Raw genomic sequence first — 57,671 nt, 5'->3', positions numbered from 1 at the left:
ACGAGGTCCATCGAGAGTAAGCCCCAGCCTTGTCCCCATGATGATTTCAAATGCAGCTGCGGCCCAAATCAGCATCAAATTAGGCGCACAAGGGCCATCATTGTCACCGGTCACAGCTTGTTCTATCGGGAACACCTCAATTGGTGAAGCTTTCAATGCGATCCGAAATGATGAAGCAGATATTATATTTGCCGGTGGAGCAGAAGCTGCCGTCAATCAGATATCTTTGGCTAGCTTTGGAAACGCACATGCACTATCTACTAGAAACCAAGACCCAAGTCGTGCCAGCCGTCCATTCGATACAGATAGAGATGGCTTTGTGATGAGTGAAGGCGCCGGTATCTTAGTATTAGAATCATTAGAAAACGCAATTCTTAGAGATGCGCCGATATTATGTGAAGTAGTGGGATACGGAGCTAGTTCAGATGCTCATCATATGGTCGCTTCACACCCAGAAGGTAGGGGTGCCTACTTAGCCATGAAGAAAGCATTGAGAAGTGCAGATATATCAACAAGTGAAATCGATGTTATTAGTGCTCATGCAACAAGTACACAAGTAGGTGATCGTTCAGAAGTTCTAGCGATTAAGAAATTATTTGGTGATCGTTCAGGTGAAATTCCAACAACGGCGAACAAGTCAATGACTGGGCACATGTTTGGTGCTGCTGGCGGAGTAGAAGCGATTGCTTTAGTGGAAAGTTTGAGACGAGGATTGATTCCACCAACTATTAATGTAGAGAAACAAGATCCAGATTGCAATTTAGATGTTGTATTAGAAGCGAGACAGCTTCCATTGAAATATGGGCTATCCAATTCTTTTGGTTTTGGAGGACATAATTCAGCCATCTTGTTAAAACATTACGATTGAAGTGATGAAAAGGTGAAATAATGACAAAACAAGGGTTTATAGCCCTTGTTTTTTTCATGATGGGAATACCTCACAGACAAAATATGACGAGCCTCAGCAATCTGATATATTAAATGGAGAAAAGAAAATACTAAAAAACATTTAGAAAGAAGGTGACCCATGCCAAACAACCAAACACCCAACCCACTCATCACGGAAAAATCACCCTACCTCCTTCAACACGCCCACAACCCAGTTCACTGGTACCCGTGGGGGCAAGAAGCATTCGACAAAGCGAAACGTGAAAATAAACCGGTGCTTGTCAGCATCGGCTACGCCACTTGCCACTGGTGCCACGTCATGGCACACGAAAGCTTTGAAGATCAACAAGTCGCTGACATCCTAAACGAGCATTTCATTTCAATCAAGGTCGATCGTGAGGAGCGTCCGGACATTGACTCGATGTATATGTCCGTTTGTCAGATGATGACGGGGCAAGGAGGCTGGCCGCTCAACGTGTTTGTCACGCCTGATCAAAAGCCTTTTTATGCGGGGACATACTTTCCAAAAAGAAGTGCTTACGGCCGTCCCGGCTTCATTGAAGCACTGACGCAATTGCTGGATGCGTATCACAACGATCGTGATCATATTGAATCATTGGCAGAAAAGGCAACAAATAATTTACGGATCAAGGCAGCAGGGCAGACAGAAAATACGCTCACTCAGGAGTCGATTCACAAAGCCTATTATCAGCTCATGAGCAGCTTTGATACACTGTATGGCGGCTTCGGTTCTGCGCCTAAATTTCCTGCGCCTCATATGCTCACGTTTCTCATGCGCTATTTTGAATGGACAGGGCAAGAAAATGCGTTATATGCTGTCACAAAAACGTTAAACGGCATGGCAAACGGCGGTATTTATGATCATATTGGTTCTGGATTTACTCGATATTCAACCGATGAAAAATGGCTTGTGCCGCATTTCGAAAAGATGCTGTATGATAACGCCTTGCTAATAGATGCCTACACCGAAGCCTATCAAATCACTCAACACCCTGAGTACGAAAAGCTTGTCCAAGACCTCATTCAATTTATCAAACGAGACATGATGAATCGTGATGGCTCTTTTTATTCAGCAATCGATGCCGATTCGGAAGGAAAGGAAGGGCAATATTACGTTTGGACAAAAGATGAGATCATGACTCATTTAGGTGATGACCTCGGCACTTTATTTTGTGCGGTCTATCACATCACAGAGGAAGGAAATTTTGAAGGACAGAACATCCCTCATACCATTTCCACCTCATTTGATGACATCAAGGCAGCATATTCAATCGACGACAAAACCCTTCATTCCAAACTGCAATCCGCTCGACACATCTTACTCACTGTAAGACAGCAGCGACCTGCACCGCTAATCGATGACAAGGTACTCACCTCGTGGAATGCGCTGATGATTTCCGCACTTGCCAAAGCAGGGAGTGTCTTTCATGAAAAAGAGGCCATACGCATGGCAAAACAGGCGATGTCTTTTCTCGAAACACACCTCATCCAACAGGGACGCCTCATGGTCCGCTTCAGAGAAGGGGACGTAAAGCATCTAGGCTTTATCGAGGATTATGCGCACATGCTCACAGCGTATATGTCTTTATACGAAGCGACCTTTGACCTAGATTGGCTGACAAAAGCCAGAGCCGTTGCTGAAAATATGTTTGAACTGTTTTGGGATGAGCAAATCGGGGGCTTTTTCTTCTCAGGCTCAGATGCAGAAGCGCTTATCGTTCGTGAAAAAGAAGTATATGACGGGGCCATGCCGTCTGGTAACAGCACCGCACTCCAACAGCTTCTGAAACTAAGCAGAATGATCGGACGTCAAGACTGGATCAAGACACTAGAGAAGATGTTCAGCGCCTTTTACGTCGATGTCTCTTCCTATCCAAGCGGACATACCGCCTTTTTACAAGGACTATTAAGCCAATATGCCGTAAAACGAGATATCATTATTCTCGGAAAAAAGGGCGACCCGCAAAAAGAACAGCTTCTACAAGCATTGCAAAAACGATTCATGCCATTTGATCTCATTTTAACTGCCGAAACAGGGCAAGAATTAGCAAGGCTCGCACCTTTTGCAAAAGATTACAAAACGATCAACGACAGCACGACAGTCTATATTTGTGAAAACTACAGCTGCCGCCAGCCGATCACCAATCTCGACGAAGCGATGGAACAATTATTTCAAATTTGAGCTGTCATATGATGACTATGAGAAGACAAAATGAGGACAAACAGATAAAAAAAATGTCAATCCGCTAACAATTCGTCTATACGGTTTTATTTTTCCTCTAAAACGGTTAGAATGCGCACTAGATGTTCTCATACCGAAGGGAGAGAAAATAATTGAAAAAAGTATCATATACACTCATTGCTTGCCTGTTATCAGTGGGGCTTGCAGCCTGCTCATCAAACGATGCGAAACAGGATAAGCAAAACGATTCAGCCAATAGCAGGGAAACAACACAGGCTGACCAAAAAGAGCAGCAAAAGCAAATGGAAGAGATGCAAAAGAAATTAGACGCACAAAAAATTGATGATCAAAAGGTCGTTGCGACCGTCAACAAAGATAAAATCACAGGAAGTGAATACAATAGCGCCCTATCAACCATTCAAGGTCAACTTCAGCAGTCAGGACAAGACCCAACATCTAAAGAAGGCGCAAAAGCTGTCAAAAAGCAAACCATTGATGCGCTAGTAGGTCAAGAGCTCATCCTGCAAGATGCTGAGAAGAAGGGCTATAAAGCCTCTGACAAGCAAGTCCATAAGCAGCTAAAAGAAGAAAAGAAACAATTTAAAGACAATGCTCAATTTGAAGAAGCACTCAAAAAGAGCGGACTGACAATGGATCAGCTGAAAAGTGATATTGCCGACAGCATCAAATACAGCCAATATGTCGACAAAGAAATTAAATCAGCCTCTGTGTCTGAAAAAGACGTCAAAGCGTACTATGACCAATACGCCGAACAAATGAAAAAACAAAAACAAAAAGCACCTGATTTCAAAGACGTCAAATCACAAATCAAGAAGCAGTTAGAATCTCAAGAAAAGCAAAAAGAAGTACAAAAAGAAATTGATCAACTAAAGAAATCTGCAAAAATTGATGTATCAATTTAACCACTATTAAAAATCCGCCATTGTGCGGATTTTTTTCATCACTTCATGAACTGTTTTTCCAAAATAATGACAAAAGCCTCATCATAAACATCTTCTCCAGCCGATATGATGGGAGTACAAAAGAAAGCGTTATCAATTCTTTTGTCTCTGAAAAAGTATAAGATCAAAGACAGACCTCGTACTTTTGTTTCAGTCATATCTACAAGAGGAGGATGTTTATGTTCAAATGGTTCAAACCAGCTCCGCATATCGACAGGCTCGATGATGCCAAAACAGACGAAACCTATAAACGGCTGCGTCTGCAAGTCTTTTTGGGAATCTTTATCGGATATGCGGGCTACTATTTGCTGCGCAAAAATTTCGCATTTGCCATCCCTTATTTACAGGAAGAGGGGTTCACAAAAAGTGAATTAGGCTTTGTACTAGCGGCCGTTTCAATCGCTTATGGCTTTAGTAAATTCATTATGGGGATGATCTCAGACCGGTGTAACCCAAGATACTTTTTAGCCGCTGGACTCTTTCTATCAGCTCTTATCAATATTCTATTTGTCTCATTTCCATGGGTGACATCCAGTGTATGGATCATGTTTTTATTCATGTTCTTAAACGGCTGGTTTCAAGGAATGGGGTGGCCGCCATGCGGACGAACGATGGCACATTGGTTTTCGGTGAGTGAACGTGGAACAAAAATGTCGATTTGGAACGTCGCTCACAATATCGGTGGAGGAATTCTTGCACCGCTTATCACATTAGGAATTGTTCTGTTTGCGACGTGGAAAAGTATCTTTTTCTTCCCTGCCATCATCGCCATTATCGTCTCCTTCGTCATCATTCTTCTCGTACGGGACACCCCGCAATCCGCTGGTCTTCCGCCAATTGAAGAATACCGAAATGACTATCCGGCACAACAATATGAAGATCAAGAAAAAGAATTAACAGTAAAAGAGATTTTGTTTAAATATGTACTCAACAACAAATTCCTTTGGTATATCGCCATTGCCAACGTCTTTGTGTACTTTGTCCGTTATGGGGTCGTAGACTGGGCACCTACCTATTTAACAGAAGCAAAAGGATTCTCACCAGAGCATTCACGCTGGTCTTATTTCCTTTATGAATATGCAGGCATCCCTGGTACATTATTGTGCGGGTGGATTAGTGACCGCTTCTTTAGAAGCCGCCGCGCACCTGCTGGCGTCCTCTTTATGATTGGCGTATTAATTGCGGTTCTTGTGTACTGGTTAAACCCTGCTGGCAATCCAATGGTTGATAACATTGCCCTCATCAGCATCGGGTTTTTAATTTACGGACCCGTCATGCTCATTGGACTGCAAGCCATTGATCTCGCTCCGAAAAAAGCCGCTGGCACTGCTGCCGGGCTGACAGGATTCTTTGGATATATTGGTGGCTCTGCTTTTGCTAATGCCATGATGGGTGTCGTCGTCGATCACTATGACTGGACAGGAGGTTTCATTTTACTAGTTGGTTCTTGTATCCTTGCAATTGTGTTCCTCGCCATGACATGGAATACAGGAAAGCGCGTAGAGCAAGCTTAATGAAAATCACATAAAAGATTCATCTCCGCCCAACATGCCCTTTACATCTATTTCTTATGATGGAGGCAGTTACCGTAAAAGGAGGATAAAATATGAATAAAAGTAGATTACTTGCTTTCGTGTTACTCTCTTTTGCTTTACTGTCTTTTGGTTGGGTGCCGACCACCATATCGGCACATGAACATCTTTTATCTCCAGATCGCATTTTAACCGTTGCACACCGCGGAGCATCAGGGTATGCCCCAGAGCATACCCTAGCTTCCTACAAGCTCGCCACAAAGATGAATGCAGATTACCTCGAACTCGACCTTCAAATGACAAAGGATGGACACCTCATCGTCATGCACGATGAAACGGTTGACCGGACGACAAACGGAACAGGCTGGGTCAAAGACCTCACACTTGCCGAAATCAAACAGCTCGATGCCGGTGCATGGTTTAACGAAGCCAACCCCGACAAACAAAATGCCCACTTTATTGGACAGCAAGTCCTCACATTAGATGAGGTATTACGCTACTTCGGTAAACGAGAAAATTATTATATTGAAACCAAAAAACCAGACATCTATCCGCAAATGGAAGAAAAACTATTGGCCGTCTTAAAGAAACATCATCTTCTTGGAAAACATACGAGAAAAGGGCAGGTCATCATCCAATCTTTCAGCCAAGAAAGTCTATTAAAATTGCAGAAACTCGCCCCTCGGCTTCCAAAAGTACAGCTATTAGATAGAGCGCAAATGACGTCTATTACAGATGATCAGCTCGACTTCATCAAATCATATGCAGTGGGGGTCGGACCGAATTTTAGAGCTTTGACACTTGAAAATGTACAGCAGGTCAGAAGCCATGGACTCCTCCTTCACCCATATACGGTAAACAGCGAAGTAGACATGACACGTCTTCTGCAATACGGCGTCACCGGTCTTTTCACCAACTTTCCAGATGTCTTTCAGCGTGTCAAAGCTTCTCTGTAAACGACAAAAGCCTTGCGGTTGTTCCGCAAGGCTTTTGATTATTCCACCGTTTGATTAGATGGAGCAGTTTGGATCGGTTTTCTCTTTCCAATCCCAAATATGAAGAAGCTAAGCGCTACAACAATCAAGAAAACAATCCCCACAATAAGAGAAATACGCGTATCCTGATTAATGAGCATAAACACAAGAACCATCAATAAGAAGCCAATCGTAAGATAATTAGAAACTGGTGCTAGCGGCATCTTAAATGGATGCTGATCAAGCGCTGCCCCCTTCGCTTTTCTGAAGCCAATATGACTAATCAAAATGACAAACCAAGGCACCATACCAGGAAGGACACTCGCACTATACACATAAACGAAAATGTTTGGCGGAGAAACGTAATTTAAGACCACCCCAACCGCTAAACCAATTAGCACAGCAAATGTCCCAAAATACGGTACACCATTCTTCGAAATTTTTGTGAAGAAAGCAGGTGCCTGTCCATTCACACCTAATGTATAAAGCATACGTCCCGCACTGAAGATTCCACTATTACAGCCGGACATCGCTGCTGTAATGACAACAAAGTTAATAATACCTGCTGCTGCCGTAATTCCAATTTTCGCAAACGTCGCCACAAATGGACTGCCGAGCGTATTCAGCTGATCCCACGGATACACCGTCACGATGACAAAGATCGCACCGATATAGAAAATCAAAATACGCCAGATGATGCTTTTGATGGCATTTGTCAGCGTCTTTTGTGGATTTTGCGCCTCACCTGCAGTAATCCCAATGAGCTCTACCCCTTGATAGGCAGCAATCACTAGGGACAATGCAAACAAGAAACCGCTAAATCCACCTGTAAAGAATCCGCCGTGCGCCCAAAGGTTAGACAAACCAATCGCTGTTCCACCATTGCCAAACCCAAAGAAAATAATGCCTAAACCTGCAATGATCATTAAAATAATCGTCACAATCTTGATCATCGCAAACCAGAATTCAAACTCACCGAATGACTTAACCGAAATCAAGTTGGCCGCACCTAAAATGATCATGGCGATTAATCCGGGAATCCACGCCGGTAACTCCGGGAACCAATATTTCATATAAGCGCCTACGGCGATAATCTCAGACATTCCAACAATGACCCACTGGAACCAGTTACTCCAAGCTGTCATATACCCCGCAAGCGGATGAATATATTGATGCCCAAATGTAGCAAACGATCCCGTACTCGGTTCAAGATACAACATTTCTCCCATCGCACGCATAATAAAAAAGATAAAAATACCACACACTGCGTACGCGAGAAGAACCGATGGACCTGTCCATTGAATGGCTTTAGCTGACCCCATAAATAAGCCAACACCAATTGTGCCGCCAAGCGCAATCATTTGAATATGACGAGCACTTAACCCTCTCTTTAATTCCTTTTGAGCCACTTCTATTCCCCCTCATCAACAAACAACATAAAAAATAAAAAATCAGAATTTTCATTCTGATTCAAAATCTTCAATCTTTCGATGTATATTATCATAATAAATCTACCCTTAAAAAACAATTGTTTTTTTGAGGAAAACACCGTTATTATAATATTCAGATATTTAAATTCCTTAAATTTTGTTATTTGCATATAAAAAGTTAGGAACCTTTTATAACTAAACATATTTTTAAAACACGACCTTCTTCTACTAAATAAAGACCGAACAACGATAATCAAAAAGACATAATCAAATGACTATGCCCTTCAATCATATTCTCATAATATTTCTAAAACACCGTACGCTTAATAAAGACTCTACTGCTTTTTATCTTTTTTTTCTCTAGTAAGAATCTTTATTGTAAATAAGGAGACTAAGCCGATTAATATCAACACGACCTCCATCGTACCGGAAATATGACTAAACTTCAAAAAGGCTATAAGTAGAATAACCATTCCAACACCTATATAAAAGATTAAATTATTATTTTTTTTTGATGAATTCGACATATACTAAATCTCCTTTTTTGTATATTTAAATAAATACAGTTAAAGATTTATATATACAAATAACAGCCGCAATCACAATTATTTGTACATTTGGTTTCTTCTCAACATATCTTAACCACAGACTAACAACAACTAAACCTAGATAAAAGAACGGATTGAAGAAGATATTCGTTGAGAAATTTTCTGCTGTCAGATTATTTGCGTTTGATAACACAATAGTGTCTAACACTTGGTTTACATTTAAAATGAGATTAAATAAACTAGCAATGAAAAAGCTTTTCATCATATTTACTCTAATGTTCATCATGACAGAGCTAATATGAATGAGTAAAGAAACAATCACAACATCTATTAATGACGCTAAAATTAATAGTATAATTGTCATTAAAATCACCGTATTTTCCCCTACATTGATAGATGATTTTTTTAATAAGGGGGCAGAAATAGCATCTGTAATGTAAAGCGATACAATGAAATGAATGAATATAATGACGCTCCAAATGAATAGTAAATTAAGCTTTTCTTTTTTTAACATGTCCATCTCCCTATAAACAAAAGAAGTTCACTATAATAAGAATTCAACCACTGCAGCTAATAACAATAAAGCTGTCCCATAAATAAAGTATCGGATGACTGTATAAATATCTCTCCAAAAATCAAATCTGTGATCAAAAACGAAATATTTCAAAAACAAACTGACTGGATAAATACCGATTTTAAAGAAAAAATAAATTGCAGGAAGTTCAATCACTCCATGCAAAATATGATAAAGAACGTATCCTATATCATGCCCTAACAATAGAGCTCCCTTCATTGTCACTCCAAGCAGATATGCATTTGAAGCGATGAGAAAGGTGGTGAGCAGGCCTGCTGTAACGACACCAACGACAAGAACCATACAGTATAAAAAATTGTTAGTAAAATAAAGGAACACACTATCCTCTACATACATGACATCCGAGGGTGCTTTTTTAGTTATTATAAAACCAATAACACCGAATACTACATGAAGGAGTATAAATGATAGAGTAGAGACTGCTGAAAGTCTAACTTTAATTTTATTTATGAACAATTTCTTCATACTGCTCCTCTAAATAAAAAACCTTATCACATATCCCTCTTAATGTTTCAATTTGATGTGTTGAGAATATAATCGAACATTGTTTGCTCGCAAGTTCTTTAAATTTTTCAATGATCACTTTTTGACTTTTCTCATCAATACCTGTAAGTGGCTCATCTAATAATAAATAATGAATATCTTCATTGATGAGTGCGGCACAAAGCCCCAATTTTTGTTTCATTCCGTGAGAATAATGTTTGATCAATTTATCCTTATTCGGATATAGAGTATAGTCCTTTAAAATACTATGAATCTTTGCAACATCTTTTTTCTTAGAAACAGATTGTATAAATACAAGGTATTCATATCCTGTTAAATATTCATATGATCTAGGTACGTCAGGCACAAACACTACATTTTCCTCGGCCTCTTTCACGATATCACCACTATGTAACTCATAAATACCAGCTAAACATTTTAATAATGTCGATTTACCCGAGCCATTAGAACCAACTACAGCAACAATTTCGCCTGGTATTAACTCTAAATTGATCTTTTCAAAGATCAAACTGTTTCCATAACTAAAAGATGCTTTCTTAATTTGCATTTTTCATTACATCCTTCACCTTGGTATTTCTCAAATACAAGATCGCGACGACGAGAATTGAAATTTGGATCACGATTAACGTCACTATGTACTTTCCTAATTGAAATGGCATCTCCAGACTAAAAATTTCCATGATGAATATAAAGGAAAGCAAAATAGAGATTATGTACAAATAAACATTTTCAAATACGACTGCCTTACTTGAGTTTCCTATTTCATAATCACTCTCTGGATTTATTTTCGGAAAGAGTATGGCACCAATCGTAGCAGCTAGCCCCATATTGATAAATACAAAAACAATTAAAAGAGCAACGCCAGTAATGAATGAATAAGGAATATGTAAGATGACCATAGTTATGACACTAAAGATTACTGGAATCCCAGATAAAATCAAATAGATATATACTTTCTGAACCAAGATTTCATTTAAAGAAATATTCCATGCAGTATTTGGTGGCAATGCAAAAAATTCAATATCAGGGCTAATCACCTTTTTTAGATAATCTGTTATAAAATTTGAGAAAGCCACAGCGATAAATATGATGGATAACAGAATATAGGAATCATTCCCTTTTAATAATAAACTAACCAATACCGGAACTATCGCTAAGGCACATACATGTAGGACATATAAATATTTCAAAAACCTGAGTTTATTGTAGTAAGTTCTTTTTATAAGTAAGATATCTTTGTTAAAGAATACCCTCTTTTTAAACCTCACCTTATGCTGAACAACAGTTTCCTTTGCATTTAATTCTTCTTTACCAATTTTTCGAAACACCTTATGATGGTGAAACACCATAGACAAAATAAATAGAACTAAACAGGTAATTAATAATTCAGTCAAGATGTTGAATAGATCAAATTGAAAATGATTATAGACTTGTATAATCTCCGATTCGAAATAATGGAAAATGGCTAACAGTACGATATACGCAGTAAAACATACTAAAATGAGCTTGACTAACCGTATATTTTGGCCAATACCTTTTTGAAAGTAGCTTCTATAAAAATGATAAGAAGAAAAGTTCATCACTGTTATAATGATGATTATCACTAATAACACAAAATAAATGATGTTTAATTGATTCTCAACCATAAACATAGGCACAAAAAAAATCAAGGAGAATTTAAAGACAGTTTTACCGAAAAAATAAAAATAAATATGCCGATAAATTTTTCTAAATGATTCTGTTCTATCCACAATTACATTTTGATGTAACGTGTAAATCAAATAATTCTTTATAGGGAAATCTCTCGCATCTATAATTGCTAAGATGCAACATAACGTACTTATAAGGGTCATGTCTAATATACGAGCTTTTAAAACAAAAAATAAACCTATACCTATTGCAGGATAAATGATGAAAAATCTTAAAGATAGAAATAAATATGTAGCATGACCTAACCATTGTGGTAATGATGCTTCATCTATTTTCTTCCTAAGATACATTTTTTCAAATAGTAAAGCTAATCTCATATATATCACCTAATATAGTGTATTGGGGGAGAAGACAAAGCTTAGTAGTTAATAACTGCTTTTCTTCCCTGTGCCTTTGCTATTGCTTTTAAAGCACCGATTGCTCCAGCTAGAGCAAGTCCTACACCTGTGGCTGCGCCAACAATGCCAATAATAGATGCAATTGTTCCGCCTGCCATAATAAGGTCTGCAATTTTTTCAGCTGTACTTAGTTCAATGCCAAGCTTGGCTACTAAAAAGTTCTGATTAATACTCATAAAAGCAACAGAAGTTACAGCGACCGTTGCGATTAATGACATAAAACCTAATCCAAATAATTTTTTACGTGTTGTTAAGCTCATAAGTATTCCCCTTTTCTTTGATTATTTTCTCCCCCTTATTTATATCTTGTCATTTAAATTGTATAATTTCAACATTAAATACAAATTATATTATAATTAGTAAATTAATACTATTACACTAGATCTATCAATTAAAATGGAAATAAGAATAAAGACTGTTCTTGAAATAGGAGACATTGTAAAAAATAAACCTAAAGACCCCGAAATCATTTCATCAAAAAGATTGTCTACACACTATAATTCTAGTATTTACTACTAGGTCCAGCTCACAGTAGCCTTTTATAATACCTAAAAAAGTTGTAACACGGATTAGTTAATTTCAATCAGTTCCATAAGGTAGATCATATCAAAAAAAACTCGTAGAGAATCTTTGTTTCTCTACGAGCTGAGACCGCTCACACGGTCTTCTCAAGCTCAAAATGCAAATTCATCGGCACATCTGGCAAAGCCGAGGCCTCCTCCATATTCGTCGTAGGTGTTTTCTCATCCACTTCCTCAAATCGAAAACCGTCAGCCCAGACTGTTCCATGACCGCTGAGTAACACTCCAAAATGAATGGATTCACTGCGCGTAGGAACATCTAATACGATCGCATATTGATTCCATTCCGTAGAATCTGTCACAGGTCGATTCTGCATATTATCAAACTGCACCGTATCACCCTTTCCGTCATCTACCCGCATCCAAATTCCTGCTGAAGATACATTCTCTGTTTTCAAGAAAGCAGAAAGCTTCAATCGCTTGCCTGCATACTCTTTTGCTTGAAACCCCTGCATCATTGTCGCAAACTGTCCATCTTGTACGCCTTCTTTAGATGATAAAACACCTGATTGCTTACCCGTATGAAATTCTGCTGTATCAACACCCATCTCATACATATGCGGATGTGAACCACTCAAACCCCAGCCAGGTACTGCTTCATGTAATGTCATCGAATCTTCCTCCTTTTTCATTTGCATGTCTCTCATCATGGACCTGTACATTCCGGGAGGTAAGGAATACAGATGCTTAAAAGCACGCGTAAAGGCTTCCTGCGATTGGAATTGTAACGAAAAAGCGATGTCTAAAATCCCCTGATCCGTATACAAAAGAAGCTGTGCAGCCGTAGCTAATCTTCGTTTCCGCACATATTCCCCCATCGACAGCCCGGTTTCTCGTTTAAACACACGCAGCAAATGAAAATGTGAATATCCTACTTTCTCAGGCACCTGTCTCAGCGACAGCTCATCCATCAAATGCGACTCCAAATAAGAAATCACCTCTTGCGTCACCCGACTATACATCATCTCCCTCACCTCTTCTTGATCATAAAACAAATCAGTTCACTCGTTTTGATCAAAATTGCGATGTTTCATCTGTCCAGCTGAGGAGGAAAACCGCTAACGTGAGCGCTCGTTGTTCGATAGAAACTCCCTCACATCATCTGCGATTTCTTTTGATTTCGTATGATGCAAATAATGGCCGCCTTTGAAAGTAACGATTTTTCCGTGGTCTACATTTTTCAGCAGCTCTTCATGCATTGGTTTCCAGTTTGGTGTTTCTTTCTCCGTTTGATCCGCTAGATAGAAAGCAACAGGAAGCTTCTTAGGGAAATGTAGACGTTGAGCGTTTTTAAAATTGTTTCTAAAGTTTTCTGCCTCACTAGCTTGGCTTTCATCCAAAAAATTTCGGAAAGTCAGCATTTTAATCTGAGCCTTCGTTTGATCATCTACTTTAGGCATCACCAGTTGTTCTGGATTCATTTTCACTATCAATCTGTAAAAGCCGGATTGATGAAGCAACTGTAAGCTGGAGACTGGCAATTCATCCGTTTCCTGTTTAGGAACACTCGTATCAATGCCAACAAAGGCTTGGACTTCTTTTTCATATTGATTCACATATTCTAATCCATAGATGCCAGAAATCGAATGACCCATGAGCGTATATTTTTTAATGTTGAGTTTCTGCAAACATTCATGAATCTCATCCACAATGTTTTGACTTGTCCTTACTTTATCTGTGTCGTCACTTAAACCATAACCAAACGGTTCAATCACAACGACTCTATAATATGGCGATAACTCCTTGACTAACGGTTTAAAATCAAGCACGGGTGAAGCAGTTCCATACCCTGGTAGAAGGACAATCGTTTCTTTCCCATCGCCTTGAATGAGCACATTCATCTGCTTCCCATCCACCAAGACCTTTTGCCCATAAGCTTCTATTTTCCCCTGTTCTCTTTCATTACTAATTAGATTCACAACATAAACACTGGCTACAAATACAACCAAGACAGTCAGAATGGTACATAGAGCAATCAGCATTATTTTCAGTAATTTTTTCATTATTTTTTCTTCCCTTCATGATGAAGTACCCTAGCTTGCATCCGCAGATAAAAGATTAGTATTTTCTTTCACAATAGATAATGCCAATTGTATTTGCGCAAACACTTGATACATACATAAACGTAATCGCTATATAAAACCATTCCGTTGGAGATGATAATTCATGAACAAAAACTTGAATGACAGCCACCAATATATAGGCTAATGCCACACCTACAATTGAAAAACTTCCAGCTTTCGCTAAAATAAATTGACCCCGTTCATCCTGTTTATATTCACGGCTTTTCTTAAATTGAAAGACCGTACTTAAGATAGAAAGGATAATCAGAGAATAAAGTATGATCGTTGTCATCATCGCTGTTGTTCCTCCTTGTCGACCTCTTGAAAAACGTCATATAAATCTACTTCAAATGTTCTCGCAATTTGAAATGCTAGTTTTAAAGACAAAGAATATTTACCATTTTCAATCGCTGCCACAGTTTGACGAGTCACACCTAACTTCTCTGCCAAATCCTTTTGTGTCCAGTCTCTTTCTGCCCGTAATACTTTCATTCTATTTTTAATTTCCATTTCAGATTCCTTTCTTAAAGGATGTTTTATTTAACATAATGTTAAAAATAATTAACATTATGTTAAATAACAATAACCTGTTTTCTGCAGGATGTCAATTTCACCGGATGCAAAAAAGAATCATCCATTTTGAAAGGCCTACCTCAAAATGAATGATTCTCTATAAATGATGTGATCATCTGATTTAAAACACTTTCCTCTGGTAAATCGCAGTAGAAAATCCCCAAGATAGCAAGTAGATGAGCATAATCAGTACAGTTGACCCCGTATATACAATAGGGATCGATAAATTCATGATAAAATCAGTGATCCCACTGAATTGCTCTGCTAAATAGAGAACAACAGGCGGTCCCATAGCAGATAATACGATAAAGCCAATGATCACTGCCGTTGTGATATAACCAGGCTTTAAGATATAAAACAATGGAAACGTACATGCTGCGAACAATAAAAACAACCCGCTGCCAATCGCAATATCTGACAGCGAAAACAGCTTCCCAAACACAAATAATGCAGCACTTGTCAGCACGATCGCAATACTCATATAGAAAATGGCGCCAAGATAACGTGATGCGATAATTTCTTTACGTGTATAGGGCAAGGAATTTAATAGAATATTCGTTTCTGCCTTCTCATCATAAGCATATGTGTTAAATGGAATGAAGACACTAGCGACTAGAAACGTTAATACTGGATGGACATCCATGAAAATGAAAAATAAGATAAACGGAATAAAAATAAGTAACTGCTTCTTTTGCAAAATCACATCACGCTTAATTAAATGAAACATGCGCAACCCCGCCTTTCAAATAAAACATGATATCCTCAAGCGACGCCGGTTCAATCACAACAGCATCCCCAAAAATAAGTTTCACCTCATCAATCCGATCTGTTAATGCTTCAAATCCGGCTGCCGTACGCTGAATATGGATAAACGCCTTTTCTGTGTCTCGATCCAGCAAATCCAGGCTCCCCTTCACCAGCACATAATTCTCCGCCACCTCATGAATCGACTGTTGAAAGACCAATCTTCCATTTTGTATAAACGCAATATAATCCGCAATGCGATCTAAATCAGTCGTCATATGCGTTGAGAAAAAAATCGTTCGATTTCCATCAATCATCAATTCTTGTAACGTGCCGAGCAGCTCTCTTCTAAAGACCGGATCTAAACCAGCAGTTGGTTCATCCATGATAATCAGCTCTGCATGGTGCGACAGCGCAATCGCAAGCGATGCCTTCATCTGCATCCCTTTTGAAAATGTTTTAATCGCTTTATGAAGCGGCAAGCCAAACTGTTCAATATATTGATAAAATAGCCTATCATCCCAGCGTTTATAGGCAGGTGCCACAATACGTTTGATGTCTTTTAAACTCAATCCTGGGAAAAAAACGTTAGCATCGTAAACAAAGCCAATTCGTTCCTTAATCTCTTTTTCATGCGTACGATAATCTAATCCAAAAATTTTAATCTCACCAGAATCTGGTTTTAACAAATTCATGATCATTTTAATCGTGGTCGACTTACCGGCTCCATTTTCTCCAATAAACCCAGTAACAAAGCCCTTTTTGACCTGTAAATCAAGATTCTGCACAGAAAAGTCTTTGAACCGTTTTGATACTCCTTTGAATTCAATCACGTGCTCCACTCATCTCACTCCTCATACAAGAACTTTAATAACTGCTGCAATTCATCAAAAGATAAGCCTAATTCCTTGCCGTTTGTAACAACCGCTCCAAGCTGTTCCTCAATCACCTTCAATTTTTTCTCTCTCATGACCTCTAGGTTTTGCTCGGCAACAAATGATCCCTTACCGACAATCGAATAAATAAATCCTGCCTTCTCTAACTCTTCATATGCACGTTTTGTTGTGATGACGCTGATTTGTAAATCCTTCGCCAGCTTTCGGATAGACGGCAGTCCCGCACCTTCTGCAAGCTCACCCGTTAAGATCAACGATTTGATTTGCGTCGTAATTTGCTCATAGATAGGCTCCTTAGAATGGTTAGAAATCGTAATTTGCATATAAAAACCTCTTTTTTCTGTACTGGTATTCGCAATGAAATATTGTATATACACTATATATACATTATATACACACTGAAAAAATATTCAACTCCTTTTATGAACTTTTTTGAATGCGATCCAACTAAAAAACCGCACAGCTCTTCAGCCATGCGGTTCCTCAACAAATCAATTTATCTCCAATATACCCATTTTCCCACAAGCCATTCCACAGGCCCTCTTCTCCACTTTTTCAAATAGAGATAGCTGATGAACAGCTGTGCTGTGTAAAGTCCAACAGCAAGTAGCAGTCCAAACATTGAGCCCATTTGTCCGAATAACCCAAGTCCGTAAGAATAGAAAATCGTTGTACAAATAATAGATTGTGCTAAATAGTTTGATAAAGACAATCGGCCAAGTCCTGCAAGCAGACGTTTCAATCCTTGTGCAACCTTTGAATAGTAAAAGACAATAAAAGCTTGAATATAACCGATCGTCAGGACATAGGCTCCTAACGTCATCACCATTTCACTCCAAGGGGCATCAATAAACGTCGCACATTTTAAAGCGAGCCCGATCAAAATCATCCAGATCCAGCCTTTACGATACGCCATTCCTCGATCTTCTTCTGTCAGATGACCTTTTTTCCCAATGGCCATGCCAAGCAGTGCAAATGGCCCCACCATGATCGTACCGAATAGAAAACCTAAGATCGGCATCAACGTAATGGTCACGATCGCCATAATAATGGTCACAATCATCATATCGTCTTCAATCGTCACCCGGCTCAATAAAATATCACCGTATGCACCCTTCGCATACACATCCGTTAACAAATCATCATTTCCATAAACAAAGGTCATCAGATATGGTAAAACCACTAATGACAAAGCACCTAACACACCTGACCAAATCAGCATTGTTTTGATCCGGCTGCTTAAAAACATCATCAAGAAAAACGTACATGCTCCATAATATAAGAGAATATCACCATTCCAAATGAATATGTAATGCAGCATCCCAAGCACAATAAGACCAAAGCCGCGGCGAACGACGATGGCATTCGTATTCAGCCCCTTGGCCTTTGTAGATTCAATCAGTTTGATAAAAGAATACCCAAACAAAAAGGAGAAAATCGGATAAAATGACCCCTGGAACAAGATCTCCGTCACATATACCCCAAACTCCTGTCCCCATATGCTCGGATCAAACATCTTCTCAAAATCATAATCATATTGAAAATTAAGCATATTCACAATCAAAATACCTAATAAACTAAAACCACGTAAACTATCAATAAACTCAACCCTAGATTCCTTCAACACGACAGCTCCTTAAACATATAACAAATTTAAGATATACCTATATATTTTACCAAATTCTTTTGAAATACGTATATATATTTCCCTAAAAAAGTGATCTGTCATCCCATCAGAGAATCCAACCTATCTTATGATTCAATTTCCCCCTATTTTCACCTCATCTTGATCAACAAAACGCTCATTCAAGGAAAAATCCGAGGGTCCCTGACATTTTATCTCTAAATAGCACAATATATCTTCATATTATTTCAATTATTATATAAATTTTACATTTTATTGTGAATATACCCTTCATTGACATTGAATATTTCTTCATATACACTTTGGGTGGATTTAGGAATAACATTCCTAATCTATCAAATTCTAGAGGGGGAATATCATCATGAATGATCAAAATTTATGTGATATCATGAGACACCACGCCACTCACACGCCGCATCATCCAGCTTTAGCGTGCAACCATCAGAACATCACATATGCTGAACTTGAGAAACAAAGTAACCAGTTTGCCAATTACCTTATCAAAATGGGCGTAACGAAAGCTTCTCATATTGGCCTAGCCTTAGAAAGATCACCACAATTGATTGTCTCTATTCTCGCTATCACCAAAATAGGAGCCGTTTATGTGCCTATAGATATAAATTACCCTAGTGAACGTATTCAATTTATGATTGAAGATGCCGAACTATCGTTTTTACTCACAACATCACATGTCACTCAAAGCCTAATCTCCTTGCCTATTCCCACTATCTACTTAGATAAAGAAAAACATCTCATCCTTACACAATCAACGTCAAACCCGTCTTTTGATGTCAAACCTTCTGATGCCGCTTATATCATGTATACCTCTGGCACAACAGGAAAACCAAAAGGTGTTGTCATTACACATAGATGTATCATGCACCTAACGCATAACCCTTCCTTTCTGCCCGTTAATTCTTCTGATACCTTAGCATTATTATCTACCATCTCTTTTGATTCCTCTACATTTGAAATATGGTCCGCTTTATTAAATGGAGCGACACTCGCTATTCCTCCTTCTGGAAAACTGACTCCTGAACTCGTCAGTCAAACCATTAAAGACTATGATGTATCGATTCTTTTTTTAACTACTGGATTGTTCAACTTGATGATGGAGTTACACCTGAACGATATCAAATCAGTTAAATACATCGTCTCTGGCGGAGATGTCATGTCTCCTCAAGTCGTTCATCAAGCATTAAAGGAGCTCCCACATACGACCATCATTAATGGCTATGGCCCGACAGAAAATACAATCTTCACAACAACTTTTCAACTGCCAGACACCTGGGATGATCTCGTCAGTATACCAATTGGCAGACCTGTAGCAGGAACCATCATTGACATCACAAATGAACAAGGTGAATCTGTCTCTCAAGGACAAATAGGGGAACTCATCACTTCAGGAGATGGACTAGCATTAGGCTACTGGCGAAGAGAAAACCTAACAAAGGAACGTTTCATCGAACGGGATGGAAGAACCTATTACAAAACAGGGGATCTTGTTCGACAACAACCTGATGAGCTGATTGAATATATTGGTAGAAAGGATGACCAAGTCAAAATTAGAGGCTTTCGTATTGAGCTTAGCGAGATTGAGCATGTGTTGATCCAGCACCCAAGTGTTAAATCCTGTTTGGTGACAGCCACAGAAGTTATACCTGGGGATAAACGCATCATTGCATACATCATTCCATCCAACAAAAAGACATGGGATCTATATACCATTCAAACTTATGCAAAGAAAACATTCCCTGATTTCATGCGCCCTGCACATTATGTTCTATTGACAAACTTCCCTACGACCACAAATGGAAAAGTCGATCGAAAAGCACTACCAAGATATCATTTCGACAGACCCAAACTGCAAACTGAATATGTCGCACCAACTAATCAAACCGAAGAAGCACTCTGTGAAATATGGACAGACCTATTAAAGGTAGAGCCCATTGGCACAAACGATCACTTCTTCGACTTAGGAGGAAACTCCATCCTTGCCGCCAAAACCTTAATGCGTATGCAGGAAACATTACACGTTGAACTACCTGCCAGCACCCTTTATGAACATCCTACGATTCAACAAGTTCATCTTATGCTACAAAATCAAACACCTGAGCCGAAACAACAGCTCACATCAGAGGGATTTTTAGATGAAAAGATTCAGCCAAAGCACCTATTCGATTCTAAATCCTTTAAGCAGAATGCCGTGTTATTAACAGGAGCAACCGGCTTTCTAGGCGCTTATCTCATTAAAGAGCTTGTTCGAATGAATCCCTCCATCCAAATCTATTGTGTCATCAGAGCAAGAGACAAAGAGCACGCAAGACAGAGAATACAAGTAAATATGGAGAAATATCACCTATGGGACGAACATTATCTGAAACAACTAAAACCGATTGTAGGTTACTTGGACAAGCCTCAACTAGGGCTCTCAACAGAGGAATTTCAACAACTCGCCCAAACCATTGATGCCATCTATCATAATGGAGCAAAAGTCAATTACGTTCAGCCCTATCACATGCACAAGGATACAAATGTCACCGGCACAGAAAATATCATCAAACTCGCCTGCACAGAACAGGTAAAGCCTGTTCATTTCTTATCGACCATTGCCATATTCGGACCTGCCGGGTATCTAGATGGCACGACCGTTCTTTTTGAAGATACATCCATCGATGCTTATCTTCCTATTGTAGAAAAGGACATTGGGTACTCTCAAAGTAAATGGGTGGCAGAAAAAATCATGTGGGAAGCAAAAAAACGTGGCGTGCCGATCACAGTCCTTCGCCCCGGCTTCATCATGGGCGACAGTCAAACAGGCGTTCATAATACAGAGGATTACATGGCGAGACTAATCAAAGGATGCATCCAATTAAAGGCTTACGGTGAGCTACCGAATCAACGAAAAGAATTCGTACCCGTCGACTTTGTTTCAAAAGCCATTACAACCATATGCAAGGATCCAGCCAACTTCGGCAAAGCCTATCACCTCGTTCCACCTCAAGAAGAAAGCATGGAATTAAGTAAATATTTCCAAAAAATAACAGAAGAAATAGGCTATCCATTAGAAAAGAAAACATATGACGATTGGGTAGAAGCTCTCATTCAAGCAAGCGATCAAAACGCAGACAACGCCCTTACGCCATTTCTTCCAATGCTCACTGAAAAGGTAGAACAAGACAAAACAGTCTGGGAACTATACGAAAACATGGCGCACTTTGACTCAACAAATACTCAAATGGTTCTCCAAGCACATGGAATGACCTATCCCCCTATGGATGATCATTTAATCAAACGCTATTTCAAATACATGGAGGACATTGGATTTTTAAAATTTGATTCAAACACTGCTCTGAGAATATAAAAGCATTCCCTTGTTTTTAAACTCAATACAGGAAGTAATAAAAGGTTGGATTCAACATCCAACCTTTTATTACTTACCTTTCATCAACTGTACCTTTCTAAATCACCTCTGTAGAAAACTCATGCCTTATGATCTTTTTCTTCTTTAAAAAGCGCACGCTTCACATAAAACAAAATCCCCAATCCAAACAAAATCAACAGCAACTCCCATTCTGCAGAAATCGGCAGCCATTTCAACATCATGAGAATCAGCAAAACAGCTCCCACACTTGCATTAAAGACCACCGTTTTTTTCAATTCTTGGTTTGATTGAAACAAAACGCTCTCCTCCATAACTCTAATTATGATCGTTTTTCTAGTTTTTTTAATATTTTTTCCCAGCCGGTATCTCCCATTTTCCGATCAATTAATTGTCCCTCTTTATCTATGAGGCAAAAACTTGGCAATCCTTGAATTTTATATTTTGTGACAATCTCATAATCTTGATCCAACACAATGGGAGCAATGAGATTCTTTTCCTCCGCATATTTCGAAACAACCTCTATCGATTTTTCTTCTTCCGTATATGGAACATGGACACAGGTTAAATGGATACTCAACTGATCCACACTATGTAGAATGTGGTCGGTTAATTCTTCACAATGCGGACAGTTAACTGACCAAAAATAAAGAAGCTGAGTATGCCCTTCAGGTAAACACCGCTGTTGTGAAGAATGAATCCAAGGAAGGTGCTCAGGCCATTTAAGTATTTGCGTTTCCACTACTCATCCCCCTTTTCTTTTAATTGAAAAGCGATGATTTTTCCTAGTGCCTCTTCTGCGGCAAAAGGGGCCACATTTCCTGATGGATTCTCTTGTTCCTGTTTTAGGCACTCGTACATATTTTTTTCGATTTTTGATGGGTCAATCCAAGAGATACACCACGACGCCCAAAAACAAGTAGGACCCTCATAACGCTTTGCCAAAGACAGAAGAAATGGCAAACTAGGCTGACCAATTCTCATGAGTGAGATCGCAGCCGCCATTCTTGTCTCCTCTTCTTCACTTTCTAACAGTTTAGCAAGAGCTTCTGCTGCATCCCCTGCATCTGCTCCAAATTCACCAAGAACCGCTGCTGCAATATTCCGCAAAGAACCCTCTTCTTTTAAGGCTTCAACAAGCACTGGCACTGCCTCTTTTCCTGATTTCCTTAACTCCCCCATGGCTTGAACGATCGTTACTTCATTGGTATTGACTAAACGTTGAACCGATTGGGATAGCTTATCTTCTGGTTTCATGACAATCAACTCCTCTTTTTAATGAGTCCCACGGCATCGATAACAAATCACATAACATACACATCCAGCAAATACACATGTCATCGTTGTAAACCAGCCATTAGTGAACAGATGAATCCCAATGATGACCGCAGCACTTATGACAGATCCGATGAGCAATGATCGATAATAGATGCCCAAAGAAAGACTCGCTTCTCGTCTCAAAGGCTGCGTAAAGGCAAAGAGCCGTATAGTCAAAAACCAAATATATACCCCTACGCCATAAATGGCCCAATACAATACATCATGAATCTCTAACAAGATAAGAGAAATCAAGTAGACACCATACAACCAAAAGGTTTGAAACACTTCCAATAGAAGAATTTTTTGATATAAAGCGCCCGGAAAAAGATACAGCAATCCCGTTTGCCCGTGTCTTACAATCCCCGCGTAATATGAACTGAGCAGGACAGATGCACCAATGACCAGAAAGAATAGAGTCAACCAATCTGAAAAATAAGAACTGACGACATAGTAAGTACCGATCAACAGCATGGTAGATAACAGGTGGAAGGTAGCATACTTTTTGATCATCAATATTTCTAGCCAAAGGAAAGCCCAGATGCCCGTTAATGATGAAAGCCCCCACCACGTCTTGCTTTTCTTTGGACTTATTGGATTTACATGAACCTGTTTCCCCTCAAATTCCTCCCAAAATGCCGCCTCTTTGACTAACGACTCCATCATCTCTATACGATGACTCGACCTGTACATCATCATGAAAGATAAAATCATCACTCCAAGTAATATCAATACAGAAATGAATGAAAACTCCACTATCATGTGTCCGACTTGATACATCAAAGAAGCAGATATCTCCATCATTGACGACTGTTTCAATATCAATTGATTCATAATAAGCAATGAAAGACAACCAAACATCAGTATAAAACCAATGAAGAGCACTCGCTTATATACTCGAATGGTTCTTGCACAAGATACCGCAATCATCCATGTTTCGATCATACATAGCAGCGCTGTTAACAGGAGTGATTTACCAAGTAGAAAAAAGTACTGCTTCGTTAAACAAAGAAGGAGAATATCAGCCATCACAGCAGAAACAATGAGAAGAGCACATCGCCAAAAAATGTGATATACCCATACACTCATCACAACTGTCCATAAAGAAGCACCACTTCCATACAACCACATGATATCGTTCATCTGACTAGGCAATCGATTCGAAAACAAGCCAAAGCCAGTATAAAGAACAAATAAAACGACAATGATCCATCCAGCTGTACCCACATTCCAATCGCCCATACTTGAGACTGCGCTCAGCTGAAAACCGATGGCAGCCATCATAAGTAGCAAGATCAGAAAGGGCATTTTCTTTTCTTGATTTTTACTGATCAAGCGCCTTTGGGATTTCATCCATAAAAGGGTAAGCGTGTTATTCACTAGACCACTCCCCTAGAAGTTGAATGACTTCTGCCCGCCACTTCATTTGTTCTTCCTGCCGCTTAGGAACAGCAATACTTTTCATGATGGCACCGTCTCGAATCAATATCACCCTGCTTGCCGTATCTAGCACAAACTCCAGACTATGAGTGGACACAAGAACCGAACCACCTTGAAGACTCTTCTGTATCAGCCAATCTGACAGCCATTGTTTCGAAGGGATGTCTAACCCAACAGTCGGCTCATCTAAAATAAAAAGGGAAGCATCTTGCACAATGGCCCCTGCTAAGACGACACGTTGTTTTTGACCTCTTGAAAGCCTTCCGCACAATTCGTTCATCTTCATTTCGATATGTACTTCTTTCAACGCCTCAAATACCTTTTCTTTGATCTGTTTTAAACCTTTATGATAGCCTCTTGCACGGAATTGAACATGTTCAGCAACCGTTAAATCTGGGTACAAATATGGCTGATCTGGAATAAGAGCTACTTGTTTTTGGACATGGGAATGACCAGGAGGAAATCCCTCTATGAGTATTTCCCCTTGATCAGGTTGATAGAGACCTGTTAAACATCGAATGGTTGTCGTCTTCCCCGCACCATTAGGCCCAAGCAGCGCCACAACCTCCCCTGCTTCAATGGAAAATGAAAGACCCTCTATCCCATCACCATTGCTATATCGTTTGCTTACATTCTGAACCTCCATAAATGGCATCAAATCTCTCCCTTTTATTAGAGTGATGTATGCTGAGGCTTTTTGGTATGTAGATATCTTTGAAGTTTAAATTGCCATAAGGGCATACAAACGAGCACAAAATTGTGAATAAAATGTGCCGCCAGTACACAAATAAATCCATAATGCATATAAAGAAAACCAAGAAAACATCCAAAAACAAAAAGATGCGCCCAGCGAATCCATCTTGGATCATACCCAGTGACCTGATGCATAATTGCCCATAAAAAAGATGATATTAAAATGGACAATATCGCACTCCCACTAAACCAAAATATAAGAGAAATCATTAAGAGTCGGTATATTACTTCTTCCCCAAAAGAACTTTGCAGACTCATATTAAGCCCTTGTCTTAAAGTAAATCCAGATAAAAACATACTTCTATTTGATAGTTCCGGAGAAATACGTAATTTATTCATTCTCTCTAAAAGGTAAAAGACCAGTGATGTGATGCCTAGACTAATTAACCCAGCGCTAAGACCAATAAAAGTTTGTCCAACGATTTCATCTAAAAATTTCATTTCTAATTCATTCGCAAGAGCGCCTCCTGCCAATGAACATATAAATACTACAAATCCTGTCAATAATCCTGCAAACAAAGTAGAGAGTATACCAAGTAATTTAACAGTTTGAACACTCATCCTAGCATCGTAAGCATTTACTATCGTTAACTGTATATCCTCCTTAATTGTGAGAGATTGCACTAGTACAATCATGAAACCCAGCATAAGACTTAATGTGAGGTGAATTTGAACATTCATGAAAACTAAAACTAATATAGCCATGATCATCGCAGCAGCTGATCCTAACATACCTGAAAGACCAAAAGTAGACTCAACTTGTTCATCTCTTATTACTTTATTCATCTGATCCGTTAAAATCTCTGTATCTGTGCCGATATAAGTGATCACACCAGATTGCATTTCAACTGTTACCTTAAGTCGGATATCTTCCTTTTCAGCAAGATACCAATATGTTTTAATTTCACGAAAATCCTCTTCTTTTGAACCAGAACCAGTTGGTTTTGTCTTAGCCCATAACCCCTTTGAAGAACAAGTCAATTGATCTTTTAAACCTTCTAGTGAAATCTGACCGTCTTTTTTAGATAATGAAGTTTGCCTTACATCTGCATAAAAAAATGTCACTTCCCTTTTAGCGTTTACTCCTATCACGAATGATTGGTTTTGGTGAACAAAACGAACACGCCAAGATTCAACCAATCCCATTTCATGAAGTATATGTCGATTTTTTTTAAGCAAACCTAAATGATGTAACTTATTCACTGTTTCATGATCATACCAATAGACTGAATATACTTCCCAAGCTTCCACGTCTATGCCCACAAACTCTCTAATAAAATCGATACCAACTTTTCTTGCCTCAATTTTATCTAAAAGGTTTGATTCTATTGTTGACACTCTATACTTCGCAAACAAGAAGAGCCCTATCACTCCAAGACCTGACCACAAAATAAAAGTCATACTATTCATGAGCGATGCCTGCTCTCATTTCATTTTCAAAGGGGAGATCTGGCTCAGATAGTTCAACTTTCCCTATACATTTACAGTTTTTCGCTTCACATTTCAATTTCAATAGACGTGTTGGTGAACCAATATCAGAAAAAGAATCCGTTAGAATGTGACCTAAAGGAATATCCTCTAATTGACAAGGTGTCACATAACCGTCTGCCCTTATATACCAAGCCAAATAACCCGGTGTACAAAAATCAGTTGTAAAAGAACTCTCTTCATGCTCCCAATCAATTATATTCAAATGGTGTCCCCACTTAGAACGCGCCTGCTGTAACTGGCTTTGAACACGCTGCTCAAACGAAGTTTCTAGCGCTTTAAAATTCTTTGTAGCACGTCCTACGGATAATGTCTTACCAGCACGGAAAATGGAGGCATTTGCTTTTGCACAATGATCAACAACCTCTGCTACTTGATCAGCGTTCATTTCATTGATGGTCATTGCAACAATTACAGGAACTTTCACTTCTGTTAACCGCTGGATGGTTTCCATACTTTCCTGAAAAGCACCTTTCCTTCCCCTTAAGGAATTGTGAGTGTCGCTCGTACCGTCAATACTAATTTGTACAGATACATTTCCTAGATGACTGAGTAATTCCACTTCTTCTTGTCTCCAGTTTAAGCCATTGCTAAAAACGTTTACGTTCGTAAATAATGAACTCGCAACCATCACAATTTCTTTAAAACCTTTTATGAGTTTGGCTTCGCCCCCTGTTAAAGTGACATCAGCCACACCTTGCGCAGCTAGTTTTTGCATCACATTAATCCACTGGGAACATGTTAATTCTTCAGGATAGGGCTTACCGGAACTAGCATAACAAAAGGAACAACCTAAGTTACAAGCGTTTGTTAATTGGAGAGTACAGCTAATTGGTAAATAGGACTGTAAAGATCCTGTAAATTGAATAGGTTGATTCAATAACCCTTGTGTCCAAGCTTCTGTAAAAGGATGGGCACTCAATTCTTCACGCAACTGATCAGCTGTTAGCTCTTCCTTTTTAACGATTTCCCAGATACGAGCAGTTTTGCTCACGTCTTTATTCTTAGATAATAAAAATGCAAGCTGAGCCCCTCTTCCACTCAATCTAAAATAATACATTGATTTTCTATCTATCATAACTGCGCCATGAGGCTGCAAATGAATCGCTAGTTCAGGTAAATCGTATTCTGCTAGTTGATTACTTGACATAAATAGACACCCCTTTTATAGAATAAGGAGCTAGCAATATATGCTTAACTCCCTATGTTATTCATTAAATAGCTCTCATTGCAGGATGTGGCAGCGCACAAACTCGTGTCATTGCAATACTTTTTGAGGCCCAGCACCCCATACATCCAGCCGCCTTAACAATTGAAGTACCACCTGGACGCTTAAGGCTTTTTTTACTCACAGATTCCCATTCTTTTTGGTTTCTTGTCATAAGTAAAACCTCCTCTCAAAATTTGCATAGTGTCAATAGACCCAATCGCTATGCACCCTGATATTACCATATGAAAAATGTCGAAGTAAGGGGAATTGTGTAAAATATTCTAAAAATATACTTAAAAGGTTTTTATATCAATAAATTAGAGAGAACTAAATATAAAAAAGATTGGATATGAAAACCCAATCTTTTAGCCCATACTTCCCTTATGCAAAAATTTTTCATTATCTACCTCATCAAGATAATCATTAAACCAAGTCCATATCCCGACAAGCCCAAGCATCCACCTCGACCTTTAAAGCAGGTGAAGCCAAAGCCACCACATAAATCATCGTCATACAAGGCAGGTGGTCTCCTAAAAACTGACCCATGATTCGTTTTCTACTCTCAGCATCAAACTCACCTACCAAATAAAACACAAGCTTCGTTATATCTTCTACTTTCATATCTGCCGCTTCTACATTGCGTTTCACATTCTCTAACGCTAGTTCGAGCTGCTCCATCGGGCTCGCTGGGATGGTTCCATCGACTTCCATCCCCACTTGCCCTGATAAGGTTAACCACCGCTGCGGCCCTGTTGTCTCTATTTGATGGATGTACGGTGCAACTGGCGCATGAATGGTCTCAGGATTACGTGATGTTTTCATTGATCAAACCCCTTTTCTGAAAATACAATCAATTTCCACCTATCATACCAAACTTTCTTCCCATCCTATCTGCATATGCTCCGAACGAAGCCAAAAAAAAGACCTTTCTTCAAAAGAAAGACCTCTCTAAAATGATGACCCGCTCCGATGCTCAATTTGATGAATCCAATTCAAATCCGCCTCTAAATGAAGCAGCGTGCCAGAAATCAATAAGTACCGACTCTCATCACCTTGCACAAGACATTCCGTTTTCAGCTTCGTGAGTTCCATCACATCTTTCATGATGACGGCTTTCTGCTGCTGAAGCATTTCTTTTTCTTGATGAAATCTGATTTTCCGTGCACAGCCCCATTTAAAGTGAAAATCATCCTTTGCAGCATGATATGGAACAGGTGCCAACAGCCATGATTCCAGCTCTTGTCTGCCTTCTTCCGTCACGTCGTACAGCTTTCGATCTTGGTCATCTATTCCCACTGCTGTCACCAATTGATCACGAATTAACCGATCAAGCGTCGTGTAGATTTGACCAGGGTTGATTTTTCCTTTTATTCCGAGCAATGACTCCAGCTCTAGCTTTAATTCATATCCATGATGTTGCTGCTGACAGAGCGATGTTAAAATTCCGTATTTCACTGACATATGATTTAACCTTCTTTGAGAGATGATATCATCTCTATTTTACTCGCTGTCGCACTAGAAATCCACGAAGCCGCTAAACTGAGTGCAATTCCTGCGATCACTGCCAGCAGTAGATGCACAGGCGGCAATTGGAATGAAACAAATCCACCCAGCCAATCAGATTGGCTTGAGACATATAGAAGAATCACACCAAATAAAATGCCGCCAATCACACCTGATAACCCAATGAGCACACCTTCTCCGACGATCATTTTTCTCACCTGCTGCTTTGTCAGCCCAAGCGCCCGCATGGTGCCAATCTCAGATGTGCGTTCAAGCGTGTTCATCAGCAGAGTATTGGCTGTTCCAATGCTCGCGAGCCCAATAATGAAAATGAGCATCATAGAAATTAACTCGTTCATACCAGTTAAAGCCGATGTCGTTGATTCAATCTCATCCTCTACTGTTTTCACCTTTGAAAGCCGCTGCCCAAAGTCTTCCCATAGCTGATCTCGTAAAGACTCACCGGCACCTTTGTCTTTTAACGTAAGCAGGATATCAAGGGGCTGCGCCCACCCTAAATCCTCTTGTAAAAATGTCTGATCGACAAATGCCACATAACCCGAATGATGAGAAGTCTTGACCACATCAATGACTTGTAACTGCTGCCGGCCAGAAGGTGCATTGAGATACACACTCTCTCCAATACGCCCACCCCATTCATCAAACGCACGCTCTCCTAACACGATAGAAGGCGTTTCTGATAATCGTTGATACAAATCGCCTTTATTGTCACCTTCTATAAAAGAAGGTCCTTTCTCATCCACACCGATGATAGAAAATTGTCTTTTCTCTCCATGGGCCGTTTCCCATGTCAAAGGAGCCGCTTCCATCATCGGTTCCACCCGTTCAACAGCCTCATAGGATGACAGCTTTTCTTGATCCGCTTTCGTCCATGGCGCTTCAGAAGTAACCCTGAGATCACCGCCGTACGTTTGACGAATCTCTTTTTCGTAGCCGTCTGGAGCCGATTCAATGACCGCACTTAAAAGCAAGATCACAGCAATCCCAACAGCTAGAATCGCCGCCGTATTGGCATTTCGATTCAGTTGCTGCGTGACATGCTGCGAGGATAGATGGCCCGGGTAACCAAAGACAAACTTCAAAAGAGGCGCCAACAACCGGTTCAAAAAGAGCAGAAAAAATGGGAATAACAGAACCATGCTGGCTAAAATGCCAAGATAAGCAGCCGGATGATCCCCCCATACAAATGAAAGCAATCCTATCCCTATCACCGCTCTAATGACCGATTGTTTCTTCGGTGCAGAAGTTTGGGTGGTGGATTTTAAAGTCAGCAGCACAGACGTTTTCCCTGCATGATAGATCGGAAATAACGAAAACAGCACAGGGAACACAATACCAATAATCACTGAAATTACAACAGGCACTTGCCAATTTAACGAATACACCATATCAAAAGCGAACACACCAAGCAGTGTTTGCATGAATACATCTCCAAGCCAAACGCCAATCGGCACCCCAATGGCTGTTCCAATACATGCCAAGATCAAAACCTCAATCAACATCAGCTTAGAAACAGAGCCCTGCGTATAACCAAAGCTCTTCATAATCGCAAATTCCTTTTTCCGTTCCATCACACTCGTATAAATCATATTAAACACGATAAAACCGCTCATAAACATCGACAGCCCTGCGATGAGGTAAAAGAACGTGTACAGCCCGCCAATGTCATTACTTTGCCGGTCATCCGCCACCACAGGCTGGACAAAAACATCGGCATCCTTGAACTCTTTCTGTAAAGATTGAAAGAGCTGCTCTCCGCCATCATTCGTCTGAAATCTCATATAAGAAAGCTGATGATCGAGTCCCGTCCAGTCTCTCAATAAATCAAGCGGCGCCATCACACGAAAGCTCGATGATTCTGCACCCTTCCAGTCACTCGGACTTGAAAGCAGCTGTGTATATTCCACAATGGCAGATACCTTCGCTTCGCCCAAATCAGAAAAACGAATGGTATCTCCCACTTTTTTATTCAGCAGCTTCGCCACAACATCTGGTATGACCAACCCCTGATTATCCAAGCGCCCTTCAATCACAGGCAGCTTCAGTAAAGAGCTCGTTTGATCTTGTACTCCGGTAATTCGTACCGCCCGTTGGTTAAGAGAGTGATCACCTTCTACATCAAAAAACGTCTGTTTATCCAGCGCTAATAATGATCCTGTCACATCAGGATGCTTTAAAATGGATGAGATCTGTTCCTCATCATACGTATGATCATCACTCAACACCCAATAATCTGCATCAGCGACATACATTTGCTCATAGTAATGAAACACATCATTTGTCGTTCGATCGGCAATGAGCATCGACGTGACAAAAGCAATCCCCACCATGATGCCTAAGACAGAAATGGCGAACCGCTTTTTATGCTGAATCATGTTACGCCATGAAATTCGCCACATACTGAGCATAATCATCATCCTTTCTAGAGATCACTTGATCAATAACACCGTCTTTAAAAAGGATGATTCGATCCGCAAATCCTGCTGCGAAAATATCATGCGTCACCATGATAATCGTCTGCTTGCTTTCTCGATTGAACTTGCACATTAACGCCAAAATATCCTCCGCTCTATGCCGGTCCAAGTTCCCCGTCGGCTCATCTGCTAACAACACTGACGGCTGATTGACTAGAGCTCTTGCAATCGCTACACGCTGCTGCTGCCCGCCGCTCAGCAAACTAGCCCGTTTCCGTCCAAGTCCATTCAAGCCAACAGCCTCTAACAGCTCTACAACCGTCTGTTGATTCTCCTTTGTTAAACGTCCATCTGCATGCAGCGGAAACGCCACATTTTCTTCGACAGTTAATGTAGGCAGCAGCTGATAATTTTGAAACACAAACCCAATCTGTTTTCGGCGGAAAATCGTTCTCTCTTTCTCATTCATCTCACTCAACTGATGCTCATCTATCAAAATCTCTCCATCAGTAGGCAGATCAAGCCCGCCTAACAGCTGAAGTAATGTACTTTTTCCAGAACCACTCGGTCCCATCACCGCTACAAACTCCCCTTCTTCTACCGTCAAATCAACGCCCCTCAGCACCTCAGTCCGCTCCTGGCCTTGAAAGAATTCCTTCTTCACATTCTCGATCTGAATCATCTGCAAACTCCTCCCATCCCTTTACGGAGTAATTATATACTAAGTATATATTATTTCAACATTTAAATCATGATAATATGTATTTATGTCTTATTTTTTACTTACTAAATACATAAAAAACCCTTTAGATTTTCATATCCAAAGGATACATCATGCTATAATTCTTGTTTTCTAAAAAGAAACCATCCGATGAGAAAAAAGAAACCAATCAATACCGATACACCTAGAAAGCTTGTGAGTGCCTGATCCGAATAAGTCCCTCTATGAATCATCTCCTCAGCCGCACTTGTGACGCCTTTAGGTGCAAACTTCCCTAATGTATTCTCATAAAACGAAGGAACGGTAAACAGGATGAGATTGATCAAAAGGGAAACGCCGCCCGCAGTCACTGAGCGCTTAAAGAATGCCGATGCACAAATGGTCGATACTACAATAAGCAGTAAGTTTGGATAATACAAAAACGTTCCTTTTAACACATCGCCCCAAGCCACATGCCCAAATTGAATGTCTACATAATAAACGGAAGCTAGAACCGCCACTACCAAACTAAACAAAGTTAAACAGGCATAGGCACATATTTTTGAGGCATAATAACTCATTCGACTGATCGGTTTCACCATAATCATCGCCGTCACCCCAGAGGCACGCTCTCCAGCAATCGTCCCCATCACGATCATAATGAGGATAAACACGCCGAGTGAATCAAATTTACTCAATGCACTAGCTAAAGCCTCTCCAGCACTAGGCTCTGGTATATAAAATGTAGACCCTTCAGGTAAATTAGCGGATTTCGATAAAAGGTCCGGCAGCATTTTGAGCGTAATAGGCTGTGTAATCATTAAAATCGTAAAAATGATCGGCACAAATAAGATTTTATAACTAGTGAATAACTCCCTAAATTCCTTTTTCAACATCATCATGCCGTCACAACCTTCATGAAAATATCTTCAAGCGTTAGCTTAGATAGTCGATATTGGAGAAGAACACCGCCAGTTTCAGTGATGAGACCCGGCAGCTCCTCCAATGCCGTATGTTGATCTTTGACTCGCACCTGATAAGTGCCTCCTGTCTCAATACAATCCTCCACCCAATCCCGTTCTTTTAACAAAGCCACTAGTTTCGTATTCTGTTGTTCTAATTGAAATTCAATCACGGGCTGGATATAGTCTTCTTTGATCTGTTTCATCGAAGAGGACATCTCAATTTTGCCGCTGTTGATCATGATAATATGATCGGCCACACGTTCAATGTCATCTAAAATATGGGTCGACATAAAGATCAGCATCTCATGCTTTAGACGCTCAATCAAAGTCAGGACGTCTTTTCTCCCCATGGGATCAAGTGCCGACACAGGCTCATCTAGGATCAGAACCTGTGGGCTATTGATCAGCGCCTGCGCAATGGCAAGTCTTTGCTTCATGCCTCCACTATAGCTGCCAATTGCACGATCCTTCGCCTCATACACACGGCAAAGCTTCAACAGCTCCTCTGTTTTGGAACGAATGATGTTTTTCTCTAAATGAAATAACCCGCCAACCCAATGCATCCATTCCTGCCCCGTCATATCTTGATAAAATGCAGGATGCTGCGGACAGTATCCAATCACCTGACTGATTTGATCCATGTCCTTTGTGGCATCAAAACCTGCCACCTTCACAACGCCAGACGTAGGACGAGCAAGTCCCGTCAAAATCCGGATCGTCGTTGTCTTCCCCGCTCCATTGGCTCCTAAAAAGCCAACACATCCAACCTCCCCAACAGAAAACGAGACATCTTTTAACACTTCATGCCGTCCATACGATTTCGTCAGCTCGTGACACTCCAACATATTCAAGCGAATCCCCCCTACTAAGATTGTTTACGACCAAAAATGAAATACGCAATAGGACCAGCACTCGCCACAAACACAATCACCAAAGCCCAAACCCACTTCACCTCTCCCCTGATTCTCGACGGATCTCTTTTCAACAAATCAAACAAACCAATCACCATTAAAATTGCTTGTAGTAAAATAAGAGGTAAAATCAGCTTCATGTCCATCACGCCACTCCCTTTCCAAACGCCAATTTGTTTTGGTATCACTTCTTTTGACGACATGAAGAACGACTTCGTTCAAATGGATTTTATTTTTATTGGTCGAATGGTCTATAAATATAAAAAAGCCCAGTGAAGGTTATTCACTGGGCTTGCTTGTGATGATCATGACGAATCTCGCAAAATCTTTTCCATTTTCTTTCCCTTGGCTAACTCATCAATCAGCTTATCTAGATACCGAATGTTCTGCATGGTCTCTTCCTCAATGTCCTCTACTCTAACACCACAGATGACTCCTTTAATTAAGCTGCGGGAAGGATGAAGCTCAGGAGCCTCAGCAAAAAAGGTTTCAATGTCTATCTGCTTATCCAACTGTTCCTGTAACTCTGCGGGACTATACCCCGTCAACCAACAAATAATCGTATCAGCCTCAGCCTTCGTTCGTCCTTTTCTCTCTGCCTTTGCGATGTAGAGAGGATAGACTTTTGCGAAACTCATTGTGTAGATTTTAGGTTTGGTCATGTGTCTGCTCTCTTTCTTCGTTAAATATTTAACCTGTCATGCTTTCTCAAGGGGCCGCTCTCTCATTATGCATTTAGTATAATGTGTTAAAAATACAACTTATAAACGATGATATATGCCTTTATTATTTCTTTCATCTTTTTTGAAAGCTCTATATTTAAGAAATTGAACGATACAAAATCCAAGGAATACACCAATTGGTCCTCCGCTTGAGACAGGACCACCAATTAAACAATAAGAAATGACAAACAATGCAATATAACCAATTATGAAAAAAACAATTCCCCATTTTTCTTTTTTTACATATCGAATAAAAATAATATTTCCCCCCTAAGAATATTTATCATAATAGCAACATGGAAATAGTATCTATCAATCAAAGTTCAGTTTAAATCTTTCAACTGCTAGTTCTATTGACACAAAAATACCCCTTTAGACAATTATATCTAAAGGGGTATCAAAAATCCGATTTTATTTAATCCCTACTCCACCGTCACACTCTTCGCAAGGTTACGTGGTTTATCCACATCACACCCGCGGTGAAGGGCTGCGTAGTAAGCGATTAGCTGTAATGGAACAACAGATGCAAGTGGTGCAAGTGCTGGGTGTACAGCTGGAAGGACGAAACGGTCGCCTTCGTCTTCTAGGCCTTTTAGTGAGATGACACATGGGTTTGCGCCACGTGCAACAACTTCTTTGACGTTACCGCGAATGCTGAGGTTCACGTGCTCTTGTGTTGCAAGGGCAATGACCGGTGTGCCTTCTTCAATTAAAGCAATCGTGCCGTGTTTGAGTTCTCCGCCAGCAAATCCTTCTGCTTGGATGTAAGAGATCTCTTTTAGTTTTAATGAACCTTCAAGGCACACATAATAGTCAAGTCCTCTTCCGATAAAGAATGCATTACGTGTCACTGTGAAGAAATCACGAGCGATTTGTTCCATTTCATCCTTTTGATCGACAAGGGCTTCCATTGCGTTTGCCACAATCCCAAGCTCTTTCACAAGATCAAAGTCAAGAGATTGACCATTTAATTCAGCTGCAACGGATGCAAGGATCGCAAGAACAGCAATTTGCGCTGTGTAAGCTTTTGTTGAAGCCACTGCGATTTCTGGTCCTGCATGAAGAAGCAATGTGAAGTCTGCTTCACGAGAAAGCGTAGATCCTGGTACGTTTGTGATCGTTAATGCTTTATGACCAAGTTCTTTGACTTGAACAAGTACAGCACGGCTGTCCGCAGTCTCCCCAGATTGAGAAAGGAAGATGAACAACGGTTTTTTCGATAGAAGCGGCATGTTGTAAGAGAATTCACTTGCTACATGGACTTCTACAGGTACTTTCGCCCAGTCTTCAATGTATTGTTTACCAACAAGTCCTGCATGGTAGCTCGTTCCGCAAGCCACAATATAAATGCGGTCTGCTTCTGCTACTGCGCTTGCGATATCGCCAGCGACTGACAACTTGCCGTTTTCGTCTTGATATTCTTGGATAATTTTGCGCATAACAAGCGGCTGTTCATCCGTTTCTTTTAACATGTAGTGAGGATATGTGCCTTTCTCAATGTCGCTTGCATCTAGCTCAGCGATATAAGAAGGACGTGTCATGATATCACCGTCAAGGTTTTTAATAATAACCTCGTCTTTAGTAACAATGACCATTTCTTTATCCATTAATTCCGCATACTCGTTTGTTACTTGAAGCATCGCCATTGCGTCAGAAGCCACAACGTTGAAATCTTCTCCGAAACCAACCAATAATGGGCTTTTGTTTTTCGCCACATAGATTGTTTCTTTGTTTTCGTTATCGAAAAGGGCAATTGCGTAAGAGCCTTTTAGTTGAAGAAGCGTTTGACGGAAAGCTTCCTCTGTATCAAGACCTCTATTCACAAATTGTTCGATGACTTGAACAACAACCTCTGTATCTGTGTCGCTTTTTAGTGTGACGTCTTGTAAATATTCGCGTGTCAATTGTACATAGTTCTCAATGACACCGTTATGAACAAGCGTAAAACGGCCAGAAGCACTTTGATGCGGATGCGCATTTAGATGGCTTGGTACACCGTGTGTTGCCCAGCGTGTATGTCCAATTCCTGCTGAAGATGCCACGTTTGCATCAACGACTTCACGAAGCTCAGCGATACGTCCTTTTTCTTTGAACACATGCACGCCTTCTTCGTTTGCCACAGCGATACCTGCTGAGTCATACCCACGGTACTCAAGCTTCTCTAAACCTTTTAATAAGATTTCCTTCGCATCATTCTGACCAATATAACCTACGATTCCACACATAAATATTCTTCCTCCCGATCATGTGAAAGGGACAAAGAAAGCCTACTAAAATAGAAGGGACATTTCTTCGTCCCTCTCTACATGTTTATTTTGGGAGATCATGTGTATTCCCTTTGTACAAAGAGTCACCTCTTTGCTTTAAAGAAACACTTACGGCTGTGATCTCTATATTTGATCAGCCGGGAGGCATCCGCCGAAAAATTCGATAACCTCCATCCTCGTCAACTAAGCATCTGTCTCGTTCGATCGCTTAGTTCGGGCGCTATAATTATAAGAGTGGCTGAACATCTACCCTGCCTTTCCTGCTAGAATAAAAATCCAGTAACACAAGGATGATTGTACTATAAGGTCTGACCTCCGTCAATCACAATTTAGCGGGTGATCCCTTCATGTTAGAAAGTAAGACCTCCCTACACTATATGCGATGAGGCTTGTCACGTTCTACCTTTGATGTGCTCTCTTATGTATGAAAGCAAACAGCAAATTGCCCTCGCTTATATGATTCGTATAGAACTTTCCTCTTATGACGTTTATTCGAAAAAAAAGCAAACCGCTACTTTGCGATTTGCTTTGATCAATTACTCAATACCCATTTCTTCTTTGACAACAGCCGTAATGCGAGCCACGTATTCATCACACAACTCTTTTGTTTTCGCCTCTGCCATGACACGTACAAGCGGCTCTGTTCCAGATGGACGAACCAGGATGCGTCCGTCACCGTTCATCTCTTTTTCAACCTCTTGGATCACAGCTTTTACTTTTTCATTTTCTTCCACTTTATATTTATCAGATACCTTCACATTCACTAGAAGTTGCGGGAATTTCTCCATTTCAGCTGCAAGCTCTGACAATGTTTTTCCTGTTGCTTTTAGTGTATTCACCAACATGATCGCTGAAAGCATGCCGTCACCTGTCGTATTATAATCAAGGAAAATCAAGTGGCCTGACTGCTCGCCTCCGACATTATAGCCATCCTTTTTCATCGCCTCGACCACATAGCGGTCACCAACAGCGGTTTGAATGCTCTTAATGCCTTGCTTCTCAAGCGCTTTATAGAAACCAAGGTTACTCATGACCGTTGATACGACCGTGTCATCCTTCAATCGGCCTTCACCCTTTAGATAACGTGCACATATGTACATAATTTGATCGCCGTCTACAATATCACCTTTTTCATCGACTGCAATTAAGCGGTCGCCGTCGCCATCAAACGCAAGACCAATATCGGCTCCTTTTTCTTTCACAAAAGCAGAAAGTGCCTCTGGATGAGTAGAACCTACGCCATCGTTGATATTCAATCCGTTTGGTGATGTTCCCATTGTTGACACATCTGCATCTAAATCTGCAAATAAATGTGTTGCAAGAGAAGATGTTGCGCCGTGTGCACAGTCAAGCGCCACGTGAATGCCTGTGAAATCCTCGTCCGCTGTCTGTTTCAAGAACTGCAAGTACTTCTGTCCGCCTTCAAAGTAGTCATTCACTGTTCCAAGATCGGCGCCAACCGGACGTGGCAGTTGATCAACTGGCTGATCCATTAGCTGCTCAATTTCATTTTCTTGTTCATCTGACAGTTTAAAACCATCACCGCCGAAAAATTTAATTCCGTTGTCTTGAACTGGGTTATGCGAAGCTGAAATCATGACACCTGCTTCTGCATCCATTGCCTTCGTTAAATAAGACACACCAGGTGTTGAGATCACACCTAAACGCATGACTTCAGCCCCAATTGAAAGTAAGCCTGCTACGAGTGCTCCTTCTAACATATGACCAGATACACGCGTGTCTCGTCCAACGAGTACCTTTGGACGTTCTTTATCCTTCGTGAGCACATAGCCGCCAAATCTCCCAATTTTAAATGCGAGCTCTGGCGTTAATTCGCTATTAGCCACACCCCTTACACCATCAGTTCCAAAGTACTTGCCCATGTTTCAATCGCTCCTTTTTTACCATTCAAGAGGACGCTGCGTCCTCTTTGTTATCTTCTTTGACCCGCTGTCTTTGACTTGATTCTTTTTTTGCTTTATCTTGTGTAGATTCCTTTTGACTCTTCTCTTCCTGATCATCATCGGATGATTGATCTTTCCGATCATTCGTAGAAGCCGGCTGATCTTCTGTATCTGTAGAAGTCAGTTTCACTTTGACCTTCGATCTAGATAATGTCCAAGTCACATTTTGAGGCCCATTCACTTGTACTTTGACCTCATGTGTTCCTTCGTTTAAGTCCCCGACATTGATATAGGCTTCAATATCTGAAGCCTTTAGTTTATCAATTGCACTCTTTGAACCTTTTGCTGTTAGTGTGAGACGCCCAGAAGACGGACTCACAAATGCAGAGCTGAGATCCTTGCTCAGACCCACGACAGAAATTGGGACATTATCGATCTTTTTTTCTTCAGCTGTTGCAACCTTCACTTTGATCTTAACAGTTTCAGGCGATACCTTTTTCACACCATCTGGCAGTGGAATGTCGGCATCAATCTCTGTATCATCTTTAATCTTGCTTAGGTCGAGCTTAACTCCGTCAATAAAATCAAGTGTATCCAGCACCTTTTGAGAACCGTAAACTGTAACCTCACTTGGGCTTGTCTCAATGCTTGAGATACTGATCCCATCTGGCAAGTTGCCCGTCCGCTCAATCTTAAACGGAACTTTCTTGCTTGGACTCGTAATAGGGACCGTAATATCTACCACAGACGGACTCACTTCGACCGGCAGCTCATTCCCACTGCTATCATACACAGTGAGCTTCGCTTCTTTCTCAATTTGCTGATCGACATCCTCTAAGTTCACAAATGCTTTAATGACAGAAATTTTGTCGATCACGTCTTTTGAGCCAGTAACCGTGACATTTTTCGGATTCACAATAGGCTGCTCTGGTGAATAGCCGTCTTTGATTTTATTTTGATTATAAAATTCCGTTTCAACAGGGAATTCAGCTGTCGTTTTTTCTTGTATCGTCACAGTCGTCACAGACGGATTAATCGTTAACGTGATTCCTTTCGATACATCTCTTGCCTTCAATTCGACTTTATGTGTACCTGTCGTCAGGTTTTGCATATCTGCGTAAATTTCAAAATTTTTCGTTTGTCTTGCTGTTTTCACAGCACTAGTTGATCCTTTAATCGTGACATTGACTGTCTGCGGCACACCAGTGACTACATACTTTTCGTCATCATAATACGCTTTAACAGGAATGTCCGTTAAGGTTGCTTCGTCTGTTGTCGATGTTGGGAAAAAGGATTCACCGATTTTTTTCGGCGTGGGCGCTTGCGCTGAATTGACTGCACCATACAGCAATAAAGCGAAGACCAATGCAAGAAACTTAACGGCCCAGCGATTATTCAAAATCTTATCCATTTTTCTTGCCCCTCCAATACCATTTGGTCGAGGAAGCATCTTTGCTGTTCTTACTAAACTCAGCAATCAGCATTTCTTCAAGCGCTTCTTCTGTCAATTCTCGATGGAGATCACCATTTCTTGCGACACTAATGCCGCCTGTCTCCTCGGAGACGATGACGGTTAAACTGTCCGTTACTTCACTAATACCAACTGCCGCGCGGTGACGTGTACCGAGCTCCTTAGAGATAAAAGGACTTTCAGACAGCGGTAAATAACACGCTGCAGCTGCAATCTCATCACGCTTCATAATCACAGCACCGTCATGAAGCGGTGTATTCGGAATGAAAATATTAATCAGCAGCTCAGAACTGACCTTTGCATTTAAAGGAATTCCGGTCTCTATGTAATCATTCATTCCAGTATCGCGCTCAATCGTTAATAGCGCGCCTATTCTTCGTTTTGCCATATAGTTAATTGCTTTTGTAATTGCCTCGATCGTTTTCTGCTGCTGTTCCTCTACAGGTGTTCCGCTTCTAGAGAAGAAACGGCCGCGCCCAAGCTGCTCAAGCGCTCTCCTTAGCTCTGGCTGAAAAATAATAATGATCGCAAGGAACCCCCACGTAATCGCTTGATCCATCAGCCATTGAAGTGTGTTAAGACCGAGATACGCACTTCCCATCCTGACGAGAACAATGACAACAATTCCCTTTAAAAGCTGAACCGCTTTTGTTCCGCGGATGACCATCATTAATTTATATATCACATACCAAACAACGAGAATATCAACAGCATTACCGAGGTACTGCAAAAAAGGAATATCCCCTAAAGCCATTTCCTCGTCCTCCAGAATTTTCAGTTATTCTTCGTTCGATTCATTTTTTATAAAAAAAGAGCCTATGTGTAAGTACATAGCGTGGCTATTATACCACATTTTGTTTCAGCAAGGAAAATAGTTGCCATATCTGGCTGGCATTCAAGTCTGTCCATCAATAGAAAAAGAGCAGTCCCCTTAGAGACTGCTCTCAAACTGTTTGATTTACTTTTGCTCCTCTGGTCCAATGACCCGCATCACGTCTTGTGCTGTAGACTTCATTTTGTACCAAACCCAATCAAACACTTCATTAATTTCATTGATTTGACCAGTGACTTGTCCGGCAGAAGCAGTCAGCTGTTCTCCATTGACGACTGTTACGTTTCCATCAACCTTGCCTTCTACAATCAGCTTGCCATTTTTCACAGTGACGTCACCTTTGACGGTTTCCCCTTTAGGTACCGTCACTGTATCATTTTCAACCACGAGATTCGGCTGCTTTGACACACTGAAATTATGATCCGTATTCCAGCTAGTAAACAGACTGCCTCCCATCAATATGACAAAGAGGGCAGCGGCGACCATTAGCGGATGAGCTTTGATCCATCTTTGAATCGACACACGCTTTTTCTCCTTTGGAAGACCTGCCATCACCTTTGCAGTGAAATCAGATGGTGCTTCTATATGAGATGTACTCTGCACGAGCGCGATGGATTTCTCAATTTGTTGAAAATGAGTACGGCATTCCTCACACGATTGCAGATGGCTCTTTAATTCTTTTTCATCTTCGGGCTCTATGTCCCCGTCTAAATACTGATGCATAAGCAGGACGATTTTTTCCTGACAGCTCATCAAAATCACCTCACTCAAAGGTCTCTCAACTGTTTCCGGAGAGCCTCTCTACCCCTGTGTATTCTCGTTTTCACCGTACCAACTGGTATATTCAGAATCTCACTAATTTCTTTTAACGAGAGTTCATCAATATACTTTAATACGATGACCGAGCGATATTTATCGGGTAATCTTAAAATTTTTTGCTGAATGGTGCTCGATAATTCAAGCGACACCACCTCGTCCTCTGGCAAAATGCCGTCAGCCGCAATTTGAGAATACATATTCAGTCCTTCTGTCCCTGCCACCTCTGCATCTAAATAATAATCCGGCTTTTTTTTACGAATACGGTCGATGGTCAGGTTGGTTGCAATGCGGTACAGCCACGTGGAAAACTTACGATTCACATCAAAGCTCTCAATATTCACATAGGCACGAATAAACGCCTCCTGCGCAATATCTTCTGCTTCATGTGCATTCCCAAGCATACGGTAGCACAGCTGATAAATTTTGTCTTTATACAGGTCTACGATGTCTGCAAATGCGTTCTGGTCGCCTTTTTTCACTTGCTTAATTCTCTTTTTAATCATTGTTTCCATAGTATATTCAACCTCTGCCTTCACCGGTCTTTATGTATACGAACCTCGTTCCAAAAGGTTTCATTCTCCTCTAAAAAATAGTGTAACAAATTTTTGACAGCATGTTACGCTTATCAGCCGGTAAAAACCTTAACATATCCTTAAATTTCCCCAAAATTAAAAAAAGAACGGGAACAAGTCCCGCTCTATAATAGCTTTTCACCCATTAAAGAACCAATTAATGCAACTGCCGCTTCTGCTGTTTTATTTTTCTCATCTAATACCGGATTCACCTCAACAAACTCAGCAGAAGTCAAAATCCCTGCTTCCTCTAAAAGCTCCATTGCTAAATGACTCTCTCTATAACTGATGCCGCCAGCAACCGGCGTTCCCACGCCAGGGCACTCTGCAGGATCTAGCCCATCTAAATCAAGCGACAAATGAACACCATCTGTTCTTTCTTTTAAATAGGCAATGGCTTCCTCCATTACTCTCGTCATCCCTAATCGATCGATTTCATGCATCGTATACACTTTAATGCCTTTTTCTCTAATCAATGCCCGCTCTCCTTCATCTAAAGAACGAGCACCAATCAAGATCACATTCTCAGGCTTTACTTTAGGTGTATAACCGCCAATATTGATTAAATCAGCATGCCCAAAGCCGAGACTGACAGCGAGCGGCATCCCATGAATATTTCCAGAAGGAGAAGTTTCCTCTGTATTTAAATCACCGTGCGCATCATACCAAATGACACCCAAATTTTCATAATGTTTGGCTACACCGGCTAGTGTACCAATTGCAATGCTATGATCCCCGCCTAAAATCAGCGGAAACGAACCTGACTGCACAATACTGCTAACCTTTTCAGCAAGAAGCTGGTTTGCGCCAGCATTCTCCGTTAAGTTTTTCAGTTTTTCACTTGTATAGAGACCTTTCTCATCATCTCTTTGCTCAACAGGAATATCCCCTAGATCTTCAACATCAAATGAAAGCGATTCCAATTTTTCTTTTACACCAGCACAGCGAATGGCACTCGGCCCCATATCGACGCCCCTTCTCATTTGACCGAGATCCATCGGTACCCCGACAATCGTGACCTTCTTTTGATCTCCCATATGTACATCCCCTTTCCGTTCATGCTTATATTTTACTTTCTCGGTGCCTTCTGACTCAACTCAACAATATTTTGAATAGTTATACATTCCAATCGTCAAAATAAAAAAAGACACCTTTTTAAAAAAGGTGTCTTAACTGGGCTAGCTGGATTCGAACCAACGCATGACGGAGTCAAAGTCCGTTGCCTTACCGCTTGGCTATAGCCCAAAAATGGTGGAGGGGGGCGGATTCGAACCGCCGAACCCGGAGGGAGCGGATTTACAGTCCGCCGCGTTTAGCCACTTCGCTACCCCTCCACATATGGAATTGATAAAAGAAAAACAGTGCCGGCAAGAGGACTTGAACCCCCAACCTACTGATTACAAGTCAGTTGCTCTACCAGTTGAGCTACACCGGCATATGGTGGAGGATGACGGGCTCGAACCGCCGACCCTCTGCTTGTAAGGCAGATGCTCTCCCAGCTGAGCTAATCCTCCACATGATGGTGACCCGTACGGGATTCGAACCCGTGTTACCGCCGTGAAAGGGCGGTGTCTTAACCGCTTGACCAACGGGCCAGTTTGTCAAGTTTACTGTTTCCGTGAAGCTGACAAAAGTTATTATATACAGGTTGTCCCCCTTTTGTAAAGGGGATTTTTATTTTTTTTATTTTCTAACTATTCAACCCTCATCAGCATAACATTTCGACTGAAATATAATTTCAGTATTTAAATATAATATTGAAATTTCATGTCATACTCAATATACTGAAAATGAAGAAATAAGGAGGTATGTCACATGCAGCCATCTCAACTGCGTTCTTTGACAACAGAATCAAGAAACCCTAACACCATGAGAATTTCACAAGCAAGCCCGCTAGAAATACTCCAAATGATAAATGCGGAAGATATGAAGGTCGCTGAAGCCGTCAACCGTGTCCTTCCAGACGTAAAGACAGCAAGTGACTTGGCCTTTGAATCCATCTCGAATGGGGGCAGACTCATTTATCTAGGCGCTGGAACAAGCGGCAGAATTGGGGTAATGGATGCGGTCGAATGTCCACCTACCTATAGCATTTCACCTGATGTCATCGTAGGCATCATGGCCGGTGGCGACTCTGCCTTTTCACATGCAGCAGAAGATGTGGAAGACAGTGAAGAAGCTGGTCAAAAAGATTTAGAACACATCCACCTCACATCAAAAGATACAGTTGTCGGCATCGCGGCGAGCGGTAGAACACCCTATATCATTGGCGCTTTAAACTATGCTAGAACCATTGGAGCAAAAACAGTAGCCCTCAGCTGCAATGAACAAGCAGAGATTAGCGAACTAGCAGACTGCGCCATTGAAGTCGTCGTAGGAGCAGAAGCCATCACTGGGTCAACACGAATGAAAGCCGCATCCGCTCATAAAATGATTTTAAATATGCTTTCCACCTCTGTCATGATCAGACAAGGCAAAGTATATGAAAACCTGATGGTAGATGTAAAAGTAAGCAATCATAAACTAAAAGAACGCGCCATCACCATCATTCAACATGTGACCAATGCTTCCTACGAACAAGCCGTAAAAGCCCTTGAAGCAGCCGATTTAGAAGTTAAAACAGCCATCGTCATGCTCCAAACCAAAACAGATAAAAAGACAGCCAAAGACCTGCTCAACAAAGCAGATGGTCACATCGACAAAGCCATCTTACGTCATCAATCTTAAAGGAGAAACTCATGTCAGCAGGCGGACTCACCCTACTACACACAATGAAATCCAAGCTTCCCCAATCTGAAAAAATCATTGCAGACTATATCCTTGCCCATCCTGACAAAGTCATTAAAAGCACAGTGCATGAAATCAGTCAGGCTGCCGGTGCAAGCAGCTCTGCCGTCATCCGTCTCTGTAAGTCTCTCGGGCTGGATGGCTATCACGATTTGAAAATGCGGATCGCTGGAGACTTAATGCACACTGATAAACAAGGCTACCGGGATATCGAACAAGATGAACCACTTCAATCCATTATTCAAAAGACAGCAGGAAACACCATTCAATCGATCAAAGATACAGCCTCTATATTAAATGTAGAAGCTTTAGAAAAGGCTGTTCAACTGCTGCTGAATGCAAACCAAATCCATTTTATCGGTGTGGGTGCATCTGGCATCGTCGCAGCTGATGCCCAGCAGAAATTTCTCAGAATCAATTATGCAGCCACAGCCTTCACTGACATGCACATCGCATCTACGGTCATCGCAAATGCTGGAAAGAATGACATTGTGTTCGGTATATCCTTCTCAGGAGAAACATTAGACATCATCCAAGCGCTTCAGCTCGCCAAAGAAAATGAAGTAAAAACCATTGCTTTAACGCACCCAGGTCATACAAGCGTTTCTGCATTGTGTGATGTCCATCTATCAACGTCCGGTTCCAATGAAGCACCTTTTCGCAGTGCTGCCACTTCCTCTAGAATGGCACAGCTCTATTTAATCGATGTCTTGTTCCTCAGTTTAGCCTCCCGTCAATATGAACAGACAGCACAATATATTGACAAAACAAGACATGCCATCCGCTCCATGAAACGAAAAACAAAGGGGGATTCAACATGAGTCATCAAAAAAAATATCAGCAGTTGGCGAAAGAAATCCTTTCACTCTGTGGTGGTTCTGAAAACATCTCTTCCCACACACATTGTATGACACGTCTCCGAATTACACCCATTGATCGTGAAAAAGTGCAAACCACCGCGATCAAAGAACTCGATGGCGTCATTGGCGTCGTCGAAGCGGAAACACTGCAAATCATTTTAGGCACAGGTGTTGTCAACCAAGTATCAAGTGCGTTTGAACAGCTGCTCAACGCCTCAGGTTCATATGACTTAAACAACGAAGCACAGAAAAACAAACAAGCCATTTCACAAAAGAACCGCACACCATTCAAGCTGTTCTTACGGCGGATCGCCAGCATTTTCATTCCCATTATTCCAGCACTCGTTGCATCGGGTCTTATAACGGGTATTACAAAAGCGGTCGTGCAAGCAGGCTGGCTCGATGAAAAATCTCAAGCTGCGATTATCCTAACCGTTATAGGCTCAGGCTTGTTTGCTTATCTCGGTATATTAGTAGGAACAAACGCCGCAAAAGAATTTGGTGGCTCTCCTGCATTAGGCGCATTAGCAGGTATTCTCATCATTAACCCAGCTGCCGCTGATATTATGTTATTTGGCACTAATATTCTACCAGGCAGAGGCGGACTCATCGGTGTTCTTCTTGCAGCTATTTTTATGGCACTTGTTGAGACACGGATCAGACGCTTCGTCCCGCAATCACTCGATATCATCGTCACACCAACCATCACACTACTCATTACAGGCATTTTCACGTACGTTATCTTCATGCCAGTCGGCGGATTTATATCTGATGCCATCACCTCTGGACTTACTTATCTATTAAACATTGGCGGTATTTTTGCCGGATTTGTTCTTGGTGCGACCTTCCTTCCTCTTGTTGTCACTGGACTTCACCAAGGCCTAACACCTATTCATATGGAACTGATTAATTCAATTGGAGATGACCCGCTTCTGCCAATCCTCGCTATGGGAGGCGCAGGACAGGTCGGTGCTGCCTTTGCCATTTATATGAAAACAAAAAAGAAAAAGCTGAAAAGAGCCATTGCAGGCGGACTTCCTTCAGGAATGCTTGGAATTGGAGAACCGCTCATTTTCGGTGTCACACTCCCGCTCGGAAGACCCTTCCTCACCGCTTGTCTCGGCGCTGGAATCGGCGGAGCATTTCAAGCCTATTTCCAAATCGCCACTAAAGCAATCGGGGTATCAGGTCTCCCATTAACCTTTATCGTTCACACACATCAAATGCTACTTTACTTAATAGGACTCTTTATTGCATATGTCGCTGGATTTATCTTCACATACTTATTTGGATTTCATGATGATATGGCTGTTGAATTCGAGGAAAATAAGCAATAGGAGGTCTAGCTCTTGAAGAAATATTTTCTCATCATCACAAGTCTGTTCATGCTCCTTGGGTTACCAGTACAAACATTTGCAACTAGCTCCCATCCTGTATCGTCTTTGTCTAAAACAGCACCTGAAGAATATCCCGTCTTAAAAAAAGCAAAACGACCGGAACAAGTAGGTTTTTCTTCTAGGCAGCTTAGGAAGGTTGATCACATGATTCAAAACGATATCAAAGCAGGGTTTCCAGGGGCAGCACTCATCATTATCAAGGATGGTCAGATCGTCCATCAAAAAGCCTATGGCTACAGACAAAAATATAAAGGGACAACAGAACTAAAATTCTATAAGAAAATGAAAAAGAACACACTGTTCGATTTGGCATCCAACACAAAAATGTATGCCACCAACTATGCCCTGCAAAAGCTAGTATATGAACAAAAACTAGATGTAAATGAAAAAATACAAACCATCCTGCCTGACTTTCAAGATGAACCAGATGCAAAGGTAACCGGCAAAGATCAGCTTCGAGTCAAGGATCTTCTCACCCATTCTGCCGGACTGCCTTCCAGTGTTTTATTTTATAGCAAAGAGCAAGCGGGCTCTTTTTTCTCTCAAGATAGACAAACAACCATGAAATGGCTACCAAAGGTGCCTCTGCAATACAAGCCAGGCACTCAGCATATTTATAGTGATATTGATTACATGCTGTTAGGCATGATCATTGAGAAAAAAACCGGTATGCCACTTGATCAATATGTAGAGTCGACGATTTATCGACCGCTTGGTCTAAAACATACCATGTTCAATCCGCTGAAAAAGGGATTCAAGCCAAAGCATTTTGCAGCAACCGAGCGTCTAGGCAATACAAGAGATGGTGTCATTGATTTTGAAAACATTCGCAGGTATACCTTGCTAGGTGAAGTCCACGATGAGAAAGCCTATTACTCAATGGCAGGTGTCTCCGGACATGCTGGACTTTTCTCTAATACATCAGATATGGCCGTACTGCTTCAGCTGATGCTCAATAAAGGAGGCTATGGGAAAACAACCATCTTTGACCAAGCTTCTATCGATCTCTTTACGGAATCATCAGACACGAACCCAACTTACGGGCTAGGCTGGCGGAAAAACGGCAATACTGACATGGAATGGATGTTTGGGAAATACGCAAGTAAAGAAGCGTATGGACACACAGGCTGGACCGGAACGATGACTTTGATTGATCCAAAACACAATCTAGGCGTCGTCTTGCTGACAAATAAAAAACATTCACCCGTCGTTTCACCTGAAGTCAACCCAAATCAATTTGAAGGTGACCTTTTCCCAACTGGTACTTATGGAAGCATCATGACCGCAATCTACGAATCTTTTAAGTAAAAGGAGGAATTCGATGTTAAAAGCTCTGTTCCCCGCTGCACTCGTTTTGGCCCTGCTCACCTCTTCCATTCCAACGGAAAAGGTGAGCTCCGCCCCTCTCCCAACTGCCAAACAAATGGTTCAGGACATGTCCTTGGATGAAAAAATTGGCCAAATGCTCATGCCAGACTTTCGCAATTGGCAAGCAGAAGGTGAATCCGCTCCTACAGGCTTCACAAAAATGAATAAAGAAGTCTCTCACCTTGTAGAGAAATATCATTTAGGCGGTGTCATCTTATTTGCAGAAAATGTCGTTGATACGAAACAAACCGTCAAACTCACACATGAATTTCAAAAAGCATCACCCAACATTCCTTTACTCATTTCCATTGATCAAGAAGGCGGAATCGTCACAAGACTACAAAAGGGAACACATTTCCCAGGAAATATGTCGATTGGTGCCTCTAGAAGTAAGAAAAATGCATATGACACAGGAAAAATCATCGGCAAAGAATTAAACGCTCTAGGTATCAATACAAACTTCTCTCCTGTTCTTGATGTGAATAATAACCCGAATAACCCCGTCATTGGTGTCCGTTCCTTTAGCTCTGACCCTGCACTAGTCACGCGACTTGGTCTTCAAACCATGAAAGGACTTCAAAAGGAAAAGACCATTTCCACATTAAAGCATTTCCCGGGACATGGTGATACAGCTGTTGATAGTCACTACGGACTTCCGCTTGTCGAACATGATCTAGATCGTCTTAAAAAGGTGGAGCTGTATCCGTTTCAACAAGCAATCAACGCAGGGGCAGATATGGTCATGACCGCTCATGTTCAATTCCCAGCCATTGATGACACAACGTATAAAAGTAAAAAAGATGGCGAGGACATTATGGTTCCAGCAACCTTATCAAAAAAAGTCATCACAAACTTATTAAAAGAAGACATGGGCTTTCAAGGAGTGGTTGTAACAGACGCCCTTAATATGAAAGCGATTGCAGATAACTTCGGACAGGAAGAAGCTGTGGTAATGGCTATTAAAGCAGGCGTCGACATTGCCCTCATGCCAGCACCTGTCACGTCCTTAAAGACAGAAAAAAACCTAGAGAATGTGTTCAATGCTTTAAAAAGAGCAGTTCTCACAAACGAAATTCCAATGTCACAGATCAATCAGTCTGTCGAAAAAATCCTTCAATTAAAGATCAAACGCGGCATCATTTCCGCCAATAAATCAGTAAGCCTTGAGAAGAAAATCAAAAAAGCCACACAGCTCGTTGGTCAAAAGTCGCACCGAAAAGCAGAACAAAAAATGGCACGTGAAGGAATCACTCTACTCAAAAACAACGACAAAACCTTGCCTTTTAAGCCTAAAAAGAATGACAAAATCGTACTCATGGCACCATACGAAGATCAAACAAAAGCAATGTCCGTCACAATTGAATCTCTGATCAAACAAAAAAAGATCAAACCTGTGCGTATCCAATCATACGCATTTGCAGATAAGAGCTTCTCCAAAGAAACAGCCAAACTCATTCAAGATGCTGACTATGTCATTACCGGCTCTTACGTTGTCCAAAATGACCCGGCTGTGAATGATGGCGTCATTGATGACGGTGTACAGGATCCGAAAAAATGGGCAACGGCCTTCCCTCGTGCTGTCATGAATGAAGCAGCAGCACAAAACAAAAAATTGGTCATCATGAGTCTCCGAAATCCATATGATGCTGCAAATTTCGAGGAAGCCGACGCCTTACTAGCTGTGTACGGTTTTAAAGGGTACTCAAACGGACAATTCAATCAACCAAATATTCCTGCGGGACTAGAAGTGATTTTTGGAGCGGCCTCACCTAAAGGGAAATTACCCGTCGCTATCCCATCAGTCACTCATCCTAACCAAACCCTTTACCCATTTGGCTATGGACTCAATTTAAAAGGCAAACAGATCAAATAGGAGGGATTCTCTTGAAAAAGACAGCAAGCTTGATACTCGCTAGCATTCTCATGATCAGCACATTGACCGCCGCCTCCCCCGCAGATTCAGAACGAACAGATACAAAAGGAAAAAAAGCAACAGTCAAAACAGGTATCGAAACATTACTCTCAAGTAACCTCTCTTGGCTTAAAGGGAAAAAAGTAGGGCTTATTACGAATCCTACAGGCATTGATGCAAACATGAAAAGCAGTGTCGATCTGCTATTTGAACACCCCGATATCAAACTGACTGCCTTGTATGGGCCTGAACATGGCGTCCGTGGTGATGCACAAGCAGGAGAAGGCGTCGAATCGTATACCGACGAAAAAACGGGCCTGCCTGTTTACTCTCTTTATGGAAAAACAAGAAAGCCAACTCCTGAAATGCTCAAAAATGTAGATGTCCTGCTATTTGATATTCAAGACGTTGGTACTCGTTATTACACCTATATTTACACGATGGCGTATGCAATGGAAGCAGCTAAGGAAAACAACATTCCATTTGTTGTCTTAGATCGTCCAAACCCAATAGGCGGGCTAAAAGTAGAAGGACCCGTATTAGAGCCAGAACACGCCTCTTTTGTAGGTCTCTATCCCATCCCATTAAGACATGGGATGACGACTGGAGAACTTGCATACATGTTTAACAAAGAGTTTCATATCAACGCTGATGTAAAAGTGATCAAAATGAAACATTGGAAACGATCCATGACGTTCGATGACACGAAGCTGCCGTTCGTCCTCCCTTCACCTAATATGCCGACCGTTGATAGTACCTTTGTTTACCCAGCAACAGGATTAATCGAAGGCACAAACGTTTCTGAAGGCAGAGGAACGACAAAACCGTTCGAACTCATTGGCGCTCCATATATCAATAGCAATGAGCTAGCAGATCATTTAAATGGGTTAAAACTAAAAGGCGTTCAATTTAGACCTGTCTCATTTACCCCTACCTTTTCAAAACATGCCGGGACTTTGTCTCACGGGGTACAGCTTTATGTCACAGACCAAAAATCATTCGAAGCAGTCAAAACAGGTCTATCTATCATCAAAGCAATACATGACTTGTATCCTAATGACTTTCAATTCCTACAAACAGGCAGCTTTGATAAACTCATCGGGAATAGCTGGATCAAAGAAGAAATCAATAAAGGCACTTCCATCAAACACATCATGAAACAATACCACCATGATCTAAAGACATTCGAAAAGAAACGGAAGAAATACCTCATCTATTAATCGCAAAAAAGCCTCCACCTTAAAGGATGGAGGTTTTTTCATGATAAAGACTTAGTCACAGCAGGTACTTTCAGCTCGAAACGATGAAGTAAAAAGCCAAACAAGGCTGCAAGCACTTGCTGAAACAGCATGCCAATCACGACAGGAACAGCAACAGCAGGCGGGAAAAAGCTAATGGCAAGCACAGCACCCGCGCTAATGTTCCGCATACCGCCCGTATACACAATCGCCACAATTTCTCCTTGGGTACATTTCATCGCCTTTCCAATCAACCACGCAAAAGCATACCCACTCATCGCAATGAAAAAGACAGTCGCTGCTTTGCTAAAAAATGCAGCATCCAGTTCACGCAAATACGGGGCGACAACAGAACTGTTAATCGATACGACAACAAACAAGCCTAATTTTGAAAAAGGAGCCAAGGTCTGACTCATTGCTTTTATCACCGATGGCTTTGCATACTGACGAACGAGCATCCCTAAAATAGAGGGCAGCACCACCATACCGAATAGTCCTTTCATGATCGCCACCATGTCCATGTGGACCTGTGTACCAACGAAGATTGACAAGCTTACTGGTACAATCAATGGCGAAAGCAATGTATCAATTAATATGATAGATAACGTTAACCCCACATTTCCTTTATACATTGCCGCCCATATTAAACTAGACACACCTGTCGGAATCACCATCGCAAGCGTCAAACCGGTGATCGTCATAGAATCGCCCGCAAATATCAAATGCCCCGCTGACCATGCATAAAGGGGCATCAACACATGCAAAATCATAAACGATAAAATCAAAGGCAATGGATGCATCACCGTATGTTTTAAAGCTGAAAAAGTAGATGACAAGCTCCCTGAAAATGTCATCACAGCAAACACCCAAGGCACCAAAAAGGTGAAATCTTTTAAATACGCCGCCAATAATACACCAAGTAGCACGCTGACAGGCGTAATGAGCGGCATCATCCGGCCGAGCACCTGATTCAAACGGACAAGCATGCCGGCCACCTCCATCCTTCACTTTCTTCCTTGTTCTATTGTATCAAACAGAAAAGTCTTTTTAAGATCCGATCACTTGTTTCATAAGTTTTTGACTAGACGTATCCATTCCAACTACGTCCACCTCTACACCAGCTGTACGATATTTTTCCTTCACACGTTCAATCGCAGCCACACCTGATTCGTCCCATATACGCGCTTCAGACAAATCAATCACAACCGTGTTCAAGTCGTTTCCATGATGGAAGGCTTGAATCAATTCAGTCACGGAAGCAAAGAAAATTTGACCCTTAATTCGATAAACCCATGTACCAGCTTGGCTTTCTGTAGAGGTAATATGCAGTTTTGATATTTTAGCCACAAAGAATACGGCACTAAGCAGCACCCCTGCAAAAACACCCTTGGATAAATCATGAGTGAACACCACCGTCACGACCGTGACAAGCATCACAAGAGAATCTGTTTTTGGGTTCTTTTTCAGCTGCTGGAATGAACTCCAATCAAAGGTACCAATAGAAACCATGATCATGACAGCAACAAGAGCAGCCATTGGAATTTGAACAACCACATCACCAAGCACAAAAATCAATACCATTAAAAATGCACCAGCCACAAAGGTAGAAAGCCGGCCTCGTCCCCCTGCCTTTGTATTAATCACAGATTGACCAATCATCGCACAGCCAGCCATACCGCCAAAAAATCCTGCCACCACATTGGCAATTCCTTGGCCTCTCGCTTCCTTATTTTTACGACTAGACGTTTCCGTCATATCATCTACAATTTGTGCTGTTAATAAAGATTCAAGTAAACCAACCATCGCAAGTGCTAAGGAATAAGGAAAAATGATAGCAAGTGTTTCCCAGCTAAACGGTACATTGGGAATAAGAAAAGTTGGCAAAGAGCTAGGAAGCTCTCCCATGTCCCCAACCGTTCTGACATCAATATGCCCAAATACAGCGATCATCGTCATCACAATAATTGCAATAAGTGGAGAGGGAACAACTTTGATGACCATCGGTAATACATAAATGATGAACAAAGCGCCACCTGTCATGATATACATAGCCATGGATTCCCCAACGAAATGCGGCAGCTGTGCCATGAAGATCATAATTGCCAACGCATTGACAAAACCAACCATCACAGACCTCGGAATAAATTTCATCAGACGAGACACTCGGCACACTCCAAACACAATTTGAATCAAGCCTGTTAAAATCGTAGCTGCGAACAAATACTGCAATCCATGATCTGCAATTAAATTGACCATGACCAGCGCCATAGCACCAGTAGCGGCAGAGATCATACCTGGACGTCCACCAACAAACGAAATCACAATCGCGATACAAAACGAAGCATACAAACCGACCTTAGGATCAACGCCCGCAATAATCGAAAACGCAATCGCTTCAGGAATCAAAGCCAAGGCCACTAAAATACCCGCCAGCACATCCTGACGCACATATCCAAACCATTCTTGCTTTACAAATAAATCTTTCAAACCATCTACTCCTTTTTATATACATACCGCACACGGAAAAGAAGATCATTCAAACCTGGAGATGAGGAAAGGAAAATAAACAATGCTTCACTTTCGGGGAAAAAGAGGAACGTACAGAGTCTTTTGTTAGAGAGGATAATCATCACTTTAGTAAGAATATAAGAAAGGAACTAAGGAATCAAGCACAAAAAGAAGGAATGTGTAGAAAATTGATACAAAGCTTACTTACCAATCGATTTATTCCATTCTTGAGTCTATTTGTCACTGAGCATGTCCAACATTTAAAGCAAACAACAAAAGCCCCTATATAAAAGGGGCTTTTGGTTGATTAACGTAATAATTGAAGTACATTTTGCGGCTGTTGATTCGCTTGTGCAAGCATAGCTTGAGACGCTTGAGAAAGAATGTTGTTCTTTGTGAACTCACTCATTTCTTTCGCCATGTCAACGTCACGAATACGAGACTCAGCAGCAGTTAAGTTTTCAGCAGATGCACCCAAGTTGTTAATCGTGTGCTCTAGTCGGTTTTGTACTGCACCAAGTTTTCCACGTTGAGCAGATACTTGGTTAATAGCTGCATCAACAATACTTAGTTGAGTATCAAAACCAACATCAGTAGCATCTGCTGCATTATCAGCAAACTTTCTTACATCGATGTCTTTAATCGCTTGATTCGCTACAATTCCATTAGCACCTTTCACTCCCAATGCATCTGTACTCATTTTATCAATATGAACTGAGATTTGTTGAGTTGCATTAGCACCGATTTGGAACACTAAAGCATTACCACTTGCTGGAACTGCAGGTGTACCTGTATCTGGATCATCTGGATCTGTCGGCGGAATTGCTGGTGTTCCTGGGGTTCCTTTAAACGAACCATCTAATAATTTTTTACCGTTAAACTCTGTACGATTTGAAATTCCATCTACTTCTTCTTGTAAAGCTTTAATTTCATCTTGGATAGATTGAAGGTCAGACTCTTTATCCTGTGTACCAGTATTTCCAGCTTGAACGACTAGTTCACGAACACGTTGAAGGATTGAGTGAGTTTCAGTCAATGCACCTTCAGCTGTTTGGATAAGAGAGATACCGTCTTGTGCGTTTTTAGAAGCCATTTCTAGTCCGCGGATTTGTCCACGCATTTTTTCAGAGATTGCTAGACCTGCTGCGTCATCTCCTGCACGGTTAATTTTAAGACCAGAAGAAAGTTTCTCCATGTTCTTTTGGCTTGCACCGTTGTTTGCAGACAAACGGTTTAATGTGTTAAGTGCTGCGATATTGTGGTTAATTCTCATTTCCTATTACCTCCATGTAATTTTTTTCGAGCTTGTCTACAAAGTCCATTTAGATGAGAAGCTCTTCCTTAGAATTTCCGATTTCTAAGGCATGTGTACAGTAATAATGCAGATCACCTTTTGGCTCTCTAACTTTACTACCATATGTAACAACAGTTATGGCAATAATCATGAAATCTCCTTCTATTAATGCTCACCATAACAAAGAGTATTGTGTTACCTACTATAGACAGACCTACCACATATTTTAGTTTGTGGAAATTGTTTATTTCACAAATTCGACACATTTAAAATGCATAAAAGGAAAATGAAATTCTATCAACTACGTTTTCAGGAGGAGAAACATAATTAGTGTAAAATTGTGTGGAAACAATACTTTTTCATATACCTAGAATCACTCGATAAAGTAACAGAGAAAAGAAAAAGGATTTTGAGATAAGGATTCACTTCAAAAAAAGAACGTTGAAAAATAACATCAAAAAAGCCCCTGTTCTCTATGATCAGAGGCTTTACCTTTTTCACTTTTTCAATGCTTTTTGAAGAGCTGCTTTTATCTTCGAACCGTTCCATCTTTTATGTGGCACAACGTTGACCAATGGAATGCCTTGCTCTGTCATCAACTAGACGAATTAGCATTGTACGTTCTCAACTACCTTTTTATATTTAAATAAATAGTGGGAGCGATTCGCAAAAAAGCACGATATAAGAAAATTCATTTGCATGATATGCGTCACACTCATGCTACTATGCTAATAAATCAAATCGGCAAAATATCTGGGTTTAATATCAAATCTGTCTATCATCGTTTAGGTTATGCAGAAGCTATATCAAACTTATTGCAAATTCGATAATGCGTCCCCATTGCGTCCCCCAGCAATTAAAAAAGACATAAAAAAAAGCCTTCTCATCATCGAGAAACCTTGTCAGAACAATATTTAGAGGAAAGCTTCCAAGCGGGCTCGAACCGCTGACCTCTTCCTTACCATGGAAGTGCTCTACCTACTGAGCTATGGAAGCATGGCTCCGCAGGTAGGACTCGAACCTACGACCGATCGGTTAACAGCCGATAGCTCTACCACTGAGCTACTGCGGAATGGATAAAGTAACTTCTTCCATTGGAAGGATATAAACAAAAAGCTTGGCGGCGTCCTACTCTCACAGGGGGAAACCCCCAACTACCATCGGCGCTGAAGAGCTTAACTTCCGTGTTCGGTATGGGAACGGGTGTGACCTCTTCGCTATCGCCACCAAACCTGATGGAGAGAATGTTCTCTCAAAACTAGATAACAATGTTCATTTTTCACATTAGAATATAGGTTAAGTCCTCGATCTATTAGTATCTGTCAGCTCCACGTGTCACCACGCTTCCACCTCAGACCTATCAACCTGAT

The 57,671-nt window shown here is 41.0% G+C and carries 52 protein-coding genes, 7 tRNA genes and 1 rRNA gene (1 of these 60 running past the window's edge); 12 read left to right on the top strand and 48 right to left on the bottom strand.

The window, feature by feature from the left end:
* From fabF to FBF75_RS15080, 5 genes are all read left to right on the top strand, one after another.
* A protein-coding gene (fabF, locus tag FBF75_RS15100) for a beta-ketoacyl-ACP synthase II (RefSeq protein WP_136944888.1) crosses the window boundary here: on the top strand, positions 1-868 show its 3' portion. It extends 365 nt beyond the left edge of the window; 868 of the gene's 1,233 nt are visible here — the last part of the coding sequence; the start codon falls outside the window, past its left edge; its stop codon occupies positions 866-868.
* A gap of 159 nt (positions 869-1,027) precedes the next feature.
* On the top strand, positions 1,028-3,091 hold the full coding sequence (locus FBF75_RS19990) for a thioredoxin domain-containing protein (RefSeq protein ID WP_136944887.1): 2,064 nt from the start codon (positions 1,028-1,030) through the stop codon (positions 3,089-3,091).
* 152 nt (positions 3,092-3,243) lie between these two features.
* Entirely contained in the window at positions 3,244-4,014 is a 771-nt protein-coding gene (locus FBF75_RS15090; RefSeq protein ID WP_136944886.1) for a SurA N-terminal domain-containing protein, read from the top strand.
* Between the two features lie 218 nt (positions 4,015-4,232).
* Positions 4,233-5,567, top strand: coding sequence for a glycerol-3-phosphate transporter (gene glpT, locus FBF75_RS15085; protein ID WP_008343899.1), 1,335 nt, complete (start codon positions 4,233-4,235; stop codon positions 5,565-5,567).
* Between the two features lie 92 nt (positions 5,568-5,659).
* Positions 5,660-6,541, top strand: coding sequence for a glycerophosphodiester phosphodiesterase (locus FBF75_RS15080; RefSeq protein WP_136944885.1), 882 nt, complete (start codon positions 5,660-5,662; stop codon positions 6,539-6,541).
* Positions 6,542-6,579: 38 nt separating this feature from the next.
* On the opposite strand, the gene FBF75_RS15075 is transcribed toward FBF75_RS15080, so the two are convergent.
* The 14 genes from FBF75_RS15075 to FBF75_RS15010 all read right to left on the bottom strand — a co-directional run bounded on the left by FBF75_RS15075 (position 6,580) and on the right by FBF75_RS15010 (position 18,225).
* Positions 6,580-7,968, bottom strand: coding sequence for an amino acid permease (locus FBF75_RS15075; RefSeq protein WP_048001358.1), 1,389 nt, complete (start codon positions 7,966-7,968; stop codon positions 6,580-6,582).
* Between the two features lie 573 nt (positions 7,969-8,541).
* Positions 8,542-9,051, bottom strand: coding sequence for a hypothetical protein (locus FBF75_RS15070; protein ID WP_017366501.1), 510 nt, complete (start codon positions 9,049-9,051; stop codon positions 8,542-8,544).
* Between the two features lie 30 nt (positions 9,052-9,081).
* On the bottom strand, positions 9,082-9,597 hold the full coding sequence (locus tag FBF75_RS15065; RefSeq protein WP_017366500.1) for a stage II sporulation protein M: 516 nt from the start codon (positions 9,595-9,597) through the stop codon (positions 9,082-9,084).
* A complete protein-coding gene (locus tag FBF75_RS15060; protein WP_017366499.1) occupies positions 9,575-10,183 on the bottom strand; it encodes an ATP-binding cassette domain-containing protein in 609 nt (202 codons plus the stop codon). Before FBF75_RS15060 ends, FBF75_RS15065 begins: the two co-directional genes overlap by 23 nt.
* Positions 10,173-11,663: a hypothetical protein gene (locus FBF75_RS15055; RefSeq protein WP_017366498.1), complete on the bottom strand. Its 1,491-nt coding sequence runs from the start codon at positions 11,661-11,663 to the stop codon at positions 10,173-10,175. The genes FBF75_RS15060 and FBF75_RS15055 overlap by 11 nt, the downstream gene beginning before the upstream one ends.
* A 41-nt stretch (positions 11,664-11,704) precedes the next feature.
* Positions 11,705-12,004, bottom strand: a complete 300-nt coding sequence (locus tag FBF75_RS15050) for a circular bacteriocin, circularin A/uberolysin family (RefSeq protein WP_017366497.1) — start codon at positions 12,002-12,004, stop codon at positions 11,705-11,707.
* Positions 12,005-12,399: 395 nt separating this feature from the next.
* A complete protein-coding gene (locus tag FBF75_RS15045) occupies positions 12,400-13,290 on the bottom strand; it encodes a helix-turn-helix domain-containing protein (protein ID WP_048001361.1) in 891 nt (296 codons plus the stop codon).
* 93 nt (positions 13,291-13,383) lie between these two features.
* Positions 13,384-14,328, bottom strand: a complete 945-nt coding sequence (locus FBF75_RS15040; protein WP_057078677.1) for an alpha/beta fold hydrolase — start codon at positions 14,326-14,328, stop codon at positions 13,384-13,386.
* Between the two features lie 55 nt (positions 14,329-14,383).
* Entirely contained in the window at positions 14,384-14,683 is a 300-nt protein-coding gene (locus FBF75_RS15035; RefSeq protein WP_048001363.1) for a hypothetical protein, read from the bottom strand.
* Positions 14,680-14,898, bottom strand: a complete 219-nt coding sequence (locus FBF75_RS15030; protein WP_048001364.1) for a helix-turn-helix transcriptional regulator — start codon at positions 14,896-14,898, stop codon at positions 14,680-14,682. Before FBF75_RS15030 ends, FBF75_RS15035 begins: the two co-directional genes overlap by 4 nt.
* Before the next feature lie 184 nt (positions 14,899-15,082).
* Positions 15,083-15,688, bottom strand: a complete 606-nt coding sequence (locus FBF75_RS15025; protein WP_035702971.1) for an ABC-2 transporter permease — start codon at positions 15,686-15,688, stop codon at positions 15,083-15,085.
* Positions 15,672-16,547, bottom strand: a complete 876-nt coding sequence (locus FBF75_RS15020) for an ABC transporter ATP-binding protein (protein WP_048001365.1) — start codon at positions 16,545-16,547, stop codon at positions 15,672-15,674. Before FBF75_RS15020 ends, FBF75_RS15025 begins: the two co-directional genes overlap by 17 nt.
* 5 nt (positions 16,548-16,552) lie before the next feature.
* Positions 16,553-16,924, bottom strand: a complete 372-nt coding sequence (locus tag FBF75_RS15015; protein WP_008343911.1) for a GntR family transcriptional regulator — start codon at positions 16,922-16,924, stop codon at positions 16,553-16,555.
* A gap of 173 nt (positions 16,925-17,097) precedes the next feature.
* A complete protein-coding gene (locus FBF75_RS15010; protein ID WP_136944884.1) occupies positions 17,098-18,225 on the bottom strand; it encodes a DUF418 domain-containing protein in 1,128 nt (375 codons plus the stop codon).
* Positions 18,226-18,607: 382 nt separating this feature from the next.
* Here FBF75_RS15010 and FBF75_RS15005 point away from each other — a divergent pair, with 382 nt between their 5' ends.
* Positions 18,608-21,610, top strand: a complete 3,003-nt coding sequence (locus FBF75_RS15005; RefSeq protein WP_136944883.1) for a non-ribosomal peptide synthetase family protein — start codon at positions 18,608-18,610, stop codon at positions 21,608-21,610.
* Between the two features lie 119 nt (positions 21,611-21,729).
* Here the strand turns inward: FBF75_RS15005 and FBF75_RS15000 are convergent, their stop codons facing one another.
* The 28 genes from FBF75_RS15000 to FBF75_RS14865 form a co-directional block, all read right to left on the bottom strand.
* Positions 21,730-21,927, bottom strand: coding sequence for a hypothetical protein (locus FBF75_RS15000; protein WP_039963281.1), 198 nt, complete (start codon positions 21,925-21,927; stop codon positions 21,730-21,732).
* Between the two features lie 23 nt (positions 21,928-21,950).
* Positions 21,951-22,370: a TlpA family protein disulfide reductase gene (locus FBF75_RS14995; protein WP_039963282.1), complete on the bottom strand. Its 420-nt coding sequence runs from the start codon at positions 22,368-22,370 to the stop codon at positions 21,951-21,953.
* Positions 22,370-22,885, bottom strand: a complete 516-nt coding sequence (locus FBF75_RS14990; protein ID WP_008343915.1) for a HEAT repeat domain-containing protein — start codon at positions 22,883-22,885, stop codon at positions 22,370-22,372. Before FBF75_RS14990 ends, FBF75_RS14995 begins: the two co-directional genes overlap by 1 nt.
* An 18-nt stretch (positions 22,886-22,903) precedes the next feature.
* Positions 22,904-24,325, bottom strand: coding sequence for a sporulation killing factor system integral membrane protein (skfF, locus tag FBF75_RS14985; RefSeq protein ID WP_136944882.1), 1,422 nt, complete (start codon positions 24,323-24,325; stop codon positions 22,904-22,906).
* Entirely contained in the window at positions 24,318-25,040 is a 723-nt protein-coding gene (locus FBF75_RS14980) for an ABC transporter ATP-binding protein (protein ID WP_019744076.1), read from the bottom strand. Before FBF75_RS14980 ends, skfF begins: the two co-directional genes overlap by 8 nt.
* Before the next feature lie 17 nt (positions 25,041-25,057).
* Positions 25,058-26,548: a CPBP family intramembrane glutamic endopeptidase gene (locus tag FBF75_RS14975; protein WP_136944881.1), complete on the bottom strand. Its 1,491-nt coding sequence runs from the start codon at positions 26,546-26,548 to the stop codon at positions 25,058-25,060.
* Positions 26,541-27,776 (bottom strand): sporulation killing factor system radical SAM maturase, encoded by a 1,236-nt coding sequence (gene skfB / locus FBF75_RS14970; protein WP_007498530.1) that lies wholly within the window; start codon positions 27,774-27,776, stop codon positions 26,541-26,543. Before skfB ends, FBF75_RS14975 begins: the two co-directional genes overlap by 8 nt.
* A gap of 64 nt (positions 27,777-27,840) precedes the next feature.
* Complete coding sequence (gene skfA, locus FBF75_RS14965) at positions 27,841-28,008, bottom strand: sporulation killing factor (protein WP_017366484.1); 168 nt, start codon at positions 28,006-28,008, stop codon at positions 27,841-27,843.
* A gap of 251 nt (positions 28,009-28,259) precedes the next feature.
* A complete protein-coding gene (locus tag FBF75_RS14960; protein WP_007498532.1) occupies positions 28,260-28,658 on the bottom strand; it encodes a RidA family protein in 399 nt (132 codons plus the stop codon).
* Between the two features lie 126 nt (positions 28,659-28,784).
* Positions 28,785-29,297 carry a PadR family transcriptional regulator gene (locus FBF75_RS14955; protein WP_007498534.1) on the bottom strand — a complete coding sequence of 171 codons (513 nt, stop codon included), beginning with the start codon at positions 29,295-29,297 and terminating at the stop codon, positions 28,785-28,787.
* Positions 29,298-29,302: 5 nt separating this feature from the next.
* Positions 29,303-31,768, bottom strand: coding sequence for an FtsX-like permease family protein (locus FBF75_RS14950; protein ID WP_136944880.1), 2,466 nt, complete (start codon positions 31,766-31,768; stop codon positions 29,303-29,305).
* Complete coding sequence (locus FBF75_RS14945; protein ID WP_008343922.1) at positions 31,737-32,456, bottom strand: ABC transporter ATP-binding protein; 720 nt, start codon at positions 32,454-32,456, stop codon at positions 31,737-31,739. Before FBF75_RS14945 ends, FBF75_RS14950 begins: the two co-directional genes overlap by 32 nt.
* Positions 32,457-32,611: 155 nt before the next feature.
* A complete protein-coding gene (locus FBF75_RS14940; protein ID WP_050826855.1) occupies positions 32,612-33,376 on the bottom strand; it encodes an ABC transporter permease in 765 nt (254 codons plus the stop codon).
* Positions 33,373-34,290 carry an ABC transporter ATP-binding protein gene (locus tag FBF75_RS14935; RefSeq protein ID WP_136944879.1) on the bottom strand — a complete coding sequence of 306 codons (918 nt, stop codon included), beginning with the start codon at positions 34,288-34,290 and terminating at the stop codon, positions 33,373-33,375. Before FBF75_RS14935 ends, FBF75_RS14940 begins: the two co-directional genes overlap by 4 nt.
* 14 nt (positions 34,291-34,304) lie before the next feature.
* Positions 34,305-34,553, bottom strand: coding sequence for a PLD nuclease N-terminal domain-containing protein (locus tag FBF75_RS14930; protein ID WP_411801825.1), 249 nt, complete (start codon positions 34,551-34,553; stop codon positions 34,305-34,307).
* A 102-nt stretch (positions 34,554-34,655) separates the two neighbouring features.
* Positions 34,656-35,012: a DUF2200 domain-containing protein gene (locus FBF75_RS14925; protein WP_136944878.1), complete on the bottom strand. Its 357-nt coding sequence runs from the start codon at positions 35,010-35,012 to the stop codon at positions 34,656-34,658.
* A 482-nt stretch (positions 35,013-35,494) separates the two neighbouring features.
* Positions 35,495-37,297, bottom strand: coding sequence for a glutamine--fructose-6-phosphate transaminase (isomerizing) (gene glmS / locus FBF75_RS14920; RefSeq protein ID WP_008360582.1), 1,803 nt, complete (start codon positions 37,295-37,297; stop codon positions 35,495-35,497).
* A 578-nt stretch (positions 37,298-37,875) separates the two neighbouring features.
* Positions 37,876-39,222, bottom strand: coding sequence for a phosphoglucosamine mutase (gene glmM, locus FBF75_RS14915; RefSeq protein WP_008360584.1), 1,347 nt, complete (start codon positions 39,220-39,222; stop codon positions 37,876-37,878).
* A 25-nt stretch (positions 39,223-39,247) separates the two neighbouring features.
* Positions 39,248-40,654, bottom strand: a complete 1,407-nt coding sequence (locus FBF75_RS14910; RefSeq protein ID WP_060832003.1) for a CdaR family protein — start codon at positions 40,652-40,654, stop codon at positions 39,248-39,250.
* A complete protein-coding gene (gene cdaA / locus FBF75_RS14905; protein ID WP_008344027.1) occupies positions 40,647-41,468 on the bottom strand; it encodes a diadenylate cyclase CdaA in 822 nt (273 codons plus the stop codon). Before cdaA ends, FBF75_RS14910 begins: the two co-directional genes overlap by 8 nt.
* A 204-nt stretch (positions 41,469-41,672) precedes the next feature.
* Positions 41,673-42,299 (bottom strand): anti-sigma-W factor RsiW, encoded by a 627-nt coding sequence (gene rsiW, locus FBF75_RS14900; protein ID WP_008344028.1) that lies wholly within the window; start codon positions 42,297-42,299, stop codon positions 41,673-41,675.
* A 14-nt stretch (positions 42,300-42,313) separates the two neighbouring features.
* Complete coding sequence (sigW, locus tag FBF75_RS14895; protein WP_007498553.1) at positions 42,314-42,877, bottom strand: RNA polymerase sigma factor SigW; 564 nt, start codon at positions 42,875-42,877, stop codon at positions 42,314-42,316.
* Between the two features lie 185 nt (positions 42,878-43,062).
* Positions 43,063-43,974 carry an arginase gene (gene rocF / locus FBF75_RS14890; RefSeq protein WP_039170230.1) on the bottom strand — a complete coding sequence of 304 codons (912 nt, stop codon included), beginning with the start codon at positions 43,972-43,974 and terminating at the stop codon, positions 43,063-43,065.
* Positions 43,975-44,110: 136 nt separating this feature from the next.
* Positions 44,111-44,182: transfer RNA gene (locus tag FBF75_RS14885), tRNA-Gln, on the bottom strand.
* A gap of 4 nt (positions 44,183-44,186) precedes the next feature.
* A tRNA-Tyr gene (locus FBF75_RS14880) sits at positions 44,187-44,271 on the bottom strand.
* 28 nt (positions 44,272-44,299) lie between these two features.
* Positions 44,300-44,372, bottom strand: a tRNA-Thr gene (locus tag FBF75_RS14875).
* Between the two features lie 3 nt (positions 44,373-44,375).
* A tRNA-Val gene (locus tag FBF75_RS14870) sits at positions 44,376-44,451 on the bottom strand.
* A 6-nt stretch (positions 44,452-44,457) separates the two neighbouring features.
* Positions 44,458-44,532 (bottom strand) — tRNA-Glu (locus FBF75_RS14865).
* Between the two features lie 220 nt (positions 44,533-44,752).
* Here FBF75_RS14865 and murQ point away from each other — a divergent pair.
* Genes murQ through FBF75_RS14835 form a run of 6 tightly spaced genes read left to right on the top strand, consistent with a single transcriptional unit; the run spans position 44,753 to position 52,481 of the window.
* Positions 44,753-45,664 (top strand): N-acetylmuramic acid 6-phosphate etherase, encoded by a 912-nt coding sequence (murQ, locus tag FBF75_RS14860; protein WP_060832002.1) that lies wholly within the window; start codon positions 44,753-44,755, stop codon positions 45,662-45,664.
* A gap of 11 nt (positions 45,665-45,675) precedes the next feature.
* Positions 45,676-46,545 carry a MurR/RpiR family transcriptional regulator gene (locus tag FBF75_RS14855; protein ID WP_007498558.1) on the top strand — a complete coding sequence of 290 codons (870 nt, stop codon included), beginning with the start codon at positions 45,676-45,678 and terminating at the stop codon, positions 46,543-46,545.
* A complete protein-coding gene (locus FBF75_RS14850) occupies positions 46,542-47,921 on the top strand; it encodes a PTS transporter subunit EIIC (RefSeq protein WP_008344031.1) in 1,380 nt (459 codons plus the stop codon). Before FBF75_RS14855 ends, FBF75_RS14850 begins: the two co-directional genes overlap by 4 nt.
* Positions 47,922-47,933: 12 nt before the next feature.
* Positions 47,934-49,289, top strand: coding sequence for a penicillin binding protein PBP4B (pbp4b, locus tag FBF75_RS14845; RefSeq protein WP_060832001.1), 1,356 nt, complete (start codon positions 47,934-47,936; stop codon positions 49,287-49,289).
* A 13-nt stretch (positions 49,290-49,302) separates the two neighbouring features.
* Positions 49,303-51,222, top strand: coding sequence for a glycoside hydrolase family 3 protein (locus FBF75_RS14840; protein WP_060832000.1), 1,920 nt, complete (start codon positions 49,303-49,305; stop codon positions 51,220-51,222).
* A gap of 50 nt (positions 51,223-51,272) precedes the next feature.
* Positions 51,273-52,481, top strand: coding sequence for an exo-beta-N-acetylmuramidase NamZ family protein (locus tag FBF75_RS14835; protein WP_390309433.1), 1,209 nt, complete (start codon positions 51,273-51,275; stop codon positions 52,479-52,481).
* 38 nt (positions 52,482-52,519) lie between these two features.
* Here the strand turns inward: FBF75_RS14835 and FBF75_RS14830 are convergent, their stop codons facing one another.
* The 6 genes from FBF75_RS14830 to rrf all read right to left on the bottom strand — a co-directional run bounded on the left by FBF75_RS14830 (position 52,520) and on the right by rrf (position 57,532).
* Positions 52,520-53,485, bottom strand: coding sequence for a bile acid:sodium symporter family protein (locus tag FBF75_RS14830; protein WP_060832813.1), 966 nt, complete (start codon positions 53,483-53,485; stop codon positions 52,520-52,522).
* A 61-nt stretch (positions 53,486-53,546) separates the two neighbouring features.
* The gene (locus FBF75_RS14825; RefSeq protein WP_060831999.1) at positions 53,547-54,986 is read right to left on the bottom strand and encodes a SulP family inorganic anion transporter; all 1,440 of its coding nucleotides are present in this window, start codon (positions 54,984-54,986) and stop codon (positions 53,547-53,549) included.
* 328 nt (positions 54,987-55,314) lie between these two features.
* Positions 55,315-56,280 carry a flagellin Hag gene (gene hag, locus FBF75_RS14820; RefSeq protein WP_017358869.1) on the bottom strand — a complete coding sequence of 322 codons (966 nt, stop codon included), beginning with the start codon at positions 56,278-56,280 and terminating at the stop codon, positions 55,315-55,317.
* Positions 56,281-57,224: 944 nt separating this feature from the next.
* Positions 57,225-57,297: transfer RNA gene (locus FBF75_RS14815), tRNA-Thr, on the bottom strand.
* Between the two features lies 1 nt (position 57,298).
* Positions 57,299-57,373: transfer RNA gene (locus FBF75_RS14810), tRNA-Asn, on the bottom strand.
* A gap of 43 nt (positions 57,374-57,416) precedes the next feature.
* Positions 57,417-57,532, bottom strand: a 5S ribosomal RNA gene (rrf, locus tag FBF75_RS14805).
* Positions 57,533-57,671 lie beyond the last annotated feature (139 nt).

It is taken from the genome of Bacillus sp. S2(2019), from assembly GCF_005144805.1.
GTDB classification, from domain to species: domain Bacteria; phylum Bacillota; class Bacilli; order Bacillales; family Bacillaceae; genus Bacillus; species Bacillus altitudinis.
The sequence above is the reverse complement of the archived record's forward strand: the minus strand, read 5'-3'. Positions and strand labels throughout refer to the sequence as shown.

Excerpts from the sequence above, each read along its gene's own strand:
- FBF75_RS19990 (WP_136944887.1), top strand. The coding sequence starts at position 1,028 with ATGCCAAACAACCAAACACCCAACCCACTCATCACGGAAAAATCACCC.
- glpT (WP_008343899.1), top strand. The coding sequence starts at position 4,233 with ATGTTCAAATGGTTCAAACCAGCTCCGCATATCGACAGGCTCGATGAT.
- FBF75_RS15080 (WP_136944885.1), top strand. The coding sequence starts at position 5,660 with ATGAATAAAAGTAGATTACTTGCTTTCGTGTTACTCTCTTTTGCTTTA.
- FBF75_RS15070 (WP_017366501.1), bottom strand. The coding sequence starts at position 9,051 with ATGTTAAAAAAAGAAAAGCTTAATTTACTATTCATTTGGAGCGTCATT.
- FBF75_RS15065 (WP_017366500.1), bottom strand. The coding sequence starts at position 9,597 with ATGAAGAAATTGTTCATAAATAAAATTAAAGTTAGACTTTCAGCAGTC.
- FBF75_RS15060 (WP_017366499.1), bottom strand. The coding sequence starts at position 10,183 with ATGCAAATTAAGAAAGCATCTTTTAGTTATGGAAACAGTTTGATCTTT.
- FBF75_RS15055 (WP_017366498.1), bottom strand. The coding sequence starts at position 11,663 with ATGAGATTAGCTTTACTATTTGAAAAAATGTATCTTAGGAAGAAAATA.
- FBF75_RS15050 (WP_017366497.1), bottom strand. The coding sequence starts at position 12,004 with ATGAGCTTAACAACACGTAAAAAATTATTTGGATTAGGTTTTATGTCA.
- FBF75_RS15045 (WP_048001361.1), bottom strand. The coding sequence starts at position 13,290 with ATGATGTATAGTCGGGTGACGCAAGAGGTGATTTCTTATTTGGAGTCG.
- FBF75_RS15040 (WP_057078677.1), bottom strand. The coding sequence starts at position 14,328 with ATGAAAAAATTACTGAAAATAATGCTGATTGCTCTATGTACCATTCTG.
- FBF75_RS15035 (WP_048001363.1), bottom strand. The coding sequence starts at position 14,683 with ATGATGACAACGATCATACTTTATTCTCTGATTATCCTTTCTATCTTA.
- FBF75_RS15030 (WP_048001364.1), bottom strand. The coding sequence starts at position 14,898 with ATGGAAATTAAAAATAGAATGAAAGTATTACGGGCAGAAAGAGACTGG.
- FBF75_RS15025 (WP_035702971.1), bottom strand. The coding sequence starts at position 15,688 with ATGTTTCATTTAATTAAGCGTGATGTGATTTTGCAAAAGAAGCAGTTA.
- FBF75_RS15015 (WP_008343911.1), bottom strand. The coding sequence starts at position 16,924 with ATGCAAATTACGATTTCTAACCATTCTAAGGAGCCTATCTATGAGCAA.
- FBF75_RS15005 (WP_136944883.1), top strand. The coding sequence starts at position 18,608 with ATGAATGATCAAAATTTATGTGATATCATGAGACACCACGCCACTCAC.
- FBF75_RS14990 (WP_008343915.1), bottom strand. The coding sequence starts at position 22,885 with ATGAAACCAGAAGATAAGCTATCCCAATCGGTTCAACGTTTAGTCAAT.
- FBF75_RS14980 (WP_019744076.1), bottom strand. The coding sequence starts at position 25,040 with ATGCCATTTATGGAGGTTCAGAATGTAAGCAAACGATATAGCAATGGT.
- FBF75_RS14975 (WP_136944881.1), bottom strand. The coding sequence starts at position 26,548 with ATGAATAGTATGACTTTTATTTTGTGGTCAGGTCTTGGAGTGATAGGG.
- skfB (WP_007498530.1), bottom strand. The coding sequence starts at position 27,776 with ATGTCAAGTAATCAACTAGCAGAATACGATTTACCTGAACTAGCGATT.
- skfA (WP_017366484.1), bottom strand. The coding sequence starts at position 28,008 with ATGACAAGAAACCAAAAAGAATGGGAATCTGTGAGTAAAAAAAGCCTT.
- FBF75_RS14960 (WP_007498532.1), bottom strand. The coding sequence starts at position 28,658 with ATGAAAACATCACGTAATCCTGAGACCATTCATGCGCCAGTTGCACCG.
- FBF75_RS14955 (WP_007498534.1), bottom strand. The coding sequence starts at position 29,297 with ATGTCAGTGAAATACGGAATTTTAACATCGCTCTGTCAGCAGCAACAT.
- FBF75_RS14950 (WP_136944880.1), bottom strand. The coding sequence starts at position 31,768 with ATGCTCAGTATGTGGCGAATTTCATGGCGTAACATGATTCAGCATAAA.
- FBF75_RS14945 (WP_008343922.1), bottom strand. The coding sequence starts at position 32,456 with ATGATTCAGATCGAGAATGTGAAGAAGGAATTCTTTCAAGGCCAGGAG.
- FBF75_RS14940 (WP_050826855.1), bottom strand. The coding sequence starts at position 33,376 with ATGATGATGTTGAAAAAGGAATTTAGGGAGTTATTCACTAGTTATAAA.
- FBF75_RS14930 (WP_411801825.1), bottom strand. The coding sequence starts at position 34,553 with ATGTCGTCAAAAGAAGTGATACCAAAACAAATTGGCGTTTGGAAAGGG.
- FBF75_RS14925 (WP_136944878.1), bottom strand. The coding sequence starts at position 35,012 with ATGACCAAACCTAAAATCTACACAATGAGTTTCGCAAAAGTCTATCCT.
- glmS (WP_008360582.1), bottom strand. The coding sequence starts at position 37,297 with ATGTGTGGAATCGTAGGTTATATTGGTCAGAATGATGCGAAGGAAATC.
- glmM (WP_008360584.1), bottom strand. The coding sequence starts at position 39,222 with ATGGGCAAGTACTTTGGAACTGATGGTGTAAGGGGTGTGGCTAATAGC.
- FBF75_RS14910 (WP_060832003.1), bottom strand. The coding sequence starts at position 40,654 with ATGGATAAGATTTTGAATAATCGCTGGGCCGTTAAGTTTCTTGCATTG.
- cdaA (WP_008344027.1), bottom strand. The coding sequence starts at position 41,468 with ATGGCTTTAGGGGATATTCCTTTTTTGCAGTACCTCGGTAATGCTGTT.
- rsiW (WP_008344028.1), bottom strand. The coding sequence starts at position 42,299 with ATGAGCTGTCAGGAAAAAATCGTCCTGCTTATGCATCAGTATTTAGAC.
- sigW (WP_007498553.1), bottom strand. The coding sequence starts at position 42,877 with ATGGAAACAATGATTAAAAAGAGAATTAAGCAAGTGAAAAAAGGCGAC.
- rocF (WP_039170230.1), bottom strand. The coding sequence starts at position 43,974 with ATGGGAGATCAAAAGAAGGTCACGATTGTCGGGGTACCGATGGATCTC.
- murQ (WP_060832002.1), top strand. The coding sequence starts at position 44,753 with ATGCAGCCATCTCAACTGCGTTCTTTGACAACAGAATCAAGAAACCCT.
- FBF75_RS14855 (WP_007498558.1), top strand. The coding sequence starts at position 45,676 with ATGTCAGCAGGCGGACTCACCCTACTACACACAATGAAATCCAAGCTT.
- FBF75_RS14850 (WP_008344031.1), top strand. The coding sequence starts at position 46,542 with ATGAGTCATCAAAAAAAATATCAGCAGTTGGCGAAAGAAATCCTTTCA.
- FBF75_RS14840 (WP_060832000.1), top strand. The coding sequence starts at position 49,303 with ATGTTAAAAGCTCTGTTCCCCGCTGCACTCGTTTTGGCCCTGCTCACC.
- FBF75_RS14835 (WP_390309433.1), top strand. The coding sequence starts at position 51,273 with ATGATCAGCACATTGACCGCCGCCTCCCCCGCAGATTCAGAACGAACA.
- FBF75_RS14830 (WP_060832813.1), bottom strand. The coding sequence starts at position 53,485 with ATGCTTGTCCGTTTGAATCAGGTGCTCGGCCGGATGATGCCGCTCATT.
- hag (WP_017358869.1), bottom strand. The coding sequence starts at position 56,280 with ATGAGAATTAACCACAATATCGCAGCACTTAACACATTAAACCGTTTG.